This window comes from Rudaea sp. (assembly GCF_047601565.1).
Classification (GTDB): Bacteria; Pseudomonadota; Gammaproteobacteria; order Xanthomonadales; family Rhodanobacteraceae; genus Rudaea.
Genome location: NZ_JASGIY010000001.1, coordinates 3,727,391 through 3,785,061, shown reverse-complemented (window position 1 = coordinate 3,785,061; position 57,671 = coordinate 3,727,391). Strand labels below are relative to the sequence as shown.

50 protein-coding genes and 1 pseudogene (2 of these 51 running past the window's edge) are annotated in these 57,671 nt (G+C 65.8%); 25 read left to right on the top strand and 26 right to left on the bottom strand.

What is annotated here, in order from left to right:
* Window positions 1–279, bottom strand: partial view of a M15 family metallopeptidase gene (locus QM741_RS16785; protein ID WP_415208780.1) — the 5' portion only. The gene continues 474 nt to the left of window position 1, outside the view; the window shows 279 of its 753 coding nt (coding positions 1–279); its start codon is at window positions 277–279; its stop codon lies beyond the left edge, outside the window.
* Between the two features lie 104 nt (window positions 280–383).
* Here QM741_RS16785 and QM741_RS16780 point away from each other — a divergent pair, with 104 nt between their 5' ends.
* From QM741_RS16780 to QM741_RS16755, 6 genes are all read left to right on the top strand, one after another.
* A complete protein-coding gene (locus QM741_RS16780; protein WP_415208779.1) occupies window positions 384–1,757 on the top strand; it encodes an MBL fold metallo-hydrolase RNA specificity domain-containing protein in 1,374 nt (457 codons plus the stop codon).
* Between the two features lie 81 nt (window positions 1,758–1,838).
* Window positions 1,839–3,293 (top strand): metalloprotease TldD, encoded by a 1,455-nt coding sequence (tldD, locus tag QM741_RS16775; RefSeq protein WP_415208778.1) that lies wholly within the window; start codon window positions 1,839–1,841, stop codon window positions 3,291–3,293.
* A gap of 82 nt (window positions 3,294–3,375) precedes the next feature.
* Entirely contained in the window at window positions 3,376–5,166 is a 1,791-nt protein-coding gene (gene aceK / locus QM741_RS16770; RefSeq protein ID WP_415208777.1) for a bifunctional isocitrate dehydrogenase kinase/phosphatase, read from the top strand.
* Between the two features lie 30 nt (window positions 5,167–5,196).
* Window positions 5,197–6,048 carry a class I SAM-dependent methyltransferase gene (locus QM741_RS16765; RefSeq protein ID WP_415208776.1) on the top strand — a complete coding sequence of 284 codons (852 nt, stop codon included), beginning with the start codon at window positions 5,197–5,199 and terminating at the stop codon, window positions 6,046–6,048.
* Between the two features lie 142 nt (window positions 6,049–6,190).
* Complete coding sequence (locus QM741_RS16760; protein ID WP_415208775.1) at window positions 6,191–6,742, top strand: pseudouridine synthase; 552 nt, start codon at window positions 6,191–6,193, stop codon at window positions 6,740–6,742.
* Entirely contained in the window at window positions 6,739–7,488 is a 750-nt protein-coding gene (locus tag QM741_RS16755; protein ID WP_415208774.1) for a methyltransferase domain-containing protein, read from the top strand. The genes QM741_RS16760 and QM741_RS16755 overlap by 4 nt, the downstream gene beginning before the upstream one ends.
* Before the next feature lie 13 nt (window positions 7,489–7,501).
* Here the strand turns inward: QM741_RS16755 and QM741_RS16750 are convergent, their stop codons facing one another.
* From QM741_RS16750 to grxD, 7 genes are all read right to left on the bottom strand, one after another.
* Complete coding sequence (locus QM741_RS16750) at window positions 7,502–8,566, bottom strand: peptidoglycan -binding protein (RefSeq protein ID WP_415208773.1); 1,065 nt, start codon at window positions 8,564–8,566, stop codon at window positions 7,502–7,504.
* Window positions 8,567–8,569: 3 nt separating this feature from the next.
* The gene (locus QM741_RS16745; RefSeq protein WP_415208772.1) at window positions 8,570–9,625 is read right to left on the bottom strand and encodes a flagellar motor protein MotA; all 1,056 of its coding nucleotides are present in this window, start codon (window positions 9,623–9,625) and stop codon (window positions 8,570–8,572) included.
* 127 nt (window positions 9,626–9,752) lie between these two features.
* Window positions 9,753–11,147 (bottom strand): nucleotide 5'-monophosphate nucleosidase PpnN, encoded by a 1,395-nt coding sequence (gene ppnN / locus QM741_RS16740; RefSeq protein WP_415208771.1) that lies wholly within the window; start codon window positions 11,145–11,147, stop codon window positions 9,753–9,755.
* 351 nt (window positions 11,148–11,498) lie between these two features.
* On the bottom strand, window positions 11,499–14,759 hold the full coding sequence (locus tag QM741_RS16735) for a TonB-dependent receptor (RefSeq protein ID WP_415208770.1): 3,261 nt from the start codon (window positions 14,757–14,759) through the stop codon (window positions 11,499–11,501).
* Window positions 14,760–15,244: 485 nt separating this feature from the next.
* Window positions 15,245–15,847 (bottom strand): YhgN family NAAT transporter, encoded by a 603-nt coding sequence (locus QM741_RS16730; RefSeq protein WP_415208769.1) that lies wholly within the window; start codon window positions 15,845–15,847, stop codon window positions 15,245–15,247.
* Between the two features lie 128 nt (window positions 15,848–15,975).
* Window positions 15,976–16,758, bottom strand: a complete 783-nt coding sequence (locus tag QM741_RS16725; protein WP_415208768.1) for an SDR family NAD(P)-dependent oxidoreductase — start codon at window positions 16,756–16,758, stop codon at window positions 15,976–15,978.
* Window positions 16,755–17,078 (bottom strand): Grx4 family monothiol glutaredoxin, encoded by a 324-nt coding sequence (gene grxD / locus QM741_RS16720; protein ID WP_415208767.1) that lies wholly within the window; start codon window positions 17,076–17,078, stop codon window positions 16,755–16,757. Before grxD ends, QM741_RS16725 begins: the two co-directional genes overlap by 4 nt.
* A gap of 153 nt (window positions 17,079–17,231) precedes the next feature.
* Between grxD and QM741_RS16715 the strand changes: the two genes are divergently transcribed.
* Both QM741_RS16715 and QM741_RS16710 read left to right on the top strand, forming a co-directional pair.
* Entirely contained in the window at window positions 17,232–17,810 is a 579-nt protein-coding gene (locus QM741_RS16715) for a superoxide dismutase (RefSeq protein ID WP_415208766.1), read from the top strand.
* A 79-nt stretch (window positions 17,811–17,889) separates the two neighbouring features.
* Entirely contained in the window at window positions 17,890–19,188 is a 1,299-nt protein-coding gene (locus QM741_RS16710; protein WP_415208765.1) for a TIGR02281 family clan AA aspartic protease, read from the top strand.
* 27 nt (window positions 19,189–19,215) lie between these two features.
* On the opposite strand, the gene QM741_RS16705 is transcribed toward QM741_RS16710, so the two are convergent.
* Both QM741_RS16705 and purE read right to left on the bottom strand, forming a co-directional pair.
* Window positions 19,216–20,340, bottom strand: coding sequence for a 5-(carboxyamino)imidazole ribonucleotide synthase (locus QM741_RS16705; RefSeq protein ID WP_415208764.1), 1,125 nt, complete (start codon window positions 20,338–20,340; stop codon window positions 19,216–19,218).
* A complete protein-coding gene (purE, locus tag QM741_RS16700) occupies window positions 20,337–20,840 on the bottom strand; it encodes a 5-(carboxyamino)imidazole ribonucleotide mutase (RefSeq protein ID WP_415208763.1) in 504 nt (167 codons plus the stop codon). Before purE ends, QM741_RS16705 begins: the two co-directional genes overlap by 4 nt.
* Before the next feature lie 61 nt (window positions 20,841–20,901).
* On the opposite strand from purE, the gene QM741_RS16695 reads away from it, so the two are divergent.
* Both QM741_RS16695 and nadC read left to right on the top strand, forming a co-directional pair.
* Window positions 20,902–21,168: a Trm112 family protein gene (locus tag QM741_RS16695; protein WP_415208762.1), complete on the top strand. Its 267-nt coding sequence runs from the start codon at window positions 20,902–20,904 to the stop codon at window positions 21,166–21,168.
* 4 nt (window positions 21,169–21,172) lie between these two features.
* Complete coding sequence (gene nadC / locus QM741_RS16690; protein ID WP_415208761.1) at window positions 21,173–22,033, top strand: carboxylating nicotinate-nucleotide diphosphorylase; 861 nt, start codon at window positions 21,173–21,175, stop codon at window positions 22,031–22,033.
* 78 nt (window positions 22,034–22,111) lie between these two features.
* On the opposite strand, the gene QM741_RS16685 is transcribed toward nadC, so the two are convergent.
* A complete protein-coding gene (locus tag QM741_RS16685; RefSeq protein ID WP_415208760.1) occupies window positions 22,112–23,266 on the bottom strand; it encodes a hypothetical protein in 1,155 nt (384 codons plus the stop codon).
* A gap of 107 nt (window positions 23,267–23,373) precedes the next feature.
* Between QM741_RS16685 and QM741_RS16680 the strand changes: the two genes are divergently transcribed.
* On the top strand, window positions 23,374–25,629 hold the full coding sequence (locus QM741_RS16680; protein WP_415208759.1) for a 3'-5' exonuclease: 2,256 nt from the start codon (window positions 23,374–23,376) through the stop codon (window positions 25,627–25,629).
* A 111-nt stretch (window positions 25,630–25,740) separates the two neighbouring features.
* On the opposite strand, the gene QM741_RS16675 is transcribed toward QM741_RS16680, so the two are convergent.
* Entirely contained in the window at window positions 25,741–26,430 is a 690-nt protein-coding gene (locus tag QM741_RS16675) for a ribonuclease T2 family protein (protein WP_415208758.1), read from the bottom strand.
* 152 nt (window positions 26,431–26,582) lie between these two features.
* Between QM741_RS16675 and QM741_RS16670 the strand changes: the two genes are divergently transcribed.
* Window positions 26,583–27,050 (top strand): SET domain-containing protein, encoded by a 468-nt coding sequence (locus QM741_RS16670; RefSeq protein ID WP_415208757.1) that lies wholly within the window; start codon window positions 26,583–26,585, stop codon window positions 27,048–27,050.
* Here the strand turns inward: QM741_RS16670 and QM741_RS16665 are convergent.
* Complete coding sequence (locus QM741_RS16665; protein WP_415208756.1) at window positions 27,047–27,196, bottom strand: DUF3096 domain-containing protein; 150 nt, start codon at window positions 27,194–27,196, stop codon at window positions 27,047–27,049. The genes QM741_RS16670 and QM741_RS16665 overlap by 4 nt on opposite strands.
* 343 nt (window positions 27,197–27,539) lie before the next feature.
* On the opposite strand from QM741_RS16665, the gene QM741_RS16660 reads away from it, so the two are divergent.
* Entirely contained in the window at window positions 27,540–28,997 is a 1,458-nt protein-coding gene (locus QM741_RS16660; protein ID WP_415208755.1) for an MFS transporter, read from the top strand.
* A 61-nt stretch (window positions 28,998–29,058) separates the two neighbouring features.
* Here QM741_RS16660 and QM741_RS16655 read toward each other — a convergent pair whose 3' ends face one another.
* Window positions 29,059–30,192, bottom strand: coding sequence for an ROK family protein (locus QM741_RS16655; RefSeq protein ID WP_415208754.1), 1,134 nt, complete (start codon window positions 30,190–30,192; stop codon window positions 29,059–29,061).
* Between the two features lie 185 nt (window positions 30,193–30,377).
* On the opposite strand from QM741_RS16655, the gene QM741_RS16650 reads away from it, so the two are divergent.
* From QM741_RS16650 to QM741_RS16640, 3 genes are read left to right on the top strand one after another with little or no spacing between them, the layout of a single operon-like run.
* A complete protein-coding gene (locus QM741_RS16650; RefSeq protein ID WP_415208753.1) occupies window positions 30,378–33,023 on the top strand; it encodes a TonB-dependent receptor in 2,646 nt (881 codons plus the stop codon).
* Window positions 33,024–33,044: 21 nt separating this feature from the next.
* Complete coding sequence (locus QM741_RS16645; protein ID WP_415208752.1) at window positions 33,045–33,848, top strand: DUF1868 domain-containing protein; 804 nt, start codon at window positions 33,045–33,047, stop codon at window positions 33,846–33,848.
* Between the two features lie 37 nt (window positions 33,849–33,885).
* Window positions 33,886–35,157 (top strand): MFS transporter, encoded by a 1,272-nt coding sequence (locus QM741_RS16640; protein ID WP_415208751.1) that lies wholly within the window; start codon window positions 33,886–33,888, stop codon window positions 35,155–35,157.
* Window positions 35,158–35,164: 7 nt separating this feature from the next.
* On the opposite strand, the gene QM741_RS16635 is transcribed toward QM741_RS16640, so the two are convergent.
* Complete coding sequence (locus QM741_RS16635; protein WP_415208750.1) at window positions 35,165–36,295, bottom strand: prephenate dehydrogenase; 1,131 nt, start codon at window positions 36,293–36,295, stop codon at window positions 35,165–35,167.
* A 109-nt stretch (window positions 36,296–36,404) separates the two neighbouring features.
* Here QM741_RS16635 and QM741_RS16630 point away from each other — a divergent pair, with 109 nt between their 5' ends.
* Window positions 36,405–37,088, top strand: coding sequence for a hypothetical protein (locus QM741_RS16630; protein WP_415208749.1), 684 nt, complete (start codon window positions 36,405–36,407; stop codon window positions 37,086–37,088).
* A gap of 55 nt (window positions 37,089–37,143) precedes the next feature.
* Here QM741_RS16630 and fusA read toward each other — a convergent pair.
* Window positions 37,144–39,187 (bottom strand): annotated as a pseudogene (gene fusA, locus QM741_RS16625) (elongation factor G).
* Between the two features lie 231 nt (window positions 39,188–39,418).
* Window positions 39,419–40,477, bottom strand: coding sequence for an NADH:flavin oxidoreductase/NADH oxidase (locus QM741_RS16620; RefSeq protein WP_415208748.1), 1,059 nt, complete (start codon window positions 40,475–40,477; stop codon window positions 39,419–39,421).
* Window positions 40,478–40,791: 314 nt separating this feature from the next.
* On the opposite strand from QM741_RS16620, the gene QM741_RS16615 reads away from it, so the two are divergent.
* The gene (locus QM741_RS16615) at window positions 40,792–41,367 is read left to right on the top strand and encodes a hypothetical protein (protein WP_415208747.1); all 576 of its coding nucleotides are present in this window, start codon (window positions 40,792–40,794) and stop codon (window positions 41,365–41,367) included.
* An 84-nt stretch (window positions 41,368–41,451) separates the two neighbouring features.
* Here QM741_RS16615 and QM741_RS16610 read toward each other — a convergent pair whose 3' ends face one another.
* From QM741_RS16610 to purM, 9 genes are all read right to left on the bottom strand, one after another.
* A complete protein-coding gene (locus tag QM741_RS16610) occupies window positions 41,452–41,805 on the bottom strand; it encodes a hypothetical protein (protein WP_415208746.1) in 354 nt (117 codons plus the stop codon).
* Window positions 41,806–42,087: 282 nt separating this feature from the next.
* Window positions 42,088–44,364: a molybdopterin cofactor-binding domain-containing protein gene (locus tag QM741_RS16605; RefSeq protein ID WP_415208745.1), complete on the bottom strand. Its 2,277-nt coding sequence runs from the start codon at window positions 44,362–44,364 to the stop codon at window positions 42,088–42,090.
* A 5-nt stretch (window positions 44,365–44,369) separates the two neighbouring features.
* Window positions 44,370–44,873, bottom strand: coding sequence for a (2Fe-2S)-binding protein (locus QM741_RS16600; protein ID WP_415208744.1), 504 nt, complete (start codon window positions 44,871–44,873; stop codon window positions 44,370–44,372).
* A 131-nt stretch (window positions 44,874–45,004) separates the two neighbouring features.
* The gene (locus tag QM741_RS16595) at window positions 45,005–45,688 is read right to left on the bottom strand and encodes a DUF3108 domain-containing protein (RefSeq protein ID WP_415208743.1); all 684 of its coding nucleotides are present in this window, start codon (window positions 45,686–45,688) and stop codon (window positions 45,005–45,007) included.
* Window positions 45,689–45,756: 68 nt separating this feature from the next.
* On the bottom strand, window positions 45,757–46,416 hold the full coding sequence (purN, locus tag QM741_RS16590; protein ID WP_415208742.1) for a phosphoribosylglycinamide formyltransferase: 660 nt from the start codon (window positions 46,414–46,416) through the stop codon (window positions 45,757–45,759).
* 100 nt (window positions 46,417–46,516) lie between these two features.
* Window positions 46,517–47,062, bottom strand: coding sequence for a hypothetical protein (locus tag QM741_RS16585; protein ID WP_415208741.1), 546 nt, complete (start codon window positions 47,060–47,062; stop codon window positions 46,517–46,519).
* 385 nt (window positions 47,063–47,447) lie between these two features.
* Window positions 47,448–49,469, bottom strand: a complete 2,022-nt coding sequence (locus QM741_RS16580; RefSeq protein ID WP_415208740.1) for a hypothetical protein — start codon at window positions 49,467–49,469, stop codon at window positions 47,448–47,450.
* Window positions 49,470–50,082: 613 nt separating this feature from the next.
* Entirely contained in the window at window positions 50,083–50,988 is a 906-nt protein-coding gene (locus QM741_RS16575) for a G1 family glutamic endopeptidase (RefSeq protein WP_415208739.1), read from the bottom strand.
* Window positions 50,989–51,723: 735 nt separating this feature from the next.
* Window positions 51,724–52,788: a phosphoribosylformylglycinamidine cyclo-ligase gene (gene purM, locus QM741_RS16570; protein WP_415209153.1), complete on the bottom strand. Its 1,065-nt coding sequence runs from the start codon at window positions 52,786–52,788 to the stop codon at window positions 51,724–51,726.
* Between the two features lie 88 nt (window positions 52,789–52,876).
* Here purM and QM741_RS16565 point away from each other — a divergent pair, with 88 nt between their 5' ends.
* The 7 genes in view from QM741_RS16565 to cysQ are tightly spaced (at most 56 nt apart) and all read left to right on the top strand, a layout consistent with a single transcriptional unit that may run on beyond the window.
* A complete protein-coding gene (locus tag QM741_RS16565; protein WP_415208738.1) occupies window positions 52,877–53,647 on the top strand; it encodes a DUF2066 domain-containing protein in 771 nt (256 codons plus the stop codon).
* A gap of 7 nt (window positions 53,648–53,654) precedes the next feature.
* Window positions 53,655–54,242: a CDP-alcohol phosphatidyltransferase family protein gene (locus QM741_RS16560; RefSeq protein ID WP_415208737.1), complete on the top strand. Its 588-nt coding sequence runs from the start codon at window positions 53,655–53,657 to the stop codon at window positions 54,240–54,242.
* The gene (locus QM741_RS16555) at window positions 54,239–55,408 is read left to right on the top strand and encodes an AI-2E family transporter (protein ID WP_415208736.1); all 1,170 of its coding nucleotides are present in this window, start codon (window positions 54,239–54,241) and stop codon (window positions 55,406–55,408) included. The genes QM741_RS16560 and QM741_RS16555 overlap by 4 nt, the downstream gene beginning before the upstream one ends.
* Window positions 55,405–56,097, top strand: coding sequence for a DnaA regulatory inactivator Hda (gene hda / locus QM741_RS16550; RefSeq protein WP_415208735.1), 693 nt, complete (start codon window positions 55,405–55,407; stop codon window positions 56,095–56,097). The genes QM741_RS16555 and hda overlap by 4 nt, the downstream gene beginning before the upstream one ends.
* 56 nt (window positions 56,098–56,153) lie before the next feature.
* Complete coding sequence (locus tag QM741_RS16545) at window positions 56,154–56,888, top strand: 16S rRNA (uracil(1498)-N(3))-methyltransferase (RefSeq protein ID WP_415208734.1); 735 nt, start codon at window positions 56,154–56,156, stop codon at window positions 56,886–56,888.
* A 54-nt stretch (window positions 56,889–56,942) separates the two neighbouring features.
* Complete coding sequence (nudE, locus tag QM741_RS16540) at window positions 56,943–57,503, top strand: ADP compounds hydrolase NudE (RefSeq protein ID WP_415208733.1); 561 nt, start codon at window positions 56,943–56,945, stop codon at window positions 57,501–57,503.
* On the top strand, window positions 57,500–57,671 hold the start of the coding sequence (gene cysQ / locus QM741_RS16535; RefSeq protein WP_415208732.1) for a 3'(2'),5'-bisphosphate nucleotidase CysQ. It continues 635 nt past the right edge of the window; the window shows 172 of its 807 coding nt (coding positions 1–172); it begins with the start codon at window positions 57,500–57,502; the stop codon falls past the right edge of the window. Before nudE ends, cysQ begins: the two co-directional genes overlap by 4 nt.

Below are 57,671 nucleotides of genomic sequence, written 5' to 3'. Positions count from 1 at the left end.
CAGCGGCGTGCCGAGGAAATTGCGCGTCGTCGCGTAGCGGATGTCGAGCTTGATCGACGGATCGAGCGTGGCCAGTTCGACGAGGTCGGTTTTGCGGAACTCGCCCGACTCCGCCGGCGGCGTTGCCGCCAATGCGCTGGGCAGCAGTTCCGCGACGGGCCGCACGGGGTCGATGTGGAAGAATGCCGGAGCCTGCGGCGCGGCTGTATGTTGCGGACTCGCGGACTGGCATGCCGCCAGCGCGAGCGCGATCAGCATCGTGGATATCGGGCGAAGCATCGGATCGATCCTGCCGTTGGAGTTCGGGCAGTGTACACGCAACGAACTTTCCAGCGCCGGCAGACTCGCGTAGATTGGGCCGGCATGCGATGGAGGCGAACGGCATGAAAGTGAATTTCTTCGGTGCGGCCGGCATGGTTACCGGCTCGATGCATCTGGTCGAAGCGGGGGACAAGCGCATCCTGCTCGATTGCGGCATGATCCAGGGTGGTGCCGATGAGGAGGCGCGCAACGCCGAGCCGTTTCCGTTCGACGTTGCGGGCATCGATGCGTTGGTCGTCAGTCATGCGCATATCGACCACACGGGGCGCCTGCCGTTGCTCGCGGCGCGCGGTTATCGCGGGCCGATCTACACGCAGCAGGCGACCGCCGAACTGCTTGAGGTCATGCTGTTCGATTCGGCCTCGCTGCAGGAAAGCGACGCGAAGCGCAGCAACCGCAAGCGCGCCCGCGGCGAGCCCGAGGCCGTGCCCCTGTACACGCGCGAGGACGTGCAGAAGACGATGGCGCTGGTGCGCCCGCTGCCGTACCACGAGCGCACGCCGCTGTTTCCCGGCATCGAAGTGAACCTGCGCGACGCCGGCCATATCCTCGGCTCGGCCATCGTCGAACTGTTCGCCGACGGCCGCACGCTCGTCTTCTCGGGCGATCTGGGGCCCAAGGGCGCGCCGATCCTGCGCGATCCGGAAACCCCGCCCGCGGCCGACCTGGTGCTGATGGAATCGACCTACGGCAACCGCAACCACAAGGACCGCGCCGACACCGTGCGCGAACTCGGCGGCATCCTCGACGATGCGTGGAACGGCAAAGGCAACATCCTGATTCCGGCGTTCGCCGTCGGCCGCACGCAGGAGCTGCTGTACTGGTTCGCGCGCTTCTGGGACGAATGGAAGCTGTCGCGCTGGCGCATCTTCATCGACAGCCCGATGGCGGCCAAGGTGATCCGGATCTACGACCGCCACCACGAACTGTTCGACGACGATGCGCGCGCGGTCTGGAAAGGCACGCCCAATCCGTTCCGCCTGCCGAACCTGCATGCGACCGAGTCGGTCGACGAGTCGATGGCGATCAACCAGATCCGCAACGGCGCGATCGTCATCGCCGGCAACGGCATGGCCAGCGGCGGCCGCATCGTGCATCACCTGCGCCACAACATCGGCCGCCGCGAAGCGCACATCGTCTTCGTCGGCTACCAGGCGGAAGGCACGCTCGGCCGCCGTCTCGTCAACGGCGCGCAGTGGGTACGGCTGTTCGGCGAGGACCATCGCGTCGCCGCGCAATGCCATACGATCGGCGGCCTCTCCGCGCACACCGATCAGGCCGGCCTGCTCGAATGGTACAGTGGCATTCCGCGGCATCCGCCGGTCGCGCTCGTGCACGGCGAGGACATCGCGCGCGAGGCGCTCGCGGGAGAAATCCGCGAACGCTTCGGCGTCGTCGCGGACCTCGCGCGCCCGGGCATGACGCGCGAGGTATAGCCTCGACTCTAGGCGGGCCTGGATTTGCAAGCGGGCATTGCCGATCCTATCTCTCCATTTTCCCCATCGTTTCGAATCCGCATGACCCTTCTCCCGCTTGCCGAACAACGCCTGCTCGCCCCCGGCGGCCTCGCTTCCACCGATCTCGACCGCGTGTTCGGCCAGCTCGCGGGTCCGGCCATCGATGCGGCCGACCTGTACTTCCAGCATTCGCGCAGCGAGTCGTGGATGCTCGAGGACGGTATCGTCAAGGAAGGCAGCCACTCGATCGAGCAGGGCGTCGGCGTGCGCGCGATGAGCGGCGAGAAGACCGGCTTCGCCTATTCGGACGAGATCGTGCTGTCGGAGCTGCTGACCGCGGCGAAGAGCGCACGCGCGATCGCGCAGTCGGGCAACGACCGCACGGCGCACGCGCTCACCGCGCGCAACGCGCGGTCGCTGTACCCGCCGATCGATCCGGTCGAGAGCATCGCCAACGAGGAGAAGATCGCGCTGCTGCGCGAAGTGGACCGGTTCACGCGCTCGCTCGATGCGCGCGTGACGCAGGTGATCGTGAGCCTGTCGGCGACGCTCGACACCGTGCTCGTCGCGGCGATGGACGGCACGCTCGCCGCCGACGTGCGCCCGCTCGTGCGCATGAACGTGAACGTGATCGCCGAGCAGAACGGCCGGCGCGAGTCGGCCAGTTCCGGCGGCGGCGGTCGCTACGGTTACCGCGAACTGCTCGCCAACGGGCGCGCGCACGCGTTCGCGCGCGAGGCGGTGCGCCAGGCGCTGGTCAATCTCGAATCGGTGCCGGCGCCCGCGGGCAGCATGACCGTCGTGCTCGGCCCCGGTTGGCCCGGCGTGCTGCTGCACGAGGCGATCGGCCACGGTTTCGAGGGCGACTTCATCCGCAAGGGCACGAGCGCGTTCGCGGGCCGCCATGGCGACCGCATCGCGGCGAAGGGCGTCACCGTCGTCGACGACGGCACGCTCGCGAACCGGCGCGGTTCGCTCAGCGTCGACGACGAAGGCACGGCCGGCGAATGCACGGTGCTGGTCGAAGACGGCATCCTGAAGGGCTACATGCAGGACAAGTTCAACGCGCAGCTCATGGGCCAGCGCTCGACCGGCAACGGCCGCCGCGAATCGTTCGCGCACCTGCCGATGCCGCGCATGACCAATACCTACATGCTTGCGGGCAAGCACGATCCGGGCGAGATCCTCGCTTCGGTGGAGCGCGGGCTTTACGCCGTGAATTTCGGCGGCGGCCAGGTCGACATCACCAATGGCAAGTTCACGTTCTCGGCGAGCGAGGCCTACCTGATCGAAAACGGCAAGGTGACGCGGCCGGTGAAGGGTGCGACGCTGATCGGCTCCGGCCCCGAGGTGCTGACGCGCGTGTCGATGATCGGCAACGACCTGAAACTCGACGAGGGCGTCGGCGTCTGCGGCAAGGAAGGGCAGAGCGTGCCCGTCGGTGTCGGCCAGCCGACGCTGCGCATCGACGCGATGACGGTGGGCGGCACGGCGTCAGGGACGGCAGACAAATGACGCGGTCGCGCGCGCAGCGCGACGATCACTCATCGCGGACAAGGCGGTAAAACGACGCTGATTTCCGGTATGGTATGGCGCGATGGGCCCCGAAGACGTCACCCTCCTCGAAGCGAGCGCACCGGCCGACGAGCGCGCGGCGCTGGCCGCGGTGGCGGCCGTCGATATCCGCAACGGCTTCGCCGACTACAACGAGCGTTTCCGCGCGATCACGCGTCGCGCCAGGCAGCGCTTCGAGGCGCGCGACTTCGCCTCGGCGCAGATGGACAACGTCGAGCGCATGGATCTTTACGACATCTGCGTGCGCGCCACGACCACGCGGCTTGAACGCCTGTTGCGCGAGCGGGTGCGCGACCGCGCGCTGTGGGCCGAGATCCGCCATGCGTTCGCGGAACTGATCGCGCCGCTGCTCGACCAGGAACTCAACAAAACCTTTTACAACACGCTCACCAGGCGCTTCTTCGGCACTTCCGGCGTCGATGCCAACATCGAATTCGTCGCGCTCGACATCGAGCCGACCGACCGCATCACCCATCCGGTCGAGCGGCACAGCTACGCGGTGTGGGGACAGTTGCCGCGCGTCTGCCAGCGCATGCTCGAGGACTATGCGTTCGAGGTTCCCTATGCGCACCGCAGCCTGTGTGCGCTGCGCATCGCCGAAACGCTGACGCAACGCCTGGTCGAATGGGGCGGCACCGACGCGGTCAATGCGAATCCGATCCGCGCGATCGAGCTGCTCGACACCGTGTTCTACCGCGAGCGCCGCGCCTACCTCGTCGGCCGCCTGTTCGGCGTGGATCGCATCGCGCCGTTCGTGATCGCGCTGGTCAACGAGAACGGCGGCTTGCGCGTCGATGCGGTGCTGACCGAGCGGGCGCACGTCTCCCAGGTGTTCGGTTTTACGCGCAGCTATTTCCAGGCCGACCTGCCGACCGTGGGCGACGCGGTCGTGTTCCTGCGCACGCTGCTGCCGTTCAAGCCGATCGACGAGCTTTACACCGCCCTGGGCCGCGCCAAGCAGGGCAAGACCGAGCGTTACCGTCATTTTTTCCGCCATCTCGCCACGCATCGCGACGAGCAGTTCGTGCACGCGGACGGCGAACGCGGCATGGTCATGGCCGTGTTCACGCTGCCCTCGTATCCGCTCGTGTTCAAGCTGATCCGCGACAAGTTCGCGTTTCCGAAGGAGAGCGTGCGCGAAGAGGTGATGCAGAAGTACACGCTCGTGTTCCGTCACGACCGCTGCGGGCGCCTGGTCGATGCGCAGGAGTTCAGGTCCCTGCGCTTCCCGAAGCGCCAGTTCGCGCCGGCCCTGCTCGACGAACTGCTGACAGGTTGCGCCGCAACGGCGAGGATGGACGGCGAGGACCTCGTCATCGCGCACTGCTACGTCGAGCGCCGCATCCGTCCGCTGAATCTCTATGTGCGCGAGGCCGAGCCGGAAGCCGCGGTCCGCGCCGTTATCGACTACGGCCAGGCGATCCGCGACCTCGCCGCGAGCAACATCTTTCCGGGCGACTTGCTGTTCAAGAACTTCGGCGTCACCGGCAACGGCCGTGCGATTTTCTACGACTACGACGAGCTGTGCTTCGTCAGCGACTGCCGATTCCGCGAATTGCCCGAGGACGACGACCGCGGCGAGTCGTTCTACGTCGGCCCGTTCGACGTGTTTCCCGAACAGTTTCCGCGCTTCCTCGGCATCGATGCGGCGCAGCGCGCTGCGCTGCTCGAAGCGCACGGCGACATCTTCAGCGTACGCTGGTGGCGCGAGCTGCAAGAGCAGATCACGCACGGCCTCGTCGCCGACGTGCCGCCGTATCCGGAAGCGGTGCGCGTCGGCGTGGAATCATTTGTATCGAATGCCGGTCTGTAGTGAACCATCACAACGAGAGGGAGCAGTTTCATGCGCAATATCGCAACATTGACTCTGGCGCTCGCGGCGGCACTGGCCGCGAATCCTGTTGCATTCGCCGATCAGCCGAAGGCGCCGGTCACGCCGGGTTCGCTCGCGCAGGCGTCGTCGATCGACGCGGTCCTCGCCGGCGACTGGCGCCCGGACAAGAACAAGGCGCGCGACAAGTACCGCCACCCGAAGGAAACGCTCGCGTTCTTCGGCGTACAGCCTGACCAGACCGTGGTCGAACTCGTGCCGGGCGGCGGTTGGTATGCGGAAATCCTCGCTCCGTACCTCAAGGATCATGGCCATTACGTCGCGGCGATCTTCAAGCCGAAGAATCCGGCCGGCGAGAACGCGAGCGACAAGAGCGGGCTGCGCAAAAAGTTCGCGGACGATGCGACACGCTACGGCAAGGCCGAGGTGGTCGAGTTCGACGGCAATGCGCCCGTGTTCGGCGCGCCGGCGTCGGCCGACGTCGTGCTGACCTTCCGCAACGTGCACAACTGGACCGACGACGGCAACGCCGAGGCGATGTTCAAGGCCATGTACGCCGTGCTCAAGCCCGGCGGCACGCTGGGTGTCGTCGACCATCGCGCCAAGCCCGGTACGACGCTCGCGCAGGACAAGGACTCGGGCTACCTGCCGGTCGACGCCGTGGTCAAGCTCGCCACCGATGCCGGCTTCAAGCTCGCCGCGCAGAGCGAGATCAACGCCAATCCGAAGGACACCAAGGATTGGCCCAAGGGCGTGTGGACCTTGCCGCCGACGCTCGCGCTCAAGGACGTCGACCGCGACAAGTACCTCGCGGTCGGCGAGTCGGACCGGATGACGCTGAAGTTCGTCAAGCCGAAGCGGTAATGGATTTTCCGGGCAGATCTTTTGACCGTCATTCCGGCGAAAGCCGGAATCCAGCGTCTTTGATTTTCGTTGCGAAAGTCACCGAACCCCGGCTTGACCAGCCCTTCGGCTGTTGAAAGCCGCCGGGGTGACGAGCAAGAGCATGCTCCTGGCCTTCAATAAACCCTTCAACGTCCTCTGCCAGTTCACCGATCGAAGTTCGCCGCCACGGCGCACGCTGGCCGAGTTTGTCGCCCAGCCGAATGTCTATCCGGCCGGCCGCCTCGACTACGACAGCGAAGGACTGCTGCTGCTGACCGACGACGGCAAGCTGGCGCAGCGCCTGACCGATCCGAAGTTCAAGGTCGAGAAGACCTATCTCGTCCAGGTCGAGGGTGAGCCGTCCGACGTGCAATTGTCGCAATTGCGGAAAAGTGTACTTTTGAACGACGGCCCGACCTTGCCCGCGCGTGCGACGCGGCTCGCAGGCATGCCGGACTGGCTGTGGCCGCGCGATCCGCCCGTGCGCTTGCGCAAGAGCGTGCCCGATGCGTTCATCGAACTGACCATACGCGAAGGCCGCAACCGCCAGGTGCGGCGCATGACCGCGGCGGTCGACCTGCCGACGCTGCGCCTCGTCCGCATGCGCATCGGCAACGTCGCGCTCGCCGGTCTCGCGCCGGGCGCAACCAGAGTGGAGACGACGGCACCATGACTCGATTCAAGGATCATTTCTCCGCCCACGCCGACCTGTACCGCAGCGCGCGGCCGACCTATCCCGAAGCATTGTTCGACTGGCTCGCCGCGCAGGTGCCCGACCGCGAGCTCGCCTGGGACGCGGGCTGCGGCAACGGCCAGGCCAGCATCGCGCTCGCGCGGCGCTTCGGCCGCGTCGTCGCCACCGATCCGAGCGCGAGCCAGATCGCCGACGCCGAGCCGCGCGCGAATATCGACTATCGAGTCGAACCGGGCGAACGTTCGTCGCTCGCCGATGCGAGCGTCGGCCTCGTCACCATCGCCCAGGCGCTGCACTGGTTCGATTTCGATGCGTTTTACGCCGAAGTGCGGCGCGTGCTCAAGCCGGGCGGCGTGATCGCCGCATGGAGCTACGCGTCGTGCAGCGTCGCTGCCGCGGTCGATCGCGTGATCGAGCATCTCTACGGCGACGCGTTGACCGGTCCCTATTGGCCGCCGGAGCGCGCGCACATCGACGCGGGCTATCGCACGATTCCGTTTCCGTTCGAGGCGATCGCCGCCCCGGAGTTTCCGATGGTCATGCGCTGGAACGTCGACCAGTTGCTTGCCTACCTGCGCTCGTGGTCGGCGACGCAACGCTACCTCGCGGCGAACGGCGTCGATCCCGTCGGCCTCGTCGAAGCCGACCTGCGCGGCGCGTGGGGCGATTCGGCGCAGCTGCGCGAAGTGCGCTGGAAATTCCACGCGCTCGCGGGACGCCTCTGAGCGCGCGTCGCCGTCAACGATTGGTCAGCTGGATCTCGATGCGCCGGTTCTTCGCGTAGGCGTCCTCGCTGTCCCTCGGATCGAGCGGCTGGAACTGGCCGAAGCCGTTCGCCGACAGGTGGCGCGGCTGGATGCCCTGCACGGCGAGCTGCTTGACGATCGCGGTCGCGCGCGCGGTCGACAGTTCCCAGTTCGAGGGAAACTGGTCGGTGTGGATCGGGCGCTTGTCGGTGTGGCCGTCGATGCGCAGCACCCAGTCGAGGCTCGACGGGATTTCGGCGGCGACCTCGTTGAGCGTCTTCGCGAGCTTGGCCATCGACGACTGTGCCTCGGGCGAGAGTTCGGCCGAACCCGTGTCGAACAGGATGTCGGTCGGCACCACGAAGCGGTCGCCGACGACCTGCACGTCGGCGCGATTACCGAGCGCCTCGCGCAGCTTGCCGAAGAATTCCGAGCGGTATTTCTCGAGCTGGTTGACCTTGTTGGCCAGCGCGATGTTCAACTCCTTGCCGAGTTCGGCGATCTTCACGTCCTTGTCCTTGACGTTCTTGTTCGCGATCTCGAGCGCGGCGGTGATCTGTTTCAACTGTTCCTGCACCGCGGCGAGCTGGCGGTTGAGCAATTCAACCTGGGCGGCGGATTTGGCGTTGAGGTCGGTCGCGGCGACGAGGTCCTTTTTCGACGCATCGAGTTGCGCGGCCATCTGCGCGACCTGCTGTTCGAGCTGGGTCTTCAATTCGGTGAGCGCGGCGATGTCGGCGGCAAGTTTGGCCGCTTCGGCATTCTTCGCATCGAGCGCCGCGTTCGAGGTGCCGAGCGAGGCGGACAACTCGTCGACCTTCGCATCGAGTTTGGCCTTCGCGTCCTGGGCCAGCGACAGCGTTTGCGCGAGCTGGGCGATCTGCGCGTTGAGGTCGGCCAGCGCCTTGTTCTTGCCGGCGAGCGTCTGCGACAGCACGAACTGGCCGACCGCGAACAGCAGCAGGACGAAGATCATGACGAGGATCAGGCTCGTCAGCGCATCGACGAATCCCGGCCAGATGTCGAGGCCGCGGCGGCGGCGCGCGAGCGAATTCATCGCTCAGGTCCCGTTGCGCTTGCCGTCGACCGCGGCGGCGATCGTGCGCGAGAGCAGGCGGAATTCGCTGCGCAGGTCGTCGGTCAGGCGCGTGCTGTTGCCTGGCGCCGCGGCGAGCGTCTTGAGCACGTTCTTGAGTTCTTCCTGGGTTTCGCTCATGCCGCGCATTTCGCGCGACTCGCGGCCGAGGAGGTCGGTCAGGCGCGCGAGTTGGGCGTTGAGCTCGCCGAGCTGCTCGGAGGAATTGCGGCGTTCGCGTTCCGACTCGACCAGTGCGCGCTGCATGCGCTCGAGACCGTCGGCGGTCTGTTCGAGCAGCGCCTGCACGTAGGCCGGCACGTTCGCCTCGCCGTCGCCCTGCAGCGCGCCGGACGACAGCCGCGTCTGTCCCGACAGCCATTCCTCGAGTTCGTTGTAGAAGCGGTTCTGCGCATGTCCTGCCTGCAGATCGAGAAAACCGAGCACGAGCGAGGAGGCGAGGCCGAACAGCGAGGTCGAGAAGCTCGTCGACATGCCGGACAGCGGTTCCTTCAAGTGCTCCTTGAGATCGGTGAACATCGCCACCGGATCGGTACCGACGCCGAGCGAACCGATGATTTCCGCGACCGAGCGGATCGTCACGAGCAGACCCCAGAACGTGCCGAGCAGGCCAAGGAAGATCGCGAGGCCGACGAGATAGCGCGACAGGTCGCGCGATTCCTCCAGGCGCAGGTAGATCGAATCGAGCAGCGAGCGCAGGCTCGTCGCCGACAGCGAGAACTTCGAGCGCTCGCGCCCCGACAGCATGCGCGCCATCGGCGCGAGCAGCTTCGGCGGCGCAAGCGGACGGCTCGGGTCCGACCTCTTGAATGTTTCGATCCACTCGACTTCGCGCGAGAGTTGCAACACCTGGCGCAGGTTCCACGCGATGCCGAACAGGAGCACGACCAGGATCACGCCATTGAAGAACGGATTCGCCTGGAAATTCGCGAGCAGTTTCGGCGCAAGCGCGCCGGCCAGCATGGCGACGGCAACGAGGAAACCCGCCATCCAGACGAGTACTTGGTTGGGTTTGGTCACGAGCCTGATCCAGGATGCGTCGAGACTCTGACAGGTTGCGGGTGCAATGGTTCCGTGCTTTTGCTTCCCTTCTGCTATCGCCGGAAAGAGCCGGGAGCCCTACGCACGCGACGGCAAGAACCGTCGCTCAGGTCTTGATGCGGTAGCACGGCACGTAGGCTGCGCCCGGCAGTTTCATGCGCTGCTGCTCGACGAAGCTCGCGAGCATATGGTCGAGCGCGCGCATGATCTCGGGATCGCCGTCGATCTCGAATGGACCGCGCTCGGTGATCGCGCGCATGCCCTCTTCCTTGACGTTGCCGGCGACGATGCCGGAGAACGCGCGGCGCAGGTCGGCGGCAAGCAGGTGCTTGGGCTGGTCGCGTTGCAGGTTCAGCGCGGCCATGTTCTCGTGCGTCGGCCGGAACGGCTGCTGGAACGGCAGTTCGATATGCAAGCCCCAGTTGAAGAAGAACGCGTCCTGCGTCTCGATGCGGAACTCGCGCACTTTCTCGATACCTCGCGCGACTTGTTTCGCGGTCTCGAGCGGATTGTCGATGACGATGCGGTAGCGCTGCGCGACGCGGTCGCCGAGCGCAAGTCTCAGGAACGCGTCGATCTGCTCGAAATACGCTGCCGATTCCTTCGGCCCCGCGAACACGAGCGGGAAGGGCACGTTGGCGTTCTGCGGGTGCAGAAGTATGCCGAGAAGATAGAGGATTTCCTCGGCGGTGCCGACGCCGCCCGGAAATACGATGATGCCGTGGCCGATGCGCACGAACGCCTCGAGGCGTTTCTCGATGTCCGGCATGATGACGAGCTGGTTGACGATCGGATTCGGCGATTCCGCCGCGATGATGCCCGGTTCGGTGATGCCGATGTAGCGCTTGCTGCGCAGGCGCTGCTTGTCGTGCGCGATCGTCGCGCCCTTCATCGGGCCTTTCATCGCGCCCGGTCCGCAGCCCGTGCAGATGTCGAGGCTGCGCAGGCCGAGGTCGTAGCCGACCATCTTCGTGTACTTGTACTCGGCGCGGTTGATCGAATGGCCGCCCCAGCAGACGACGAGATTAGGGTCGATGTTCGGCTTCAGCACGCGCGCATTGCGCAGGATCTCGAACACCGCATGCGTGATGCCGTGCGAATCGTCGAGGCGGAACCGGCCCGCGTCCATCTGCGTCGCCACGTAGGCGATGTCGCGTACGACCGCGAACAGCAGTTCGTTGATGCCGCGGATGATCCTGCCCTCGACGAAAGCGCGCGCCGGCGCGTTCTTGAGTTCGAGCTTGACGCCGCGATCCTGCTGCAGCACCTGGATGTCGAAATCGGGGTAGCGCTCGAAGATGCTGCGCGGATCGTCGTTGGTCGATTCGCCCGACACGAGCACGGCGAGCGCACAGCGCTGCAGCAGCGTGTGCAAACCGCCCTGGCTCGCGTCGCGCAGTCGCGTGACTTCGTCGCGCGAGAGTACATCCATGCCCGCCGCCGGGGCAATGCGCGCGTTGACCGTATTGCGGGCAGGAGCGCTCTCTTTCACATCGTTCATTGCTTTGTCACCCGGAATTCTTGCCGCATGAACGGTTAATGATAGTCATCTTCGCGTTGATGGCGAACTGCAGGAACGCCCACGTTCCGCGCGTCGCCTATCTCGAACAAGACAACGTAGCCGGCGCTGCCCAAATCGACCATCGATTCGCACAGGAACGGATTCTGCGGCGTCGGCCTTGCGATACGCGAGCGGAGCGGCTTCGAGCACGGCCAAACCGCCTCCGAGGATGAGGCGATTCATGATCACGTTCGCACCTTCGATCGGCGTACGCCTTCCCGACAAGAAAACCGGCGCCCTTGCGGACGCCGGTTGGATTCCCCACACTTATCCCGCGTTGGAAACGAGCGCTCAGAACGTGTACTTCAGGGTGACCAGGGCCTGCCAGCGGGAAACCACGCGCGACGGGTTGGTGTAGCTGTCGTACAAGGTGTAGCCCTGCGGGGCCTTGCTCAGATTGTAGACGTATTGTCCGTTGGCGACGGTCGCGGAGGAGACGAGATAACGCGTGCCGTAGAAGCCCATGTTGTCGACATCGCCCCACTTCTTGTTGAGCAGGTTCAGGAAGTTGTAGATGTCCAGGCGCGCGATGAACTTGTCCTTGCCGAAGAAACCCGGCAATTCCTGTTGGACGCCCAGATCGAGCTCGTTCACCCACGGCGCGTTCGAAGCATTGCGCCCGGCGATCTGACCGCGGTGCTTGCTCAGGTACGGGTCATTGTCGATGAAGGCGTTGAAGGCGTCGATCTGCGCCTGTGTGGCCGTGCCGTAGCTCACGCGCGGGTCGTTTTTCAGCGGAATGTAGACCAGGTCATCGCTCGCCAGGCTGTCGCCGTTCACGTCGCTGCCGAAGATCCAGCTGTAGGGCAGACCGCTGTGGCCGTTGTAGAACACGGACACCGTGGTCCTGTTGTTGCCGAAGAAGGCATGGTCCCAGTTCAACGCTGCCTTGAACGAGAACGGGATGTTGAAACGCGAATTCGCCGTAACGATATCGTTGGGGTTGACGCGCGCGTTGTAGTTGAAGTTCGACCATGCCTGTGCACTGGTGCCCGGATTGACGTCGGTGGCATGGGTGAAGGTGGCGCTGATGGTGCCGCTGAAGCCATTTTCCCAAGGTTTGCTCAGCGACAAAGTCAGCGAACTGCTCATGCCCTGGCTGGTATTGGTCAGCTCGGTGGAACGGAGATATATCTCGGAGTAGGAGCCGTAGTTGGTGCCGGTGCCGGAGGTGCCCGCCGTCTTCCAGTACGATTCGCGCCCGTCCGGCAAGGTGCCGTTCGGCGTGCCGATGTTCGGCGCGAGGTAGGCGATGGCGTTGTGGGCCTTGATGAACATGTACTCGGCCGAGCCGACCAGGCCCCACCACGGCAGTTCGGAGTCGAAGGCCAAGTTGAACTTCACGGCCGTCGGCAGCTTGAAATTCGGGTCTATCGTGTCGATCTGGCAGTTGGCGGTGGCGGTGCACACGCCGGAAACGACGGACGCAGGACCCGGCTGGTTGTACGGATCGGCACTGAACGGAGCGACGGTCGGATCGGTGCTCGAATATCCTTTCGACCCGACCACGCCGTTGTTGATGTACGGATCGGACAGCCACACCGTGGGCGGCGTGCTCTGGAACAGGCCCACGCCACCATGCAATTGCATCTTGAGTTCGGTGTCGAAGGTGTAGTTGAAGGCGAAACGCGGCTCGATGACGTTGTTGTTCGAGCCGAGTTTGGTGTTGGGCGCGTAGCCGAAACGCTCCTGCCAGTAGCTCACGCCGGTGGCCGGGTCGATCGCCGCCGGCGGCGCATGGTCGGCCTTCGGCATGTCGATGCGCACGCCGTAGACGATCGACAGCCGGTCGGCGATCTGCCAGGTATCCTGCAGGAACGGGCTGATCTGGGTGTACTTCCAGGTGCCGGCGCTCTCGGCCAGGGTGACGCCGTCCGGCAGGATGTTCACGACGTAAGTGCCATAGTCCCCGGCGGCGATCTCGTCTGCGGGCGTGCCATTGCCGTTCTTGTCGTAGAAACCGTAGGAACCGTGCAGCAACGAGCCGAAAATGTCGGCCGTCTTGTTGCTCAGGTAGTCGAAACCTACCTTGACGACGTGGTCGCCCACGTGCCAGGTGCCGTCCAGTGTGCCGTTGATGCGTTTGCTGCTGATCGCGTTCTCGTGGCGGTAACGGTCCTCGCCCGCGATGACCCAGTCTACGCTGCTGGGGATGCTGCCAGGATAGTTGGGGCACTCAGATGCAGTGGCAGTAAAGCAGGCGTACACCTCGGGTTGGTTCTTGGCGGCGCCATTGGTGTTGTTGAACTTCTGGTAGCCGAGCTTGAGCTCGGTGCTGAAATTGTCGGTCCAGTCGCTGAACAACTGGAAGGAGTAGTTGTCGGTCTTGCTCGAGACGGTGTAGAAGTTGCTCGACATGATGACGCTGGTGCTCTTCACGTACGAGCTGTACGGCGTGGGCTTGCTCTCCTCGGTGCGCTGGTAGGTGAAGGTCGCGCGCTGGCTGTCGCTGATGTTCCAGTCAAGCTTGGCGAGCGAGCGTTTGTCTTCCTGGGTCAGGCCGGAGCCGCTGCTGCCGTAAGTACCCGGGTCGATGCCGATGGACTTGAACGCCGCTGCGACCGCATCAACCTCCGCCGTGGTGAGGCCGCCGCTGCTGACGGCGTCGGTGCCGACGCCCTGGATGCCGGTGACTTTCTGGTCTTCGTATCCGACAAAGAAGAACAGCTTGTCCTTGATGATGGGGCCGCCCAGGGTGAAGCCGTAGGTCTTGTTTGTGTCGAAACCGGTGTAGTCGGCGCCGGCGCGGCTTTCGCCGACCATGCTGCTGCCGTCGGTATACGCGCCATACACCGAACCGTGGAACTCATTGGTGCCCGATTTGGTGACGGCGTTGATGTTGGCGCCGACGGAGTCGAAGCCGGCGTCGAAATCGGTGGCCTTGATTTCGTAGGCGGCGATCGTTTCGGGCGAGATCGGCGAACCGGTGAAGCCCAGCCCGTTCGAGTTCAGGCCGAACGGGTCGGTTACCGACAGGCCGTCGACGCTGATGTTGTTGTAGCGGTTGTTTTGGCCAGCCAACGAGATCGAACCGTCGTTCTGGTCGGTGACGGTGATGCGCGGGTCGAGGCGGGCGATGTCGTCCAGTGAGCGGTTGCCGCTGACGGCGGTTTCCAGCGCGCGGCCGCTGAGGTTGGTGCCCAGGCCCTTGTTGTCCGCGTTGAAGGTCGAGGTCAAGGCGGTCGCGGAGACGACTACACCCTCGAGCTGCGTCGTCGCAGCGACCTCGGCGAGGTTGGCCGTACCGATCTGACCGAGTTCAAGATACACGTTGTCGGCATCGATCTCCTTGATGCCCTCGCCCTGCGCTTCGATGTGGTAGGGACCGCCGACGCGCAGGCCCTTCGCGTTATAGCGGCCGTTCGCATCGGTCGTAGTGTACGACGTGGTACCCGAGGGCACATGCACGATCTTCACCTTGGCTGCGGCGACAGCCGCGCCTTTCGCGTCGACGACGCGGCCAGCCAGGCCCGAACTGGTTTCCTGCGCGTAGACCGGCATGGAAACCGCGAGGATCGATGCGATCACGCCCGCCAACAGTTTGACTCTCAACGGATTATTCATCTTCATTTCTCCCGAACGGGTTGACTCTGCTCTCAACCAAAAATCGCCACACCGTGCGCTGGCGCACGGCATAAACGGTCTGATACCCCATGGATCCTGCCCGGTCGCACCGACCCTCGGCCGGCCCGATGCTGTCGCACTCCGTTCGCGACGCGCGCAGAACGGGTTAACACGAGCTTAACCGCACTTTATGACAGTTTTATCTCGTTTGCCAGCCCCAGGTTATATGTTTACAAAGCTGAATTGCTGCGGCGCGCTAGTGACTCGGATGACTGGTTGCTTTGCTTTCAGGTAGCAGGCATGCTTACTTTCGTGCAAGTGCAGCATGTGGAGACGGAATGGCTTGTCGCCTCGGCGACCGAAGAGCGGATCGAGCGTGAAATCAAGGAAGCGCATCTCCGACGGTAGTGGTGCGGCGTCGCAAACCGGCGAATCACCTGCCTCTTTTCTCCCATCGGGTGGGGGAAGCAAGATCAGGACAGCTTCATGTAGGCCGTGATGCCGTCGAGGAACATCTGTACCGACAGGGCGACGAGCAGCATGCCGACGAGGCGTTCAATCGCGCCGAGCACGCTCTGGCCGAGCAGGCGGAACAGCCAGGTCGAGGCGAGCAGGATCAGCGCGGTGGCGAGCCAAGCGCAGAACAGCGCAATGCTCCAGTCCGCGGTGCGGCCCGGCTGCGAATTGGCCATCAGCATCAGCGCGGCCATCGCCGAGGGGCCGGCCACGCCCGGAATCGCCATCGGCACGATGAACGGCTCGCCGCCGCCGTTGTCGCCGAACACGCCGCCCTCGCGCGGGAACACCATCTTGACACCGATCAGGAACAGCACGATGCCGCCGGCGATGCTGACCGACTCGATGCGCAGTTGCATCAACCGCAGAACGGTACTGCCACAGAACAGGATGACGAACAGCGTCGCCAGCGCGATGATGAGTTCGCGTATCAAGACGTAGCGGCGCCGCTGCGGCGCCACGTTCTTGAGCAGGCTCAGGAAGATCGGAATGTTGCCGAGCGGATCGAGAATCAGGAACAGCATGATCCCGGCCGATAGCGTGGTGATGCTGGTGCCCATGAAGTTCCTCTTGCCTGTCATTCCCGCGAAAGCGGGAATCCAGTGCCTTTGCTTTTGCAGGATCAAGATGAAGAATGAAAGTCGCTGGATTCCCGCCAAGAGCATGCGGGAATGACGAGCAAAAAACATCAGCGCAAATCGAGAGCCTTGTCCCGCACCGCGGCTCCCTCGTCGCCGAGCAGATAGACGACCGCCTGCGCGGCGCCGTCCGCCGTCGGCAGTTCCATCGTATTCTCGCCGAAATAGGCCGTGCGCCGCAGCGCGCTGCGCATCGGCGCCGGCAGCAGTGTGTGCACGCGCGCTCGTGTCGAGTCCCATTCCTGATGCAGGATCGAGGCCAGACCGAGCAAGGCGTGCTTGGCCACGCCGTAGGCGCCCCAGAACGCCTTGCCGACACGCGCGGGGTCGTCGAGCACGAAGACGACGCTCGCATTCGCATCGTCCGCCGGCGCGCGCAACAGCGCTTCGGCGCACGCTTGCACGATCAGGAATGGCGCATTGAGATTGACGTGCAGGGTCTTCAGCCACGCTTCGGGCGTGGCGTCGAGCATGGGTTGCAATCCCTCGAAGTGGGCGGCGGCGAAGACGATGCCGTCGAGCCGGCCGAATTCGCGCTCGATCGTCGCGGCGAGGTCGCCGTAGTCCTTCGGCGACGCGCCGGCGAGGTCGAGCGGATAGATCGATGCCGCGCCCGGATGCGCAGCTTCGATCTCGTCGTAGAGTTTTTCCAGCGGCCGCACTTTGCGCCCGAGCAGGATCACTTTTGCGCCGGCCTGCGCGGCGGCTTTCGCGCTCGCGCTGCCGAGAGCGCCGGCCGCGCCGACGATCAGGGCGACGCGGTCGCGCAGGCAATCGGGTTTCGCCTTCCAGTCCGCAGGCAGGCGCGCGGTGTCGCGCAACTCGATCGTCATGCAGGCGCTTTCTGCGCATCCTTGACCATGCGCGCCAGCTCGCCGCTTTCCTGCAGTTCGAGCGTGATGTCGCAACCGCCGATCAGTTCGCCGTTGATGAAGAGCTGCGGAAACGTCGGCCAGTTCGAGTAGCGCGGCAGGTTCGCGCGGATGTCCGGGTCTTCGAGTACGTTGACCGAAGCGAACTGCGCGCCGCACGACTTCAGCGCCTGCACCGCGCGCTGCGAGAACCCGCACATCGGAAATTGCGGCGTGCCCTTCATGAAAAGCACGATCGGATTGTCCTGCACGGTCTTGCGGATGCGTTCTTCGATATTCATTGCGGTCACGTCGATATGAGGCGGCCGTACGGGCCGCGATGCGCAATTGTAGCAGCGCGCAGCGGGCATGCGGCCTTTTGCGTGCCGCTCGCCCATCGCCCCCGGGCCCTCTATACTCATCGCCCCCTTAAGCCCACTGCCAGAGGAAACGTCATGGCCATCGAACTTCCCGCTCTTCCCTACGCGCGCGACGCGCTCGCACCGCACATCTCGGCCGAAACGCTGGACTATCACTACGGCAAACACCACCAGGCCTACGTGACCAACCTCAACAATCTGATCAAGGGTACCCAGTTCGAGAATTCCGATCTCGAAACGATCGTCAAGAATTCGCAAGGGCCCGTGTTCAACAACGCGGCGCAAATCTGGAATCATACTTTCTACTGGAACTCGCTCTCGCCCAAGGGCGGTGGCGATCCGTCCGGCAAGCTCGCCGATGCGATCGTGAAGACGTTCGGCAGCGCCAATCAGTTCAGGGAAGAGTTCACCAAGACCGCGGTCGGCACGTTCGGCTCCGGCTGGGCATGGCTCGTGCAGCGCGCCGACGGCAGCCTCGGCCTCGTCTCGACCAGCAACGCGGCGACGCCGATCACCGGCAGCGACCGTCCGCTGCTGACCTGCGACGTATGGGAGCACGCCTACTACATCGACTACCGCAACGCGCGGCCGAAGTACGTCGAGGCGTTCTGGAACCTCGTCAACTGGGAATTCGCGGCAGCCAATTTCTCCTGACTTGCGCGGACGCAACGCAAGGGCGCGATGAAACGCGTCCTTGCGACGGCGCGGCTTGAAAATGCGTGGCCCGAAGTTCATGCACGCTTTTCCCGGCCGGCTCGTCCTGCTGCTCGCCGCCGCATGCACGGCGAACGCGAACGAACCGCCGCCAGCCGCCGGAACGGAGGCCGCTGCGAGATCCGTCGAAAGCGAGAACCTGGACAAAATCTTCAAGGCGATGGGCGAGGCGGACTCGTCCGTGCTGTTCGATCTGTACGCATCGAAGGATTCGATCGTCCACGTGCTCGCCGCAATGGCGATCGAACGCACGCGCTTCAATCTCGACGCCGCGAGCAAGGACGCGACAGTCTGCGAAGACAACCTGCTCCGGAGCCGACCCGACATCGCCTTGCTTTGTGGCCGGTTCCGGGCCGGCAATCTTCGCCTCGCCGGCAAGTGGCAGACGGCGCACGAGGCCGAAGCCGACCTCGTGCGCCGTTATCGCGGCCGCGCGCCCGAGCTCGACAAACGCCTCGACGATATGCAGAAGCTTCTCGCCCGTCAGGCGGGCGTTGCCCAATTCTCGATCGACGGGCCCTCGGCGAACGTGACGTTCGCGTTCAGACGCGACGCGAACGACCGCGATTCGCTACGACCGATCCTCGCCGCCCGCGCCAACGGCCGCGATGTCGATGTACTGCTCGACACCGGCGCGACCGACATGGTCCTCGACGAAGGCAAGGCGCGCGACCTCGGCGTCGAACCGCTCGACGAGCGCGGCCATGTCCGCGGCTGGCTGAGTCACGGCGTCGAGATCCGACGCGGCGTGCTCGACGCGCTGCAAATCGGTCCGATCACGCTGCGCAACGTGCCGGTGAACATCGTGCCGCGCCACAACGCGCTCATCGGCATCAACCTGCTCGCGCCGCTCGGCGTCCTGCGCATGACCGGAAAATCGCTGACGATCGATGCGAACGACACCGACGCGCCGGCCTGCGAGCGCGACATGCAGGCCGGCACCGACCTGGCGGGGCATCGGTTGCGCCTCATTCCCGAGTTCCTCGTCAACGACCAGCCGCACCGCGTCATGCTCGACACGGGCACCTCGATGTTTCTGATCGGCACCAAGGCCGCGCTCGATGAAGTGACGCGACTGCGCAGCGGCCAACTCGCCATGAACGACATCGGCGGCTACCATCCGTTCGCCAGCGCGGAAGCGGCGAAGGTGAAGATGCAGATCGATCGCCAGCGCTTCAACGTCTACTTCATCGTCTACACCGAATCGACGTTTCCGTTCGACATCGCGCTCGGCGCCGGCGCGCTCAAGGACATGGACTACGTGCTCGACTTCCGCAGGCACCGACTGTGCTTTCCGATGCACCCGAATCTGCATTGAGCGGCTATCGGGGCGACGATGCGTGCCCTAAAGCGCGGCAAGCACCGGCGCGGCCTGCGCCTCCCGCCCGAGCGCGTGCGCGACGCGCGCGAGGCGCTCGCGCATTTCGCCGTTCGTGTTGGCGCACAACGTCGCATGGCCGACCTTGCGCCCCGTGCGCGGCGACTTGCCGTAGTCGTGCCAGTGTGCGCGCGGCTCGGCGAGAACCGGCAATGCATCGGGCAATTCGCCGATGAAGTTGAGCATGACCGTCGTGCCGAGCGCCGCGGTGTCGCCGAGCGGCAGCCCGAGCACGGCGCGCACATGGTTCTCGAACTGGCTGCACGGCGCGCCTTCGATCGTCCAGTGCCCGGAGTTGTGCACGCGCGGCGCCATCTCGTTGCCGAGCAGCTTGCCGTCCTTGACGAACAGTTCCAGCGCGAACGTGCCGACGTAGTCGAGATGCTCGGCGATCGCACGCGCATGGCGCGCGGCCGGTTCCATCAGCGCCTCCGCGCTCGGTGCGGGCGCCAGCGTGGCCGAGAGGACGCCGTCCTCGTGCCAGTTCTGCACGAGCGGATAAGTGGAGAATGCTCCGTCGCGCCCGCGCCCGGCGACGAGCGACACTTCGCGTTCGAACGCGACCCATGCTTCGAGGATCAGTTCGGCGCCGCCGAGCGCGGCCCAAGCCGCGTCGACGTCGGCTGGCGACTTGATGCGGAACTGGCCCTTGCCGTCGTAGCCGAGCCGGCGCATCTTGAGCACCGCAGGAGTGCCGATCGCGACGAGCGCGCGTTCGAGATCGGCGCGGCTGTCGACCGCGGCGAATGCGGGCGTGTCGAGGCCGAGTTCGCGGAACAGGGTCTTCTCGACGAGCCGGTCCTGGGTCGTCGCCAGCGCGCGCGGGTTGGGGAACACGGCGACTCGTTCCGCGAGCCAGCGCGCCGTGTCGGCCGGCACGTTCTCGAAATCGAACGTGGCCACGTCGATGCGCCGGGCGAAGTCCTCCAGCGCGGCGAAATCGCGCCAGTCGGCGGTGACCTGTGGTGCGACCTGGCCCGCGCAGGCATCGGCGACGTTGTCGACGACGAGAAAGCGCACACCGAGCGGCGCGCCGGCGAGCGCGATCATGCGGGCGAGCTGGCCGCCGCCCAGGATGCCAACGGTTTTCATGCGCGCGGATCGGGCTGGGCGAGCACGCTTTCCGTCTGCGCCGTGCGGAATGCGTTCAATGCCCTCGCGACGGATTCGTCTTCGAGCGCGAGCAGGCTCGCGGCGAACAGCGCCGCGTTGGTCGCGCCGGCCTTGCCGATCGCGAACGTCGCCACCGGCACGCCGGCCGGCATCTGCACGATCGACAGCAGCGAATCGATGCCGTTGAGCGCATGCGAGGACACCGGCACGCCGAGCACGGGCAGCGCGGTCTTCGCCGCGAGCATGCCCGGCAGGTGCGCCGCGCCGCCCGCGCCGGCGATGATCGCCTTGAGCCCGCGCGCGGCGGCATCGACGGCGTAGCCGAACAGCAGGTCGGGTGTGCGGTGCGCGGAGACCACGCGCACCTCGTGCGCGATACCGAGCTGGTCGAGCGTCCCGGCCGCATGGCTCATGGTCTCCCAGTCCGAGCGCGAGCCCATGACGATGCCGATGCGCGCTGGCGCGGTGTCTGTGTTCATGGCTTAGCCTGCGCAAAAACGATATTCTACGGACACTTCGCGCATCACGCATCTTCGCCGCATGGACAAACGCCTGCTCGACATCCTCTGCGACCCGGTGACCAAGACGCCGGTCAAGCCGCTCAGCCGCGGCCAGCTCGATGCGCTCAACCGCGAGATCGCGCGCGATGCGGTCAAGACCGTTGCCGGCGCGAACGTCGCCGCCGCGCTCAAGGCCGGCCTGATCACGACCGACGGCAAGGTCATCTATCGCATCGACGACGACATTCCGGTGATGCTGGCCGACGAAGGCATCGGCACGACGCAGTTGCACGATTTTCCGAACTGAGCCGATGGGAGAGTTGCCGCCGCCCGACGTCGTCGTCGTCGCGCAGGACGTCGCCCGCGCGCTGGCCGAGGATTTCGGCGGCGGCGACGCGACCGCGGACCTGCTGCCCGCCTCGGCGACCGCCAGCGCCGTCGTCATAACGCGTGAAAACGCCGTGCTCTGCGGCACGGCCTGGTTCGACGCCTGCTTTCGCGCGCGCGATCCGCACGTCGTCATCGAATGGCGGGCGCATGACGGAGATCGCGTCGCCGCCGATGCGACATTGTGTACTTTGCGCGGCAATGCGCGCGCGCTGGTCGGTGCGGAGCGCTCTGCGCTCAATTTCCTGCAAACTCTGTCGGGCACGGCCACGGTTGCCGCGCAGTTCGCCGACGCCGTGCGCGGCACGCGCACGCGCATCCTCGACACGCGCAAGACGCTGCCGGGCCTGCGCCACGCGCAGAAATACGCGGTGCGCTGCGGCGGCGCGAGCAACCACCGCATCGGCCTGTTCGATGCGATCCTGATCAAGGAAAACCATATCACTGCGGCCGGTTCGCTCGCGGCTGCCGTCGCGGCGGCGCGCGCGACGCATCCGGATCTGCTGCTCGAAGTCGAAGTCGAGAATTTCGACGAGCTCGACCAGGCGCTCGCCGCTAAGGTCGACCGCATCATGCTCGACGAGTTCTCGCCGGACGACATGCGCCGCGCCGTCGCCCACGTCGCCGGGCGCGTGCCGCTCGAAGTCTCGGGCAGCGTGACGCTCGACCGCGTGCGATCGATCGCCGAAACCGGCGTCGATTTCATCTCGGTCGGATCGCTGACCAAGCACGTGCGCGCGATCGACCTGTCGATGCGCGTGCGGATGGATGGACACACAGGCTGACCGCGATCCATCTTTGCCGTCATTCCTGCCTTCGCGGGAATGACGAGCCAAGCAGCTGGCAACAGCGCCACTTCGCATTCAATCCGCCTTCGCCAGCATGATCGCCTCGCGTATCGCGGCGTCACGCGCAAGGGGATCGAATACGAGCCGGCCGTCTTTCTCGCGAATGCCGAGATCGGCGTAAAGGGCGGCCCAGTCCGGAAATGCAGTCATCGCCGCGAACTCGCGATAGCGAGTCGAGATCAGCGACGTCTTTGCGAGCGCGTCGAGCCGCGCGACGAATTCTTCCGGCCGCCATGGGCGGTACGCCGGCAGGCAGCAGCCGCGGAAGCGCGACAGCACGGTATCGAGCCCGACCTTGCCGCCGCTCTCGCGGCGCAGATCGCGGTCGACCGTCAGCCAGAACGCCGCGCCGGCCCAGTACACGCGCTGATACGCGTGCGTGCGCTGCATCGTCGCCGCCGTCCGTTCGAGCGTGTCGTCGCCCGGCTGCGCCGCGCCGGAATCCTTCGGCCAGCCGATCCCATGCCTGCGCCGGAGTGAGCAAACCGCTGCGCGCGCGCAAGACATTGCGGCGGATTGATGCCGCCGAGGATCGCCACGCGCAACACGCCGCCCGGCAATTCGATCCTCCTCTCGTCGAAATGGCCGATCGCCACCGCGGCCGACCAGTCCGGCGGCGTGTCCGGAATGGTGAAGTCTTTGGAAGGCGCTCCCATCGACGATGACTTTTTGTCTTTTACCGGCATCGATGGCGGTTGAGAGGTTTCCTGCCACGGCGCGGAAACCGACTACCCGGCGGGCAACTCCACATGGATTCGCGCGTCGCCATCCTGCACATCGGCGCGCAGCAGCCACAACTGCGGTGCGACGAACAGAATCCTCGCCGAAGCGCCGGCCGACGTCGGACCTGTCCTCGGCCGCGATCGCGGCGAGATCGGCGCGATAGCTCAGGCATTCGCCAGCACGCCAGTCCGTCGCGTTCCAGCCGCCGTCGTCGCTGATCAGCGTCCCGTGGCCGTCGCGCGCGACGTCGGCGACGAAGCGCTTCGCCCACGCCGAATCCGCGGTGAAAACGACGTGCGCATGCGCATCGTGCAAGCAGACGCGCACGCGCATGCTCTGCGCGCCCGCATCGAAGACCGCGCGATACTGCGGCACCTCGCGCGCCGCGGCCGACGCCAGCGACGACAGCACGGACAGCAATACGGAAACCATCAGTTTTCGCAACACGGATTGCCCTCTCAGAACGCGGCGTTGAGCGGCCCGCAGGGCCGGCTCGAACGCCGCGAGTCGGTCTGGACGTTTCGTCCGGACCAACACCAATTACAATTCGCCCAATGGATGTTTCGTATCTGCTCGACGATCTCAACGCGGCTCAGCGCGAAGCGGTCAGCGCCCCGCTCGGCCATTATCTCGTACTCGCGGGCGCAGGTTCGGGCAAGACGCGCGTGCTCACGCACCGCATCGGCTGGCTGCTCGAAGTCGAGCGCGTGTCGCCGTGGTCGGTGCTCGCGGTCACGTTCACGAACAAGGCCGCCGGCGAGATGCGCTCGCGCGCGCAGGCGCTGCTCGAACGCTCCTCGCTGCTCAATACGCGCGGGCTCACGGTCGGCACGTTCCACGGCATCGCCCATCGCCTGCTGCGCCAGCACTGGCGCGAGGCGAGGCTGCCGGAGACGTTCCAGATCCTCGACGGCGACGACCAGCAGCGCCTGGTCAAGCGCACTATCGCCGCACTCGGTCTCGACGAATCGCGTTTTCCGCCGCGTCAGGCGACGTGGTTCATCAACGCGGCGAAGGACGAGGGCAAGCGTCCGGCCGGCTTCGAGCGCGAAGCCAATCCGCTCACGCGCACACTCGTCGACATCTACAAAGCCTACGAGGAACAATGCCAGCGCTCCGGCCTCGTCGACTTCGCCGAGCTGCTGCTGCGTTCGCACGAGCTGTTCCTCACCGACGAACGCTTGCTCGCGCATTACCGTGAACGCTGGCGCCATCTGCTGATCGACGAATTCCAGGACACCAACACGTTGCAGTACGCCTGGCTGCGCGTGCTCGCGGGCGACACCGGCAAGGTCTTCGCCGTCGGCGACGACGACCAGGCCATCTACGGCTGGCGCGGCGCGCGCGTGGAGAACATGCAGCACTTCCTGCGCGATTTCCCGAGCGCGAAGACGATCCGCCTCGAGCAGAACTACCGCTCGACCGGCACGATCCTCAAGGCCGCGAACGCGATCATCGCCAACAATCCGCAGCGCCTCGGCAAGCAGTTATGGACCGCGGGCGACGCGGGTCAGCCGATTTCGGTCTATGCCGCGTACAACGAGCAGGACGAGGCGCGCTACGTCGTCGAGGCGATCCGCGAGCATATCCGCCAGGGCGGCGACGCGCACGACTGCGCGATCCTCTACCGCTCGAACGCGCAGTCGCGCAACTTCGAAGAACAGTTGATCCAGCACGACATCCGCTATCGCGTCTACGGCGGCCTGCGCTTCTTCGACCGCGCCGAGATCAAGGATGCCCTTGCTTATCTGCGTCTCGTTGCCAACCGCCACGACGACGCGGCCTTCGAACGCACGGTCAACACGCCGCCGCGCGGGATCGGCGAACGCACGCTCGACACGCTGCGCCAGCGCGCGCGCCGCGACGGTTCGTCGCTGTGGGACGCCGTGCTCGCGGAATTCATCACGGGCGAACTGGCCGGGCGCGCGAAGAATGCGCTGCGCGGGTTCGTCGATCTGATCGAAAGCCTTGCCCGGGATTGTGCGGGCGAGGCTGCTTCGGCTCGTCATCTCGGCGAAAGCCGGGATGACGAGCAAAGCGAATCACGAATTGCGAATCACGAATCACTCGCCCTTGCCGAACAGATCGACCTCGCCATCCAGAAATCCGGCCTGCGCGACTATTACGAAGCCGACTCGCGCGGCAGCGCCGAGTCGCGCGTCGAGAACCTCGACGAACTCGTCAACGTTGCCAGCCGCTTCGAACGCACGCCCGAGGACATCGAGGCGAATCTCGACGAACTTGCCGCGTTCCTTGCCCACGCCGCGCTCGAAGCGGGCGAATCGCAGGGCGAAGCGTGGGAAGACTGCGTCCAACTGATGACGCTGCATTCGGCCAAGGGCCTTGAATTCCCGATCGTGTTCCTCGTCGGCCTCGAGGACGGCCTGTTCCCGAGCCAGCGCTCGCTCGACGAACCGGGCCGGCTCGAAGAAGAGCGCCGCCTCGCCTACGTCGGCATCACGCGCGCGCGCGAAACGCTGATGTTGAGCTACGCCGAATCTCGCCGCCTGCACGGCATGGAAAGCTACAACCGTCCGTCGCGCTTCCTGCACGAGCTGCCGCGCGAACTGCTGCACGAGGTGCGCCCGCGCGTGCAGGTCTCGCGCCCGCTGTCGGCCAACCACTACGCCGCCGACGCGCTCGAAGTCACCCAATTGAAACTCGGCCAGCGCGTGCGCCATGCGAGCTTCGGCGAGGGTGTCGTCATGGACTCCGAAGGCTCGGGCGCGCACGCGCGCGTGCAGGTCAACTTCGAAGACGCCGGGGCGAAATGGCTCGTGCTGGCCTATGCGAATCTGACGGCGTTGTAAAACCTTCTTTCCTTGGCGGAGCGTGGCGGAAACGAATGTTCGCGCACGTTCCGGCGTGCGCAATCGCCGGAATGACGGGCAACGGCGCGAATCTGCGCGCAGCAGCGGCGTTCAGCGCACCGCCGGTATCGTCAATTTGCCTGCACGGCAGGAGTTGCGCACGCGCCCGCCGCAGGACTTGACCGACAGATTGTCCTTGTCGACGCAGATGCGCACTTCCTCGAGCGTGCCGCCGTCCTTGCACTGCACGCTGATCATGTTGTCCTCGAGGCCGGGATTGACGTCCATGAAGGCCCTGGTCACGTCGTCGGCGCTGAGCTGCGGCGACGTGGCCGGCGTCTTCAGCGCCTGCGGAATCGTCACGCGCGAGAACGCGTCCTCGGCGAGCGCGAAATATTCCTTCGGGTCATGGCCGGAACAGGCGCCGTGGGTCTGCCACTCGTGCTCGATCAGATGCCGGCTCGGCATGATCGGCAGCATCTGCGTGACCGTCGCCTCGTCGGGCTCGCGGTTCGTGGAGCAGTTCTGCGGCCAGCCGCCGCTCTTGTATTGCGGCCACAGGCCGTGCATGACGAAACCGTAGCCCTTGCCGCACTGCTGCGGTTCGTCCGGGTGCACGGCGCAGTAGCTCGGCGACCACGACAGCGAGACGACGTAGTAGTCGAAGCGCCCGGGCCGGCCCCCGCCGGAATTGCCGTGCTTGCCCTTGCTGCGCGCGTCCGCGTCCGTTGCCGCGGCGAATGCGAGCAACAGGCCCAGCGCGGCGGTGCAGAACGAGGTGAGCTTCGACGTGCCTGACATGGGATTCCTTGCGCGGAGGCGCGGATGGATGGACGTCGCGGATGATAAGGGCAGCGCCGCGCAGCGGCAATTCGGCGGCGCGGACCGGCCCGCGCGCACGGCGATCGCGCTATCATCCAAGCTTCCCTTTTTCGAGAGCATCGAGTCGTCGCATGGCCAAACGTTTCGTCCGCCGTTCCTCCCCGATTCACGGCAACGGCGTGTTCGCCGCGCAGGATCTCGCCAAGGGCGTGCGCGTCATCGAGTACAAGGGGCGCCTGCTGACGCACGCGCAGGCCAATCGCACCTACGCGAACGACACCGATTCGGGCCACACCTTCCTGTTCACGCTCAACGAGAAGTACCTGATCGACGGCGGCGACGGCGGCAACGACGCGCGCTGGATCAACCACAGCTGCGCGCCGAACTGCGAGGCGTGGATGGTCGAGGACGAGGGCGGCGACAAGCGCCGCGACAAGGTCTTCATCGAGACCCGGCGCGCGATCAAGGCCGGCGAGGAGCTGACCTACGACTACGGCATCAAGCTCGAGGAGCGCCACACGCCGCGCCTCAAGGCCATCTGGGCGTGCCGATGCGGCGCGAAAAACTGCACCGGCACGCTGCTCAAGCCGAAGCGCTAGGCAAGGTGATGGCCGAACAGGCCGATCAACCCGATCAGGATCAGGTACAGCGCGACCACGTAGTTGAGCAGGCGCGGCATGACGAGGATCAGGATGCCGGCGATCAGCGCGATCAGCGGCGACAGCATATGGATGGAAACGGACATGGCGGTTCTCCGCGGCGACGCGAAGCTGCGTCGACGACAGCCTATCCCGGAACCGGTGAAAAACGCTTGAACGGCGCCGCGCCCCGAAGTAAACGTTTGCAGCGGCGGCGACGGATGTTAGAGTCCGCAGGTTCCACGAGGGAGGGATTCGTGGGCGGCAAGATGGTCGTATTCGCGCAACGGCGCACTTCGGCAGGCGATCGCCACACAAGAATCGCCGCCCGTTCCGTCGCGCGATAACGCAGCGGCGTCGCCCGCTGCGCACGCCGGAGACATCCTGCCGCCTGCAATCCGCGCAGCGCCCGGCATGCCGGGAAACAACCAACACTACGGCGGATAGGCAATGACGACACAGCAAACCCGGTGGTCGCAGTTCGGCGCCCTGATCATCGTTTTCTTCTTCTGGGGATTCGTCGCGGCGAGCAACGACATTCTCATCCCGGTGTTCAAGAAGGCGTTCGATCTCACCCAGGCGCAGAGCCAGCTCGTTTCGGTGGCGTTCTACGTCGCCTATACGGTCGGCTCGATCATCTACTTCTTCGTCTCCAAATCGATCGGCGGCGACGTGCTCAATCGCATCGGCTACAAGAACGGCATCTGCCTGGGCCTGGTGATTTCCGCGCTCGGCACGCTGCTGTTCTACCCGGCGGCGAATACGGGTTCGTTCACGCTGATGATCTCGGGCCTGTTCGTCGTCGGCCTCGGCTTCTCGCTGCAGCAGATCGCGGCCAATCCGCTCGCGATCGTCATGGGCGATCCAAGCACGGGCGCGCAGCGCCTGACCATGGCGGGCGGGATCAACAATCTCGGCACCACGATCGGTCCGCTGATCGTCAGCATCGCGATTTTCGGCAGCGTCGCCGCGGGCGGCACCGAGGCCAGCATCGAGAACGTGAAGACACCGTATCTCGTGCTCGGCGTGGTGTTCGTTCTCGTCGCGCTGTTCCTTTATTTCTCGCCGGTGCCGAACAAGATCGACCTCGAACACGTCGCCGCCGACGAGGCCGGCGACAGCTCCAAGCTGATCCACAGCGACTCGATGTTCGCGGCGTTCAAGTACCCGCAGCTCGTGCTCGGCATGGTGGCGATCTTCCTCTACGTCGGCGTCGAGGTGACCAACGTCGCCAACCTGCCGGCCTACCTGGAAAAGGGGCTTGGCATGGAAACCGCGCATATCGCGCCGTTTGTGTCGCTGTACTGGGCCAGCCTGATGATCGGACGCTGGTCGGGCGCGGCCGGCGCGTTCGACGTCGGCGCCTCGACCAAGAAGCTCCTCACCTTCGTGTTGCCGTATCTCGCGTTCGGCGTGTTCCTGCTCGTCAACACGATCGCGCAGCACGACGTGCGCCAGTTCCTCGTCTACGCGTTCGTCATCGTCGCGATGATCGTGGCGGCATTGCTGAGCCGCGGGAATCCCTCGCGCATGCTGTTCAACTTCGCCGTCGGTGGCATTCTCTCGCTGGCGATCGGCATGGCGACCTACGGCATGGTGTCGGTATTCGCGTTCACCGCGGCCGGCCTGTTCTGCAGCGTGATGTGGCCGTGCATCTTCGCGCTCGCGATCGCGGGTCTCGGCAAGAACACCAACGAAGGCTCGAGCTTCCTGATCATGATGATCTGCGGCGGCGGCTTCGTGAGCTGGTTCCAGGGCTTCATTTCGGAATCGATCGGCATCCACGCGAGCTACATCGTCGGCGTCGTCTGCTTCGCCTACCTCGCGTTCTACGCGTGGTACTGCTCGGGCGTCCTCAAGAAGCAGGGTATCGATCTCGACGAACTGGCAGCGAGCGGCGGCCACTGAGCGTGACGCCGGGCCGTCCGTCGCGGCCCGGCATCGCGTTGCGGCGGATCGGCCAAGCCGGTCAGCAGGAAGTCGCCGATGTGACGTAGTGCAGCGGCAAGCTTGCCGCACCGAGATCGAGGCCGGACTTGGCAAGCTGCGAGACGACGATTTCCGGCGTGCCCAGACTCGTCGGGATCGTGTGCGGCAACCGCTCGCGCAGCATCTGCGCCATCGGCGCGAGCACTGCTGTCGGCAGAAGTCCGTTCAACACGATCGCTTCGATGTCGAGCAGGATCGCGAGGTGCCGCGAGAGGTCGACCAGGCTAGGTCCGACGCGGGCGATCCATTCCGTTATCAGAGGTTCCGGAATCGTCGCGCGCGCAAGGTCGCGTATATGCTGCGGCGGTTTTTTCATGCGCGCCGCGAGAAACGCCAGCAGGTCCCGTCCCGAAGGCCGCGCTTCTTCATACGGGAACAGGCCGCCGAATTCAGCGGATCGGCCGAGGGTGCCGTGATACGGTTTTCGATCGAAGATCAGGCCGCCGCCGAAGCCGTAGGCGATGTGGATCGCGGCGAAATTGCGCATCCGCTGCGCTGCGCCGAAATACAGGTCCGCGAGCGTCGCGGCCTTTGAGCTGTTTTCGAGCCAGGTCGGCAGATGCAGCGCGTGTTGGAAATGCGCGGGGATGTCCAGTTCTTTCCACGCTTCGTATTCGTCGGGCAGGTAGGTCTGTCCGCCCGGTTGCAGGCCGGCGCCGTAAGTGCCGATCGCGACTCCGGGCATGCACACGCCCGCGCCGATGACGCGCCGGCGCGCGACGCCGCTTTCGGCGAGCAACTGATCGAGCAGTTTCGCCGACAGCGACGCAACGACCGCCGGGTCCGCTTCCGCGAGATTGCGCGCGACGCTGGCGCGCAGGTTGCCCTCGAGATCGATCAGGCAGGCCGAGAGATATTCCGATTGCACGGCGATGCCCATCGCGAATGCGCCGTCCGGATTGATCTTGATCAGCTGCGCCGGCTTGCCGCGCTGGCCGTCGCGCACCTTGTGCAGGTCGAGCAGCAGGCGGTTGTTGGTGAGCGACTGGGTCAGCCGGGACAGGCTCGGCGTTGTCAACCCGGTCGCGCGCGCGAGACCCACGCGCGACATCGGGCCTTCACTGCGCAGCAGATCGAGTATGCGCCTCTCGTTGTAGCCAAGTTCGCCGTCCATCGTCGTGGGCAATCATTTACCAAGCCAAAGACAAGTAAATCATCCCATCGATTTTCGAAGGGAATGTTATCCACACGTCGGAAATTTGAAAAGGTCTTGCCAAAATCCGGAAAGCTTGCTGTAATAATCTACATAAAGTAGCTAAATGATGGACACCTAGACTACTCGACACCCGGGAGGACGAAATGAACTGGATTTGCGATGCGTTGTCCGGCTGCGGCATGAAGAAGCCGGTGATCGCGGCGTGCGTTGCCGCGGCGTTGTCGGTGCTCGCGCCGACTGCGCAAACGATGGCTGCGACTTCGGCGGCAACCGCGCCCGAAGTTTCCCGACCCGACTCCGCGGTAACCGATGCCGATACATCCGGCGCATCGGCGGACGCGGCAGCGCCTCCCGAGAGCGCCGGGGCCGCGCCGGCGGGCAAGTCCGAAACGCAGAATCTCCAGGAGGTCGTGGTTACCGGAAACGCGGCCGTCGGCGGCGTCAAGAAACTCGATGCGGCTTATTCGGTGACCACGCTGACCGCGGACCAGATCAAGCAGGCCAATCCGGTCAGCGCAAACGACATCCTCAAGGCCTCGCCGGGGATTCACGTCGAATCGTCCGGCGGTCAGAGTGGCGCGAACATCGAAGTCGCCGGCTTTCCCGGCAGCAGCGGATCGCCGTTCGTCACCATCGCTCTCAACGGCAGTCCGCTTTATCCGGTGCCCGGACTGGCCTATCTGGAACACGGCTCGCTGTTGCGCATGGACGACACCATCGCCCGCGCCGAATTCGTCCAGGGCGGACCGAGCGTGCTCTACGGCAACGCGCAGCCCGGCCTGTTCGCCAACTTTATTCTCAAACAGGGCGGCGCGACGCCCAACGGCAGTGTCGGTCTCACTTATGGCTCGGAAGGCTTGCTGCGCCTGGACGGTTTCGTCAGCGGCCCGCTCGGCGGCAGCGGCTGGTATGGCAGCATCGGCGGTTTCTGGCGCAAGTCCGATGGCGTTCGCGATCCTCAATACACGGCCGACAAAGGCGGCCAACTGACCGCGACGCTGACGCACGATTGGGACAACGGTTCGCTGATGCTCTATGCGCGCGTCCTCAACGACAAGAATCAATTCGTCACCGGCACGCCGATCCTGAATCCCGGCCGCGGTCAGTTTTCCGCCTATCCGGGATTCGATCCGCTGACCGGAACGATGGGCAGCAAGGCCGACCAGTATGAGTTCCTGCAAACCGTGCCGTGTTCCACCGCAGGCTGCACGCCGGGCGGCATACCGATCAACATGGCCAACGGCCGCGGCCCGGACATGCACTTCGCCGGCGCCAACTTCGATTGGGAATTCGGCAACGGCTGGTCGCTGTCCGACAAGCTGGGAGTGAGCGGCGGCACCGAGGGCATGGTCGCGTTCTACAGCACCGGCAGCAATCCGTCGACGCTGGCGGCTTACATCGCCGCCGCCGCGACGGCGGCCGGCTTGCCTGCGGGCCTCGTCGCAACAGCCACCTACGCCAACGGCGGCGGCGCGGCGGACATGAACCAGAACGTCGTCAAGCAGGAGCTTCGCTACGTCAAGCAACAGGTCCACTCCGCCAGCAACGAGCTTCACGTCAGCAAGGAGCTGTTCGACGGCAACACGTTGACGCTGGGCAACTACACGGCCGTCTACAGTTCGACCGAACATGCGTTCCAGGGCAGCAACATCCTGCTTCAGGCCGTGAGCAATCCCGATCCGATCGCGATCAGCCTGAGCGACGGCAGCAACACCTGGCAGCTCGCCAGCGCGCAAGGTTTCACCGCGGGGCCGACCGCGGTGAACATCATTCGCGGCAACGGATTCAATACCGCGTTCTTCCTGAGCGACAGCTGGAAGCTCGACAACTGGCTCTTCGACGCCGGCGTACGCGCCGAACACCAGCACGTCACCGCCCATCTCGGCAATGTCGGCAAGGCGGATTTGGACGCCAACCCCTACACGCTGTACAACAACGGTTCGCGCTACGCATTGCCGGGCCAGAGCAACATCTACTACGGCAAGAACGCGCCCGCGTGGACCGTGGGTGCGAATTACGCGTTCACCGAGAACATGAGCGCCTATGTGCGCTTCAATGATGGCGTGCATTTCCCCTCGGTCACCGACCTGACCAGTTTGCCGGGCACGCCGGTCGGCAAGGTTCACAACATGGAAGCCGGCTTCAAGTATCAGCAAGACTGGATCTACGCGACGCTCACCGGCTATCGCCGGCTGTACTACGGCGTGCCGACGACCCTGCTCGTTGCCGTGGGCAATACCTCGCAACTCGTCTCGTACGTTTACGGCTCCGCCACCAACGGCCTCAACATCCAGGCGACGTTGAAGCCGTTCGAGAATTTCTCGCTCACCTTTTCGGGTGACTACCAGGATGGCCAGTACACTCACAGCGACGGTTGCTACACCTACCAGGGCGAAACCTCGACCACCGTGTGCAATCCCGGCAATGCCTTCAACGGCAACCAACTCGCGCGGCAACCGGTGTTCCAGGCGCGTGTCACGCCGGCCTATACGCTACCCACGAGCTGGGGTTCGCTGAGCGCGTGGCTTACCTATGAGTACATCGGATCGCATTACGGCGATCAGCTACAGTTGCAGCCGCTCGGTCACTACCACGATTGGGCGTTCGGCATCGTCGCCGACGTCGGCACGCATTGGCAACTGCGCCTGCAGGGCACCAACCTGACCAATGAGATCGGTCTGACCGAAGGCAATGCGCGCCTTCTCGACACGGCCAGTGCGGGCGGCGTGATCCTGGCGCGGTCGATCGAAGGCAGGGAAGTGAACGCGCAGGTCAAGTACAAATTCTAGGATCGGTTGCAGGAGTGAAGTGTGAATCCCGATCGTCGCAGTTGGTTGATTCGAAGCGCGCTCGGCGTTTCGGCCACATTGGCGGCATCGCGCGCGCGCGCCGACGAGCGTGCGCAGTGCCGTTCGTTGCCGCCGGCGAAGCCCTCGGAAGTCGGGCCGGGCGAGAAATTCGCCGTCGACGGCAAGGTGCAGCGCTTTCCGGGCAACACGATTCTCTGCCACGTGCCGCGGCCGGGCGCGGCGTTCGACGCGCTGTGCCGGGCCTGCGAGACGCTGCGCGCCGAAGTCGGCTCGCGCCACCTGAGCTGGTTGCCGGAAGCGTCGTATCACGCGACGATTTTCGACTGCGTGACCGATGCGTACCGCCTTCCGGGCGACTGGCCGCAGATGTTGCCGCTCGACGCAAGCATGGAGCAGTGCAATCGCTACCTCGCCGGGCGGCTGCACGATTTCGACCTCGGCTTCGCGCCGCCGTTGCGCTTCGTCGTCGACGACGATGTGGAATCCTGCGACGTGGCGACGCTCGTCCCGCTGCGTCCGATCGACGCGGCCGAGAACCGCCGCCTGCGCGATCTGCGCGATCGTCTTTCCAGGGCGACCGGCATACGCCATGCCAACCACGACGGTTACCGCTTCCACAGCAGCTTCGCCTACTACGTGCGCCAGTTCACGCCGGCAGAGGAGGCGAATTACCAACTGGCCCGTGCGCGCATGCTGCGTCGCTTGCGCAAGGAAATCGCCGTGCTCGAACTCGATGCGCCGACATTTTGCGTGTTCGACGACATGTTCGCGTTCCACGAGCAGTTTCGTTTGAGAAAAACCTGATATATAGCTCCGCCCTGCAAACGGCACTGGAGCGGCGATGACTCCCGCCAATTCGCGAGTGCATCCGATCGACGCCGCATCGGCGCGGCGCGGCGTGCGCGACTACGCGCTCGCGCACCTGGGCAAGAGTTTCTTCTGGGTTGCCGGGGATGCGCTGACGATCTACATCTTGATCCGCTACGCCGGCTACGGGCCGGTGGCCGCCGGATCGCTGTTTCTCGCCGCATTGCTGTGGAACGCGATCTGCGACGTCGCGGTCGGCTGCTGGGCCGACCGCCGCGGCGCGGCGGGGCGCACGCTGGCGCCGGTTCTCGCCGTGGCTGCGCCGACGATGGGCGCCGCGTTCGTCGCCAGCCTTTTTCTGCCGCCGCGGCAGTGGCCGTGGGAATTGTTCGCGGCGCTGGTGTTCCGCACGGCGTTCGCCGTCTTCGACGTACCGCACAACGCGATGATGGCCAGGCTGTCGACGACGCCCGCCATCGGCCTCGACATCGCGAACCTGCGCACGATCGCCTCGGGCGTTGCCGCGCTCGTCGTCGGCGTCGTCGCGATGCCGCTGATCGATCGCGGCGGCGAGGCGATCGCATTGCCTCTGGTATTGATCCTGAGCGCGGTTTCGATCGTGCTGCTGTTGCCGTTCCTGCGGATCTTTCCGCGTCTCGAACGCTTGCCCTTGTCGACCGAATCGCGGCCCGACTTCGCGCCGGCGCCGGCGCCCGCGTTGAGCTTCGCGCGTTTGTGCGCGGTGGCCACGTGCAGCACGGTGGCGCTCGCCGCGCTCGGCAAGGCGATTCTGCATCTCAATCTCGTGCACAACCGCTGGGCGACGGGCACGGTGCTGGTGATGATGCTGGGCCGCATCGCCGCGACCCTCGCCGCCGGCCCCGCGATTGCGCAGTTCGGCAGCGCGGGCGCGTTGCGCGTGGCCTGCCTGATCGCGACGGGCCTGATCCTCGCGCTGCCGTTCGCCGTCGCCGCGGGCGAATGGCTGCCGCTGCTGGTCATCCTTCTGCTGGGCTTCGCGCTCGGCGTCGAGGTGATCGTGTCGTGGCTGATTCTCGCGGCGATCGTGCGCTCGTCGAGGATCGAGATGCGCCGCGGTTCGTTGCGCTTCGGCCTGTTCACCATGATCGCCAAGGTCGCCGCGGGCAGCGGCGGCTGGCTGCTCGGCTGGCTGCTCGCGCGCGCTGACGTGCCGGGTTCCACGCAGATCGTGATGGATGCGGGGATGTTGTGGGGCCTGTGTCTCGCCGCCGCGTTCGGTACGCTGCTCGCGGCGTGGCTGGCCCGACCAAGCCCGTCGTTTTGAGGCGTGTTCAGTGGGGGGCGAGCACGCGCCCGATGCCGCGCCCGCCGATCGCGGCGACTGCGGCCTTTACTTTTTCGGGATCGCTCGCCGGGTCGTAGCCGATGCGGAAATGCAGTTCGCCGTCGGGCGTGCGCGAGGAGTGGATCGAATCGAGGTTGATGGCGAGTTCCTCGAACACCTGCAGCAAGGCGCGCAGCGAGCCGGGCCGGTCGAGCGGCAGGAACACGCTGATGTGCGCAGGCGAGGCGAGGTCGGCGAGCAGATAGCCGAGCCGTTCGAAGCCGTAGTTGCCCTCGGCGAGCGATTCGCCGCCGTGGAATCCGCGCGGTTCGGCGAGCAGGCGCTCGCGCATCGCCGCGCGCGCCGGGTCGCCGCCCTCGCGCACGCGGTCGCGCAGGAAATCGATGTGCGCGGCGAGCCGCTCCAGCATCGCGCCGATGTGCGGATTCTCGAACTGGATGTCCTCGTAGATCGCCGGATTGCCCGCGAGCATGCGCCGCGTCACCACGCCGTCGAGTTCGTAGCCGACGGTGCGGAATGGATGGATCGCATCGAGGCCGCCGAGCGCCGGCGCGAGGTCGTGCAGCGTTGCGGCCTGGGCCATGTGCGTCGCATGGGTCATGCCCTGCACGGTAGCCATGATGCGGTCGTGCTGCTCGGGTTGCGCGCGCACGCAGTCGGCTTCGGTGGCGGCGAGGAATTGCGCGAACCACGCGCGCCAGGCGTCGAGGCGCGCCTCGCAGACGACGAGCACGCGCGACTTCAGCGTCGGCGTCTTCGGCGGCGCGGTCATCGGATGCAGGCCGACGACTTCGGCCTGCGAGCGCAGCATCGCCGCGACGGGCGCGGCCTTGATCGAGGTCAGGTCGAGCCAGAGCTTGCCGCGTTCGCGGCCTGCGGCGAGCGCGGCGTATTCGCCGATCAGCGCCGCCGTGGCGCGGATCGGCGCGGAGAAGATCAGCACGTCGGCGCGTTCGATCAGGTCGAGCGTGGACAATGTGGCGTCGCCGTTCGGATCGCGCCCGATCACCGTCAGGCCCATGCGCTGCTCGAAGAATCGCTTGAACCAGCGTCCGAACGCGCCGGCGCTGCCGACGATGCCGATCACGGGTTTTTGTGGAACGAGCGTTGCGGGCATGGCGTTGCGTTTCAGTGGACGAGTCGCGATTACAAGGTTTTACCTCGCCGGCACTTGCCATGCCAGGCGCCGGATTCGAAGATGCGATGGTCCGATCAGGAGATTTTGCATGATGCGACGAACTCGCGGAATAGGGATCGACATTGGCGTGCTGTTCGGCGCCGCGATCGGAACGGCGCTGGCGCAGACTCCGCCGGCGTCCGAGCCGAAATCGCCGCAGGCGACGTTGCCCGACGTCAAGGTGGTCGGGCCGAAATGGGAAACGCGCCGCGGCGGCTACGTCATTTCGAGCGACTTCAACGTCGATCCGAAGATGTCGGCGGTGATCTTTCCTGCGGAACCGTTCCAGAAAGGCGACATCTTCGATTTCCGCACCGTGCGCATGAGCGACGACGAGTATTTCGTGCTGCAGGAATGCGCTTCGGCTGATTGCACGCAGGCCCATGTCCTGCAGGTCTGGACCCGCAACGGCGCACTCGGTCTGACCAGCCGCGATCCGAACCGCTTCTGGATCCCGCACGAGGGCAAGATGTTCATGTTCATGCAGCGCTTTCCGATGTCCGGCGGTGGCATGGAGGGCGGGAGCACGTTCAGCGGCTACGAGCCGTCCAGTCCACCGCTGGTGCTCAATCCGACCGGGACGCCGGATCAGTTCCGCGTCTGCGACGTCAAGGCCGCGCAGGAAAAAGGCCCGGTCAAGGTCGTCGAATCCAGCCACGACGGCTCGCAGATGAAGCTGAGCTTCGAAGGCGGCGCCAGCGTCTTCATCCAGCGCATGCGCGCAGCGGAGTGAACGCGCCTGCCGCTTCCGGCAAGCGGGCAGCGGGGATGCAAGCGGGCGACGGCGGTCAGTCTTCCTCGGTCTTCGGCTTGTACGCCTCGACGAGTTTTTTCTGCACCTGCGCCGGCACCGCGTCGTAGTGGCTGAACTCGATCGCGTAGCGGCCCTTGCCGCCGGTCATCGATTTCAATTCGGTCTGGTAATCGGCGACTTCGGCGAGCGGTGCGACCGCACGGATGACGATCTCGCCGCTGCCGAGCGCGTCGGTGCCGCTGATCTGCGCGCGCTTGCCGGCGAGGCCGCCGGTGACGTCGCCGACGTGCGCGTCGGGCACGAACACTTCGAGGTTGACGATCGGTTCGAGCACCTGCGGGCGCGCCTTCGCGACCGCATCGAGGAAGGCCTTCTTGCCCGCGGCGACGAAGGCGACTTCCTTCGAGTCGACGGTGTGGTACTTGCCGTCGTAGACGACGACGCGCACGTCCTGCATCGGATAGCCGGCGACCGCGCCGTGTTCGAGCACGAGGCGCACGCCTTTCTCGACCGCGGGCAGGAACTGGCCCGGGATCGTGCCACCCTTGACCTCGTCGACGAATTCGAAGCCCGCCCCCCGCGCGAGCGGCTCGATGCGCAGATAGACTTCGCCGAACTGGCCCGCGCCGCCGGTCTGCTTCTTGTGACGGTGATGGCCCTCCGCTTTGGTGCCGACGGTCTCGCGGTAGGCGATGCGCGGCGGCCGCGTCTTCACCTCGACGCCGTAGCGCTCCTTCAGGCGTTCGAGCATCAGGCGCAGATGCAGGTCGCTGAGGCCGCGGATCACCGACTCGTTCAACTCCTTGTTGTGCTCGTAGCGGAAGCAAGGGTCTTCCTCGGCGAGCTTGTGCAGCGAGGCGGCGAGCTTCTGCTCGTGGCCCTTGTGCGCCGGTTCGACGGCGAGGCCGAACATCGGCTGCGGAAACGCGAGCGGGGCGAGGTGGATTCTGGTCCTCGTCGTGCGAATCGTGCAGCACCGCGTCGAAATGGATTTCCTCGACCTTCGCCACGCCCGCGATGTCGCCTGGAATCGCCTGATCGATCTCGACGTAGTCCTTGCCCTTGAGCTTGAACAGATGGCCGACCTTGAACGGCTTCCTGCCGTCGTCGATGAACAACTGCGAATCCTTCCTGATCGTGCCCTGGTAGACGCGGAACACCGCGAGCTTGCCGACGAACGGATCGTTGACGATCTTGAACACGTCGGCGATCACATGCGCGCCCGGATCGGGCTTGGCTTCGATCGGCGCTGCGTTCGTGCCGGCGCCCTTGGCGAATGGCGGCGGATTGCCTTCGAGGGGATTCGGCAGCAGCTTGTCGATGATCGCGAGCAGCTCGCGCACGCCCGCGCCGGTGCGCGCGGAGACGAAGCAGATCGGCACGAGATGGCCTTCGCGCAGGCATTGCTCGAATGCGTCGTGCAGTTCGGCGCCGCTCAGCGCCGACTCGCCCGCGTCGAGATAATGGCCCATCACGGTCTCGTTGATCTCGACGACCTGGTCGATGATGCGCTGGTGCGCGGCGGCGACGCTGTCGAAGTCGGCGACGCCGTCGGGTTTGAAAAAGCAGTCGACCACGCTCTTGCCGCCCTGCGCGGGCAGGTTGATCGGCAGGCATTCGGGGCCGAAGGTTTCGCGCAGTTGCTCGACGAGCGCGCGCGGATTCGCGCCATCGATCTTGTTGACCACGATCATGCGCGCGAGGCCGCGCTGTTTCGCGTGGTGCATCATGTGCTGCGTGCCGTACTCGATGCCTGCATGCGCGTTGACGACGACGGCGCAGGTCTCGACCGCGGCGAGCGCGGTCAGCGTCGGACCGCGGAAGTCCTGCAAGCCCGGCGTGTCGATCAGGTTGATGTGGCAGGCGCCGCCGTCGATCGAGGCGATGCTCGCGTTGAGCGAATGCTGGCGCTGCTTTTCGAGAGGATCGTGGTCGGAAACCGTGGTGCCGCGCTCGATCGTGCCGGGAGTCTGGATCGCGCCGCCCGCATGCAGCAGGGCCTCGAACAGCGTGGTCTTGCCCGCGGCGGAGTGGCCGACGAGCGCGATGTTTCGGATGCCTTGGGTGTCGTGGGCCATATCGTCTCCTTTTGCGCAGGGAAAGAGGAATGCTTTCCTTCTCCCGCGGGGAGAAGGTGCCAAGGGCGGATGAGGGAAGGGCATCTCAAGTTTTCGGCCGGATAACGATCAGCCGTCGCGCTCTTCCCTCATCCGGCGCTGCCGCGCCACCTTCTCCCGCGGGGAGAAGGGAAGCTAGCGTTCTCCTTTCTCGCAGTGCGGTCAAGCCGCGCCGCCGCAGGATGACACGGTCTACCAAGCGCGCCGATATTGCTCGGGCACCGGGATTTTCACGCCCAGCTCCGCCGCGGCGCGCAGCGGGAAATACGGATCGCGCAGCGACTCGCGCGCGATGAGGACGAGATCGGCCTCGCCGCGCTCGACGATTTCCTGTGCCTGCGCCGCCGTCGTGATCAGGCCGACGGCGCCGGTCGCGATGCCCGCCTCGCGGCGGATGCGCGCGGCAAACGGCACTTGATAAGCCGGCGCCAGCGGAATCTTCGCGTGCGCGACGTTGCCGCCCGAGGAGGTGTCGATCAGATCGACGCCGTCGGCTTTCAGCCAGCGCGCGAGTTCGACGCATTCGTCGATGTCCCAGCCGCCTTCGCTCCAGTCGGTGGCCGACACGCGCACGAACAGCGGCTGCGGCTGCGGCCACACGCCGCGCACCGCGGCCACGACTTCGCGCAGCAGGCGGGCGCGGTTTTCGAGCGAGCCGCCGTAGGCGTCCGTGCGCCGGTTCGACAGCGGCGACAGGAATTCGTGCAGCAGATAGCCGTGCGCCGCGTGGATTTCGACGACGTCGAAACCGGCGTCGCGCGCGCGCCCGGCCGCGGCGGTGAAATCGGCGACGATCTTGCACAGTCCGGCCTCGTCGAGAGCCGTCGGCACGGGATGGCCGGCATCGAACGGGATTGCGCTCGGCGCCACCGGCGCCCACGCACCGGCCACGCCGACGAGCGGCTTGCCGCCGCGCCACGGCACGTCGGTCGATGCCTTGCGCCCGGCATGGGCGAGTTGGATGCCCGCGGTCGCTCCGTGGTTCTTGACGAAGGCCGCGATGCGCGCCCACGCCGTCTGCTGCGCTTCGTTCCAGATTCCGGTGTCGGCCGCGGAAATGCGCCCTTCCGGCGAGACGGCGGTCGCTTCGGTCAGCACGAGTCCCGCTCCGCCCACGGCGCGGCTGCCGAGATGGACGAGGTGCCAGTCGTTCGGCACGCCTTCGACCGCGGAGTATTCGCACATCGGCGAAATCGCGATACGGTTGCGCAGCGTGACCTTGCCGATCTCGAGGGGCGTGAACAAAGCCATGGAATTTCGTCCTGTCGGAAATCCGGAATGATGCGAGGTGGGGTGAGGCGACCGAAACTCAAGAGGACGGCGGCTTGCGCGAGAGGGCAAGTCCGCGTCGTCGGCGCGGACGCGATCGGCGTCGTAGTTAATCGGCGGTTCGGCCCGGCGATGCGATAGTCCGGCGCGATCGGCTCTGACCCTCCACCCCGCAGGCGGCTCGAACGGCGCGAATGGACAGCACATCGAACACCGCGGAGCCTCGTTTGAGGGAACAGGTACGCGCCCGCGCGCTCGTGCGGGTACGGGCGCGGGAACCGCGGCCGCCGCGCGCATTGCGCGTCGTTGCGATCGTCGTGACCGTCGCGTTGCATTTGCTCGTCGCGATTTCGTTGTACGTGCTGATGCGGCCACGGCCGGCCGCCGACGGCGATCGCATCGAAGTGCGTCTGCTCGATGCGCCGCCGTCCGAACCGGTTCTGCCTGAGCCTCCGCAGGAGAGCGCACGGGTACCGCCGCGCATGCGCGTGCCGGTCACGCTAGCCCGGCGGCCGAGTCCGGCCGCATCGGCGCCAGTCGTCGCCGCCACGCCGGATCGGTCCACTGAGCTGGACACGGCGACGCTGTTCAATGCCGACGGCTCGCTGCGCGTGCCCGTTGCGCCGCCGCCGAAATCCGCGCCGCACGAAGAGGCGGTCCGGCGCGGACGCGAGATGATGGCGCGCGGTCTCGATTGCGAGGCGCACGGGCCGGACGATCTCGCCCATCGCGAGAGTGTGGGCGAGGAAGCCGCGCGCAAGTATCTGGCCTGGATCGGCCTCTACAATCCGGCCGCCGCGCAGCGGCGTGCGGAACTCGAGGAGCAAAGGCAGACGCGCTGCCGCATGTGGAAAAAAGAAGCGGGGCCCTAGGAACGGCGGGCGCCGCCGCCTTCCTTCGAAAAAAATGGGCGGGCACGAGGCCCGCCCGAATGTGTCGAACGCACGTTATTGTGGTTATGGCTGATCGGCGTCCGACCCGGTCGGCGAGGCCAGTCCCCTGGCCTTGGCGAATTCGGCCAGCGAAAGCTTGCCGTCGTGATTGGCGTCGAGCTTGTCGAATTGCGCGCTCAGCGTCTTGTTGGCGGAAGCCTCGGTTCTGTCGATGTAGTTGTCGTGATCGAGGTCGAGCGCCTGGAAGCGCGCCTGCACGCTGGCAGGCGAATCCGCCTGGCCCGAGCGCTGCATCGGCGTGGACGGCGGGGTGAGGTCCGCCGGGTCTTGTGGCGGCGCTGCGAATGCCGCCGCGTTGGCCAGAGCGAAGGTGATGGTTGCGGAAACGGCGAGGATGCCGGGAATGCGGAATTTCATGGGAAGCTCCTTCTCGTTGTCGAGAACGAAGACCGCAGGTCTTCACGGAACGCCGAAGGCAAAACACCTCCGACGGCGCGGTCCGGGATTGGATCGCTGGTTGCGGCGGGCGCCGCGGCGGGTCCGAAGGTCGAGCCCGCAATGTCGACTGCTATGGTATCGACATTTCGACCATACCTCTGTTGGCACAACCTCGGCTTAATGCGTCGGGTTGTTACGGAAAGTGAAGATACCGCTTGCTATCTCCCGATGGGAGAAGGGAAGAAAAAGCAGCGCTTGCGCCTACAGAATCTTCCGCAACTGGTCGCCGATCGGCAGTTCGCGGATGCGTACCTGGGTCGCGGCGTAGATCGCGTTGGTCAGTGCGGGCAGGGCGCTCGGCAGCGCCATTTCGCCGGCGCCCGACGGCTCGTGCCCCGAGTCGACGACGACGACCTCGACGTCGTCCGGCGCCTGGCCCATGCGTAAAAGTGGATAATCGCCAAAATTGGATTGTTGTACTTTTCCCTCTTTCAGCGTGATGCCGAGTTTGAGCGCGGTGGAGAGGCCGTCGATCGTGCCGCCGATCGCCTGCGCCTCGAGGCCGAGCGGGTTGACCACGCGGCCGACGTCGATCGCGCAGACCGCGCGGTGGACGACGACGTTGCCGTCGATCGCCGAGACCTCGAGCGCGTGCGCGGCGTAGCCGCCGAAGGTGAAATGGCCGGCGATGCCGAGGCCGCGGTCCTTGTCGGGCTTGCGTCCCCAGCCGATCTTGTCGGCCGCGGCCTTGAGCACGGCGGCCATGCGGCCGGTATCGAACACGGGACCGCCGTGGCCCTGGTACGGCAGTTCGCGCGGCTCGCCGAGCAGCTTGAGGCGCAGCGCGAGCGGATCCTGCTTGAGCGCGACGGCGATCTCGTCGACGAAGCTCTGTACGGCGAACGCGGTCGCATTGTGCGCGGGCGCGCGCCACCAGCCGCGCGGCTGGCCCGATTCGAGCGGCAGCAGGGACAGGTCGAAATTCGCGATCAGGCCGGCGGGAAAGTCGTCGGGCGCGAGCGTGGAGGCCCATGGGGGGCTGTCCTTCATGCGCGCATCGCGGTGGTTGCGCGGCGTCGCCGCGCAGTGCGCCGACCATGCGGTGATCTCGTTCTTGCGGTCGAGGCTCGCGGCCATCTGGAACGTGCAGAACGGGCGATAGAAATCGTGGCGCAGGTCGTCGTCGCGCGTCCAGATCAGCTTGACCGGCTTGTCGGTCTGCCTGGCGATCAGCGCGGCCTCGGCGATGTAGTCGTTCTTCAGGCGCCGGCCGAAGCCGCCGCCCGCGCGCGCGAGGCGGATCTCGATCTTGTCGCGCGGCACGCCGGTGACCGCGCCGACGACTTCGGACGCGCCGTCGGGATCCTGCAGCGAGGCGATCAAGAGAACCTTGTCCTTCTCGACGCGGATCAGCGCAGCCGGCGGCTCCATCGTCGCATGCGCGAGGAACGGCACGGTGTAGCGCGCCTCGATCGTCTTGCGTGCGGCCTTGCGCGCCTTGTCGACGTCGCCGTCGCGGCGCACGGGCAGGGCGTTCTGCGCATTCGCGGGCTTGAGCAGTTCGTCGGCCTGCCTGTGCAACGCCTCGGTCGATTCGTCGGCGAACGGGCCGGGCTTCCATTCGATCTTGAGCTTCTCGCGACCCCTGAGCGCGGCCCAGGTGCTGGTCGCGAGCACGGCCACGCCGTCGGCGAGCGCGCCGTCGAACGGCGCGCCGGGCTGCGGGCCGGCGATGCGCACGACGTCCTTCACGCCGGCCACCTTGCGCGTTTCGGCGTCGTCGAGGCTGGCGCCGCCGCCGTCGATCCATGGCGAGCGCGCGACGACCGCGATCAGGGTTTCGGCGAGAAAAGCGTCGATGCCGAACTGCGTCTCCCCGGTGACGATTTCGCGCGCGTCGACGGTCGGCGTCGGCTTGCCGACGATCTTGAAATCCTCGGGCTTCTTCAGTTCGCGCGGTTCGGTCGGCAGATCGAGCTTCGATGCGGCATCGACGAGATCGCCGTAGGAAAGTGTCGTGCCGTCGGGCGCCACCACGTTGCCCGACTCGGTGCGCAACTGTCCGGCCGGGAGGTTGAGTTTCGCCGACGCGGCGACGAGCAGCAGCCAGCGCGCGGTCGCGCCGGCCTGGCGCAGGTCCTTCCACGCGGTCGGGATGCTCGTGCTGCCGCCGGCGCTCTGGTCGCCGTACTTGTCGGATGCGCCCTTGTCGGTTTCGACGTAGCCGTACGGCAACTGCTCGACGCGCACGCGGTTCCAGTCGACGTCGAGTTCCTCGGCGATCAGCATCGGCAGCGAAGTCTTGACGCCCTGGCCGATCTCGCAGCCGCGCGCGCCGATGGTCACCGCGCCGCTCTTCTCGATGCGCACGAATGCGCCGAGCGAGGTCGGCTCGATGCGCGCGCCGAGGTAGGGCAGTGTGTCTTGCGCGTTCGCCGAGCGCCAGCCGACGACCAGCGCGCCCGACGCGGCGGCGCCGGCGACGAGGAAGCGGCGGCGCGAGGGATTGGCCGGGGCCACATCGCCGGGGGGACGCATGCGCTTCACGATTTACCGCCTTCGCGCGCCGCGCGTTCCTTGGCGATTTCGGCCGCGCGCTTGATCGCCTTGCGGATGCGCGGATAGGTGCCGCAGCGGCAGAGGTTGGAGATGCGGCCGATGTCGTCGTCGTTCGGGTTCGGATTGCGCTTGAGCAGCTCGGTCGCGGCCATGATCTGGCCGGCCTGGCAGTAGCCGCACTGCGCCACGTCGATCTCGATCCAGGCCTGTTGCACGGGATGCAGTTCGCTGCCGGCGAGGCCTTCGATCGTCATCACTTCCTTTTTCGCCAGCGTCTTCATCGGCGTCACGCACGCGCGCTGCGCCTTGCCGTCGACCAGCACGGTGCAGGCGCCGCAGGCGCCGACGCCGCAGCCGAACTTGGTGCCGGTCAGGCGCAGGGTGTCGCGCAGGTACCAGAGCAGCGGCATCGCCTCGTCGCCGTCGAAACGGTAGGCGCGGCCGTTGATGCGCAGCGCCACCGCCTTGTCGTCGTCAGCCTTGGCCATGGCCGGCGCCGGAGGCGTCCTGGCCGGGTGAGTCGGAGTGGTCTGCATGGATCGCCTCGCGTCGGATGCGGCATTTTCGCATTGTTGAGGCGCCGGGCACACCCGGTCGGCGCCCGCGGCGGAGGCGCTTGCTATTTCTGCTTCAACTCCAGCACCACCGTCGAGCCGTCGCCGGAGATCTGCTGCACCTTGACCGGCAGCAGGCCGACGCTCGGTGCGTACCAGTTGACCGCCTTGCCATCGCCGCGTTCGACCCGGGTGGCGGCGAAGCTGCCGGCCGGAACCTGGACGGTTTCGCGGTTCGCGACGACGTAGCGCTGTTGCTCGACGCGGTCGCGCACGGCGACGGGCACGCTGATCTCGTGCGCGCCGTCGACGACGGCCGCGGCGAGCAGGAGCTGCAGCGCGCCGCGGTCGGTCGTGCCGGGCGGCGTCGGGTAGGTGAAGCGGTCCTTGTTCTCCTGCGAATGCGCCTGCCGTGCGCCGGCGTCGAATTCGATGTGGCGCGTGCGGCTCTTGATCATCGAGCTTTGCCGGTAGTCGTAGACCACGCTTTGCGGCTTGCCGCCGTTCCAGCGGAATACGGACTCCTCGCGCACGTCGATGCCGAGCAAGCGCGCCTTGCCGGACGTGCCCTTGGTCTCGCTGACCAGGGTCCAGGTACCGTCGCCGTTCTGTTTCAGGCTGAAATTCGAATCGCCGATCGCGGAGCCGTCGCGCGTGACCGTGTAGACGGCGTTGGCCGGTTTCAGTTCCTCGGCGCAGAGGGTGCCGGTGACGAGGGCCAAAAAGAGTCCGAGGGCGATCGTGCGCATGGCGGTTTCGATGTCGTGGGAAACGCGCGGCAGTCTGACGCGCGGCGACTGAACGAAACCGGTATCGTTCAACCCAGTTCGCCGTCCGCATGCAGACGCAGTGGCGCCGGAAGCGGCCGTCCGTTGCGGACGACGTGATCGCCGTCCAGAACGATGTCGCCGTCGACGATCAGGCGCGTCGTCGCGACGAGCAGGCGGTGTTCCAGCGGCAGCAGCCGCGCCGCCAGCGACGCGGGCGTGTCGTCGGCGAGGACGGGCAGCGCGACCTGTGCGATCACCGGGCCGCCGTCGAGTTCGGCGGTGACGAAGTGCACGCTGGCGCCGTGCTCGGCATCGCCGGCGTCGAGTGCGCGTTCGTGCGTGCGCAGGCCGGGATATTTCGGCAGCAGAGAAGGATGGATGTTGATCATGCGGCCGCGCCATTGCCCGACGACGGCCGGGTCGAGGATGCGCATGAAGCCGGCGAGCACGATCAGGTCGGGTGCGAATTGCGCAGCCTCGGCGAACAGCGCGCGGTCGAACGCGGCGCGATCAACAAAATCGCGTGGACGCATCGCGCGCACGGCGATGCCCGCATCGCGCGCACGCGCGAGCGCGGCGCAGTCCGGCCTGTCGGAGCAGACGGCGACGACGTCGGCGGGCAAGGTGCCGGAATGCGATGCGTCGATCAGCGCCTGCAGATTGGAGCCGCGCCCGGAGCACAGCACGACGAGGGAGAAACGCGCCACGACGAGATCCCGCCACGAGAAGGTGCGGCAGCCTAGCTCAGCGCGATGCAAAACTCACGCGGGGGCGCGTTGCCTGCCGCCTCGCCGCACAGGTGCCTGCCTATCTGCGATGGTGGAGCGGCATCGAATCCGGATTGGCGGCCATGCCCGGATCGGGCATGGTCTTTTGCGGCCCGTCGACCGGATGCGTCAGCAGCGCGCGCAGGCTCAGTTGCGTGCCGGACGTGTACGTGGCGGAAAAACGATCCGGCGCGACCGAACTCCGCGCGATCGGCAACAACGTCTGCACGGCCTTGCCGCGGAACGAGCGGTATTCGTCGCGGCTCTTGCCCTGCAGCCAGAAGTAATACTGCCCGCTCGACGGGATGCGCAGATGCTGGATGCCGGTGCTCAGCGGATAGGCGAACGTGTAGCTCGGGTTCTCGCAATCCGGGTGACACGGCACGACGACGAGGCTCTGGAAACCGCTCAGGTTGTGTGCGTCGATTTCGAAGCGATCGCCTTTGTGCAGCGGACGCGAAGCATAGAAGATCGCCGGATTGCTGGCGGAGACGATGAAGTCCACCGACGGAGCGGCGGTTTCCGCGCCGGCGGGCGACGCCGCTGTCGAGACAAGAACGAGCAGACAGGCCACTACGATTTTCATCGGATTTCCTCCTCGATATCGATCGGAAGATTTCGTCATGGTGGAAACGGAACACATTCCTCGCGCGGCGGCGGACGTTCGCAATGGGCGATCCGGCGCATGCGCTGCGATGCGTGCGGCTGCCAGCCTACGCCTGCCACGCATGGCGAAACAAGCTTTGATGCGTGACGGTCGAATTTCCCGTCATTCCGGCAGGGATTGCCGGAATCCAGTCACAAGGACGTGAACCTCACGGATACCGGTACGTTGCCATCCGTGGCACTGGATTCCCCTCAGCCCGCTGTCGCGGGCTTCGACCCTGCCGGTATGACGTCAAAAGTGAGTCGCCCGGATATCCCTCCGCGCTCCTAGCGGCGAATCGGGCTTTCGCATCTCGGCGGACGCATCAATGCCCGCAGCCGGTCTGCGGCGTGAGGTTCTGCTCGTCGATCGTGCCCGACAGCCCGGTGTACTCGCCTTGCGTGAAGTTGTACTGGAGCGTCATCGCCGTGCACGAGGTGAACGTGATGTCCGCGGTGCCGACCTGCGTTGCGAGCGTGCGCGTGGGGGCATCGAACGCCCCGCCGATGACGGCGTAGATCGGCACCTGCTTCAGGCTCGGATCGCCGGGCGTATAAGCCGCCTGCAGCGTGAACCAGCGCAGGCTGTCCGCGCCGCTCTGGTTTTCCGCCTGCGGCGCGTAGGTATACCACGCGGCGAAGAACGTGCCGAACGTGGGCGAAAAATTCACCACCAGCCCTTGTCCGCTGGTATTCGGGTCGTACCAGGCGCCGGAATAGTAGAAATCGGCGTCGATGAACCCGGGCGTGGCGCCGGTTGCGGGAACGGTCGTCGTGCAACCTTCGCCGCCGGTTAGCCGCGCCTGCGCGATCGTTCCGCTGCGGCCGTCGTCGAAGCGGTAGCCCAGGCTGGCGTGGCTGCAATCGTGGAAGGTCAGCGTCGCCGAACCGACGGCCACGGCCTCGGCTTTCGGCAGCGCGTCGAATTTGCCGCCGCCGCTCTGGTAGAGGGTCAATGCGTAGCTCGAACCATGCGGCGAGGAGACCTGGCCCTGCAAGGTCAACCACAGCGGATTGCCGTCCGCATCGAAGGTGAACCAGCCGCCGAACAGGCCCGCAAGGCCGTCGCTGTTCTGGTCCGGAATCGATTGCAGCACCAGCCCCTGGCCCGAAGTGGATGCGTTGTACCAGGAGCCCGACACGGCAAGCTGGTTGGCATCGAACGGCGCGGCCGCAACCACGCTCTGCACGAGCGAGGGCGAGGGCGAGCCCAGTTCGGTCAGGTTGTCGTTGCGCACGGTCAGCGCATGGTTGCCGGTGGTGGCGAACGCGGTCACGCAGCGCGCCAGTATCTGCGGCACGTAATTGGTTTCCAGCTTGGTTGTCTGCACAGGGGCGAGCGTGCTCACCGGCACGCTGCGGCACAGCACCGTGTCGCCGTCGTAGAACGTCAGCGTATCGTCGGAACTGCCCAGCCAGTCGCCGAAAGCCGCAACGAGATCGACCGCCTGGCCCACCTGCGCCGTCGGGGCGCTGCTCGTTTCGCTCAGCGTGTACGGCGGCGCCAGATTGGTTTGCCAGTAAGCCGCGTTGGTCGCGGCATTGTGCGCATCGCCCGAGTAGGCGGCGGCGACGTTGCCGGCCAGAAGGTCGGCGCTCATCGGCGCCGTGCAGGTGGCGACGCCATCGACCAGCGGCACGTTTTCGCACAGCGCGGTCGTGGACGACGTCGACGCGGCATTGCTCTTCACGCTCAGCGTCAGCGTGCCGGTCGGCACATTGCCGAACACGCGCGCCTTCAAGGTGACCGTGTTGCCGTCGGCCGTGGCCGGATCGACGTAGGTGATGCCGCTGATCGCCGGCAGGGGAGCCGCCGAAGTGCAATCGCTCGACCACGGCGTCGAACCGGTAACGGCGTTCAGCGCAAGATCGAGCGCGGTCGGCGGATTGGAAGCGGGAGTCAACGGATTCGGGCACAGGCTTTCCGTCAGGCCCGTCGTGGTGGGCGGCATCGGCACCGTACCGCTGAGTAGGTTGTAGCCGACGGCGAAGGTTTGCAGAACTGGCACATTGGTCAGTGCCGGTACGGACCCCGTCAGATGATTGAAGGAAATGTCGAAGTACTGCAGATTCGGCAGGTTGCTCAACGCCGTGGGCACGGTGCCGGTGAGCCAGTTGCTGCCGACCAGAAAATTCTCGAACTGCTCGAATCCGCTGATGTTCGGCACGCTGCCGGTGATTTCGTTCCCGCTCACCAGGAAATTCTGCAATTGGATCATTCCACTCACATCAGGCAGCGCTCCATCGAGGTAATTCTGCATGATGTTGAAATAAACCAACTGGCCAAGCTCGGTCAGTGGCGGAATGCTGCCGGTCAGGCGATTCGAGTCCAGTCGCAGGTAACGCAAATTCGTCAGCCCGCCCAATGATGGGATCTGGCCTCTGAGTCGATACGGGTACGATAAATTCCCTGATAGATTAAGATGGGATAGATGGGATAATCCTGTCAATGGCGGAATGGTGCCGGATAGAGTCTGGCCATTGAGATCCACATACTGCAATTGACTCAATCCCTGCAGCTTGGGAATCAGACCATTGAGAGAATTGACATACTTTGGAGGGCCCTCCCAACCAGTCCATGGTGTATTCGCGAGTTTCAATGTTTGTAATTGAGTCAGATTTGTCAGCGCAGGCAGCGTTCCATTGAGATAATTCCCAGTCAGGTCAATGGAAATGACATGCTCTCCCTGCGTGTCGCAGGTGATGCCATACCATTGACACTCGGTACCGGGTGCGCCGTTCCAACCGGTGTTTGTCAGCCACCGGTCACCCTCGGTAGCCGCATACAAGTTAAGTAGAACCCTACGCTCGGTGGCCGGGATTGTGGCGTACGCCGCCGTGCCGGCAAAAGTCAGCACGGCGGCCAATGCGGCCAGCGCCGCGAACCATTTCGTGGATGACGTGCGCATGGCCATACCTCTCAGAGTCGCTGATGTCGAGTTTCAGTCAGTACAACCATCCTCAATGGGGTTGATAGTAGGTGACGTCGAAGTCTTCGCCATTGGTGCTGATCGCGCCCGGCGAGGCGAGGATTTGCAAACCGCTGAGCACGTTCTGCTCCAAGTCGATCGCCGACAGCGACGAACCCGATGTGAGTGGATAGCAGGTCACCGTGCCGCCGGTATACAGCGCCGTCGTCCAGCAGGAATTGCGGAAGCCGACGACATGGAAGTTGGCGAGCGGCAAGACTCCCGAGGAAGACGATGGAGCCTCGGCGATCCATTCCGTCGAATTGCCGGGAGCCGGAGTGCCCGGAACATCGAAATGGACGCATGTGCTGCTGGTGAAATTGCAGACGCCCATGCGGGCGACGTTCGTGTGGCCGGTACCGCTATCGAGTGGTATCCAGAGCGTCACCGCGCCGACCTCGTCGCCGTGGTGAGCAGCCGGACTGGTAATCTTCACTTCGCTACCGGTATCGGTTGGGCCGCCGACGATCTCATACCAGAAATAGTAGCTGGTGACGCCGCTTGCACTAATATCCTGCGTCGATCCAGATTGGATCAGCGGTGCCGAACCGGAGCCGTAACCTCCGCCGATGCCGGGCCAGACCGACGAATAATAGCCGATGCTCGAATAACCGGGACTGGGAACGGTGACCGTCGGAACGACCCACCCGGATTGCACGTAGCGGGACGAGTTGCTGATCTGATAGCCGGACCAGTTGCCGCTGAGGTAGCTGTCGGTGACCGAAGAATACGCGGTGCCGCTGGAAATCCGGCCGTGGACGATGCCGGTCGATTGGCATTCCATATGGTCCAGCCACGTTACATTCAGTCTCGCCGCCTTGGCATAGAACGATTCCGCGTCTTGCGACATGCTGATCGTCGAAGGGGCGAACTGCGTTCCCGGTTTCGGCGTTCTCACGATGGCGCCGCCACAGTTGGTGGTCGGGTAGCTATCGGCCTGATCGAACGTCGTGAATTGCTCCGTTTGGGCGCATGCCAAGCCGGTACAAAGAAACGTCAGGCTCGCAAGGCAACGGGCGGCGAGTGACGAGTGACGAGTGAACGATTCGCGGTTTTCATAAAATTCCCTCTTCAAAAAAGACCATGAAATCGGTGGGCACTTCCCTGTGCGGGCGCCGAGACGAGGCCGGCTTCAATGGCGGCGTCGGGTGTTGAGTCGGCCGCATAAAACTTGCGCGGATTTCCCATCTGCACTGCATTCGAGGTTTGGACAATTGGACGCGCCTCCCGAACGACTCGGGAGGCTAGCGCATGTCATGTTAATTTCAGCATAAAATTTCGAGGTATTTATTATCTCGATGGATCGAGGCCTATGAGGGTGATTCAATCGATACCACGCACCGTTTCACGCTTCGATGCCCGGACGAGAAGGGGGGCGTGTGGAGGCAATGCTCCGAACTCGAGCAAGCCGGCTTTTTGCTCGTCATTCCGGCAGGATCGAAGCCCGCGACAGCGGGCTGAGGGGAATCCAGTGCCACGGATGGCAACGTGGCGGCATCCGTGAAGTTCACATCCCTGTGACTGGATTCCCCTCGATCGGCTGTCGCCGACCTGCGACCCTGCCGGAATGACGTTATTTGTTTGCGAAAGTCTCGATCAACCGGCGATGTCCGCGATCGACTGGGCGCCTCCTTCAGGCGATATGCACACGTTCCGGCGAGCCTGCGGCGACGATCTCGCCGATGCGCCATGCGGCGAGTCCGAGTCCGCGCAGGCGATCGAGCGTTGCCGAGACGTCCGACTCGGCGACGATCAGGGTGTAGCCGATGCCGCAGTTGAACGTGCGCCACATTTCCGCCTGCGCCACGTTGCCTTCGCGTTGCAGCCAGTCGAACACGGGCGGCAATTTCCACGTCGAACTGTCGAGCGCGATGCCGAGTGCGTCGGGGACGACGCGGATGATGTTTTCGGTCAGGCCGCCGCCGGTGATGTGGGCCATGCCGTGGAGAGCCGGGAATCGAGAATCGGGAATCGGGAATCGCGCAGAGTTTTCGCCGCCGCAGCCGAGCAATTCCAGGATCGGTTTGACGTAGATCGTGGTGGGGGCCATCAAGGCGTCGGCGAGTTTGACGCCACCGCCGAGGTCGAGGTCGAAAGGATTGCCCGCGCGCGCGGCGATCCTGCGGATCAGCGAATAGCCGTTGGAGTGCGGGCCGCTCGAGGCGATGCCAAGGATCGCGTCGCCCTTTTGTATCCTCGAACCGTCGATCAGCGCCGACTTCTCGACCGCGCCGACGTTGAAGCCGGCGAGGTCGTATTCGCCCGGAGGGTACATGTCGGGCATCTCGGCCGTCTCGCCGCCGATCAGCGCGCAGCCGGCGAGTTCGCAGCCGCGCGCGATGCCGCCGACGACGGCGACCGTGGTGTCCACGTGAAGCTTGCCGGTGGCGAAGTAGTCGAGGAAGAACAGCGGTTCCGCGCCCTGCACGAGCACGTCGTTGACGCACATGCCGACGAGGTCGATGCCGATCGTGTCGTGGCGGCCGAGTTGCTGGGCGAGCTTGAGCTTGGTGCCGACGCCGTCGGTGCCGGAGACGAGCACGGGGTCGCGGTAGCGCCCGGCCAGCTCGAACAGGGCGCCGAAGCCGCCGAGCCCGGCCATCACTTCGCGGCGGAACGTGCGCGCGACCAGCGGCTTGATGCGCTCGACGACTTCCTCGCCGGCATCGATGTCCACGCCGGCGGCGCGGTAGGTCAGGGATTCTTTTTCGGCGGACATGGACGCGCAGCCACGGAAACAGGCGCGCATGATAGACGTTGCCATTGCGATTGGGCAGTATGTAGGCATGTCGAATACATCATGGAAAGCCCGCCTGCTCGGGATCGCACTCGGCCTCGCCCCGGTTTTTGCCGTTGCGGCGGGCGTTTACACGGGCACCGCGCCGGTCGCCACGCAGTCGGACCGGGACCGCGCCACGGCGCTGCGCGCGGCGCTGGGACAGGCCGTCACCCAGGCGGCGAAGGGCGATGCCGGCGTGCTCAAGCGCCCCGACGTCGCGCGCGCGCTGACGCGCGCCGAGCGTTATGCGCGCAGCTACAGCTATCAGCCCAACCCCGCGCCGAATTCGGACCCGAAAAAGGCGACGCCGAAGTTCCTGCTCGTCGTCGCGTTCGATGCGGCACAGATCGACGCGTTGGTGCGCGAGCCCAGCGCCGCACCGGCGTCCGCAGCGGCAGCGGCCGGCGCCGCGGCTGCGTCGGGTGCGACCAGTGCGTCGCCGGCAACGGCGGCGTCGATGCCGACCAATGCAGATTCGTCCGCACCCGCGCCGAATGCCGCAGCCGTGGCGGCTTCCCCCGGCAGTTACCATCTCTGGTTCAGCGGCCTGCGCTCGGCGGAGGATTACGCGCGCCTCGTCGGCGCGCTCGACAGCAGTCCGGAAGTGCGCGCGCTGCGCGTGGATCAGGCGCACGGCAACGTGCTCGAGGCGTACATCGACGCGCGCGGCTCGCTGCAAAACCTGACCGACGCGCTGGCCGCGGCGCGAATTGCGCACGCGACCGGCACGCAACCGCCGGTCGAAGGCGTCGATGCGGTGCTCGATTTCGAACCCTGAGGCGCGCATGACATCGGCATCGGACAGCCGCTCCGCATGGCGCCATCTGCCGAACGCGATCACGCTCGCGCGCATCGCGCTCGTCGCGCCGCTGGTCTGGCTGATCGCGCACCGCCGTTTCGAGGCCGCGCTCGTCGTCGTCGCCGTGGCCGGTGCGAGCGATGCGCTCGACGGCCTGCTCGCGAAACGTTTCGGTTGGCGCAGTTGGCTTGGCGGCGTGCTCGATCCACTCGCCGACAAGCTGCTGCTCGTCGCCAGCTTCGTCTCACTTTATCTGGCTGGCGCGATTCCCGGCTGGCTCGTTTGGCTCGTCGTCGGCCGCGACCTCGTCATCGCGATCGGCGCGACGGCCTATCATTTCCTGGTCGGCCGCGTGGTGCCGCAGCCGTCGTTGCTGTCGAAGGTCACGACGTTCCTGCAGATCGTCTGCGCGCTTGCACTGCTGCTCAAGCTCAGCGGCGTGCTGCCGCTGCCCGATGCGGTCGACGCGACGCTGGTCTGGCTCGTCGCGCTGGCGACCGTCGCGAGCGGCGTGCACTACATCGTCGTCTGGTCGTTCAAGGCCGCGAATGCGCGGCGGAGGAACAACGCATGAATCCGACCGCCAATCTGCGCTGGCAATTGCTGGCCCTGTGCGTGCTGCTCGTCACGGCGCTGTATTTCCTCGCGCCGGTGCTGACGCCGTTCACGATCGCGGCGATGTTCGCCTACCTGTTCGATCCGCTCGCCGACCGGCTCGAGCGCTGGAAGCTATCGCGCAGCGCCGCAGTCAGCATCGTCTTTCTTGCGCTGTGCTTCGTGGTCACGCTGATCCTGTTGCTGGCGATACCGTATCTCTCGCGCCAGGTCGCGGCCTTCGTCGGCCACCTGCCGCAGTGGCTGGCGTGGATGCAGGACGTCGCCGTGCCGTGGCTGCGGGAACGCTTCGAACTCGATTTCGAGCTGCCCGACATGCAGCAGATCGTCGCCATGCTGCAGGACCACTGGAAGGAGGCCGGCGGCGTCGCCACGACGGTCGTCGCGGGCGTGTCGAAGTCGAGCTTCGCCGTGATCGGCTGGATCGCGCGCCTGGTCGTCGTGCCGGTGGCGTTCTTCTACCTGCTGCGCGACTGGGACGTGATGATCGCGAAGATCAACGACCTCTTGCCGCGCTCGATCGAGCCGACGGTGACGCGCCTCGCGCGCGAATCCGACGACACGCTGTCGGCCTTCGTGCGCGGCCAGCTTTCGGTGATGATCGCGCTCGGCATCCTCTACGCGATCGGACTGTGGGCGGTCGGCATCGACGTGGGGCCGCTGATCGGCCTGATCGCGGGCTTGATCAGCTTCGTGCCGTATCTCGGAAGCATCACCGGCATCCTCATGGGCGTGATCGCCGCGCTGGTGCAATACGGCGACGTCACCCACGTGGCGCTCGTGCTCGTGGTTTTCGTCGTCGGCCAGTTGATGGAAGGCTATGTGCTGGTGCCGCGGCTGGTCGGCGAGAAGATCGGGCTGCACCCGGTCGCGGTGATCTTCGCCGTGCTCGCCGGCGGCGAACTGTTCGGTTTCCTCGGCGTGCTGCTCGCGCTGCCGGTCGCATCGGTGCTGATGGTGCTGCTGCGCTACGCGAACGAGCGCTATCGCGCCAGCCTGCTCTATGCGCACGAAGGCTCCGCGGTCGAGGCGGATGCACACGCTGCGGCCGCCGCGGCCGCGTCCGGCACCGCAGAGGCGACGCCGGCGGCGGATTCCGCATCGCCCGCGGACGCGCACGCATGAAGCCCGACCAGCTTCCGTTGGCGATGCGCTGGCCGGCGCAGCAACGCCTGGAAACCTTCCTCGCGGGAGACAACGGCACGGCGCTCGATCTCGTGCGCCGCGCGGCGACCGACGCCGAAGCGCCGTGGGCGTTCCTCGCCGGTGCGCCGGCGAGCGGCAAGACGCATTTGCTGATCGCCGCCTGCGCCGCCGCGAGCGCGGTCGGCCGGCGCGCGCAATATCTCTCGCTGCGCCATGCCGCCGCAGCGCCCGATGCGATCCGCGCGCTCGGCGGCAGCGACCTGCTGGCGCTCGACGACCTCGATGCGATCGCCGGCGACCGCGGCGCCGAACACGCGCTGTTCGACCTCTACAATCGCTGCAAAGTGGAAAAATGTACTCTGATCTTCGCCGCGTCGCGTGCGCCCGCGCAGATCGGCATCGGCCTGCCCGATCTCCTCTCGCGTCTGTCGGCGTGCGCGCAGGCACCGCTCAGGCCGCTGACCGACGAGGGTCGCCGCGAAGTCCTGCGCCAACGCGCGGCGGCGCGCGGAATCGAACTCGACGACGCGGCGCTGGCGTGGCTGTTCGCGCGCAGCGAGCGCGATCTCGCCAGCCTCGCCGCATTGCTCGACCGTCTCGACCGCGAATCGCTCGCGGCGAAACGGCGCGTGACGGTGCCGTTCCTGCGCAAGCTGCTGGCCTCCTAGATCCGCTCGTCCCCGACGGACGCGGCGAATCGCGCCGCTGCGTTATAATCGCGCGAATGCGCATCCCGCGAATCCACACCGACCAGCCGTTGCGCGCCGGCATCGAGGTGCTGCTGCCCGAACAGGCCGGCGAGCACCTCGCGCGCGTGCTGCGCCTGGAGCGCGGCCATCCGCTGATCCTGTTCAACGGCGACGGCCGCGAATACGACGCCACGCTGGCGCAGCTCGCCAAACGCGCGGTGACGGCCGAGGTCGCGCGCGCGCGCGAGGTCGATCGCGAATCGACGCTCGACATCACGCTGGCGCAGGGTATTGCGCGCGGCGAGAAGATGGACTGGATCCTGCAGAAGGCCACCGAACTCGGCGTCGCGCGCATCGTGCCGCTCGTGACCGAGCGCACCGAGGTCAAGCTCGACGAGGAACGCGCGCAGCGCCGTGTCGCGCACTGGCGCCAGGTCGTCGCCGGCGCCTGCGAGCAGAGCGGGCGCGCGCGCCTGCCCGAGATCGCGGTGCCGCAGCGACTCGACCGCTGGCTCGGCGATCTCGATGGCGGTGCCGCGCTGCGCCTCGCGCTGCTGCCCGAGGGCGACGCGGGCCTGCGCCAGTTCGCGCGCATTGAAAACGGCGTTCTGCTTTGCGTCGGTCCCGAGGGCGGTTTCTCCGACAACGACGTCGCCCAGCTTCGCCAGGCGCGATTCCACGGCCTGCGCCTGGGCCCGCGCGTCCTGCGTACCGAGACGGCCGGCATCGCGGCGATCGCGGCGCTGCAGGCCTGGTTCGGCGATTGGTGAGGTCCGCCCGACGGCATCGAACGCTTTTGTTCCCGCGCACGGTAGAATAGGCCGATGCGCGATCCCCCGATCATCCATGCCCGACGCAGCGTCGACGGCAGCCGCTTTCTCAAGGTCGAACAGCTCGACCTCGAATTCTCCAACGGAGTGCACCGCACTTACGAGAAGCTCAGAAGTTCCGGCCTCGGCGCGGTCATCGTCGTGCCGATGCGCGACGACGACACCGTGCTGCTCGTGCGCGAATACGGCGCGGGCATCGAGCGCTACGAACTCGGCCTGACCAAGGGCCGCCTCGACCGCGACGAAACCGTCGAGCAGGGCGCGGACCGGGAACTCAAGGAGGAGATCGGCTACGGCGCGCGCGATCTGCACATCCTCGGCACGTTGTCGCTGTCGCCGTCGTACATGAGCGCGATGACCCACGTCGTGCTCGCGCGCGATCTCTATCCCGAGCGCCTCGTCGGCGACGAGCCGGAGGAACTCGAAGTCGTGCCGTGGAAACTGTCCGAACTGCACACGCTGCTCAACCATCCCGAGGTCAGCGAAGGCCGTTCGATCGCCGCGCTGTTCATGGCGCGCGAATACCTCGCCGGCCGTTACCGGCCGCGCGCATGAGCCTCGATCACGCCGCGCTGGCGCGCGAGTGCGCGGCGATCGCGCGTGCGGCGGGTGCCGCGATCATGCGCATCTACGACGCCGACTACACGATCGAGCGCAAGGACGACGCATCGCCGCTGACCGCCGCGGATCTCGCCGCGCACCACGCCATCGTCGACGGGCTCT

Coding starts and splice junctions, on each gene's coding strand:
- QM741_RS16750 (WP_415208773.1), bottom strand. CDS start 8,566: ATGAATTCGCTCGCGCGCCGCCGCCGCGGCCTCGACATCTGGCCGGGA.
- QM741_RS16595 (WP_415208743.1), bottom strand. CDS start 45,688: ATGCGCACGATCGCCCTCGGACTCTTTTTGGCCCTCGTCACCGGCACC.
- QM741_RS16665 (WP_415208756.1), bottom strand. CDS start 27,196: ATGTCCGTTTCCATCCATATGCTGTCGCCGCTGATCGCGCTGATCGCC.
- QM741_RS16715 (WP_415208766.1), top strand. CDS start 17,232: ATGGCCATCGAACTTCCCGCTCTTCCCTACGCGCGCGACGCGCTCGCA.
- QM741_RS16680 (WP_415208759.1), top strand. CDS start 23,374: ATGGATGTTTCGTATCTGCTCGACGATCTCAACGCGGCTCAGCGCGAA.
- QM741_RS16545 (WP_415208734.1), top strand. CDS start 56,154: ATGCGCATCCCGCGAATCCACACCGACCAGCCGTTGCGCGCCGGCATC.
- QM741_RS16630 (WP_415208749.1), top strand. CDS start 36,405: ATGATGCGACGAACTCGCGGAATAGGGATCGACATTGGCGTGCTGTTC.
- QM741_RS16710 (WP_415208765.1), top strand. CDS start 17,890: ATGCACGCTTTTCCCGGCCGGCTCGTCCTGCTGCTCGCCGCCGCATGC.
- nadC (WP_415208761.1), top strand. CDS start 21,173: ATGGGAGAGTTGCCGCCGCCCGACGTCGTCGTCGTCGCGCAGGACGTC.
- QM741_RS16640 (WP_415208751.1), top strand. CDS start 33,886: ATGACTCCCGCCAATTCGCGAGTGCATCCGATCGACGCCGCATCGGCG.
- ppnN (WP_415208771.1), bottom strand. CDS start 11,147: ATGAACGATGTGAAAGAGAGCGCTCCTGCCCGCAATACGGTCAACGCG.
- tldD (WP_415208778.1), top strand. CDS start 1,839: ATGACCCTTCTCCCGCTTGCCGAACAACGCCTGCTCGCCCCCGGCGGC.
- QM741_RS16585 (WP_415208741.1), bottom strand. CDS start 47,062: ATGAAAATCGTAGTGGCCTGTCTGCTCGTTCTTGTCTCGACAGCGGCG.
- QM741_RS16780 (WP_415208779.1), top strand. CDS start 384: ATGAAAGTGAATTTCTTCGGTGCGGCCGGCATGGTTACCGGCTCGATG.
- QM741_RS16670 (WP_415208757.1), top strand. CDS start 26,583: ATGGCCAAACGTTTCGTCCGCCGTTCCTCCCCGATTCACGGCAACGGC.
- QM741_RS16755 (WP_415208774.1), top strand. CDS start 6,739: ATGACTCGATTCAAGGATCATTTCTCCGCCCACGCCGACCTGTACCGC.
- purE (WP_415208763.1), bottom strand. CDS start 20,840: ATGAACACAGACACCGCGCCAGCGCGCATCGGCATCGTCATGGGCTCG.
- QM741_RS16705 (WP_415208764.1), bottom strand. CDS start 20,340: ATGAAAACCGTTGGCATCCTGGGCGGCGGCCAGCTCGCCCGCATGATC.
- grxD (WP_415208767.1), bottom strand. CDS start 17,078: ATGAATATCGAAGAACGCATCCGCAAGACCGTGCAGGACAATCCGATC.
- hda (WP_415208735.1), top strand. CDS start 55,405: ATGAAGCCCGACCAGCTTCCGTTGGCGATGCGCTGGCCGGCGCAGCAA.
- QM741_RS16600 (WP_415208744.1), bottom strand. CDS start 44,873: ATGGCCAAGGCTGACGACGACAAGGCGGTGGCGCTGCGCATCAACGGC.
- QM741_RS16555 (WP_415208736.1), top strand. CDS start 54,239: ATGAATCCGACCGCCAATCTGCGCTGGCAATTGCTGGCCCTGTGCGTG.
- QM741_RS16620 (WP_415208748.1), bottom strand. CDS start 40,477: ATGGCTTTGTTCACGCCCCTCGAGATCGGCAAGGTCACGCTGCGCAAC.
- QM741_RS16635 (WP_415208750.1), bottom strand. CDS start 36,295: ATGCCCGCAACGCTCGTTCCACAAAAACCCGTGATCGGCATCGTCGGC.
- aceK (WP_415208777.1), top strand. CDS start 3,376: ATGGGCCCCGAAGACGTCACCCTCCTCGAAGCGAGCGCACCGGCCGAC.
- QM741_RS16695 (WP_415208762.1), top strand. CDS start 20,902: ATGGACAAACGCCTGCTCGACATCCTCTGCGACCCGGTGACCAAGACG.
- QM741_RS16760 (WP_415208775.1), top strand. CDS start 6,191: ATGCTCCTGGCCTTCAATAAACCCTTCAACGTCCTCTGCCAGTTCACC.
- QM741_RS16560 (WP_415208737.1), top strand. CDS start 53,655: ATGACATCGGCATCGGACAGCCGCTCCGCATGGCGCCATCTGCCGAAC.
- QM741_RS16565 (WP_415208738.1), top strand. CDS start 52,877: ATGTCGAATACATCATGGAAAGCCCGCCTGCTCGGGATCGCACTCGGC.
- QM741_RS16655 (WP_415208754.1), bottom strand. CDS start 30,192: ATGGACGGCGAACTTGGCTACAACGAGAGGCGCATACTCGATCTGCTG.
- QM741_RS16605 (WP_415208745.1), bottom strand. CDS start 44,364: ATGCGTCCCCCCGGCGATGTGGCCCCGGCCAATCCCTCGCGCCGCCGC.
- QM741_RS16650 (WP_415208753.1), top strand. CDS start 30,378: ATGAACTGGATTTGCGATGCGTTGTCCGGCTGCGGCATGAAGAAGCCG.
- QM741_RS16725 (WP_415208768.1), bottom strand. CDS start 16,758: ATGACGATCGAGTTGCGCGACACCGCGCGCCTGCCTGCGGACTGGAAG.
- QM741_RS16610 (WP_415208746.1), bottom strand. CDS start 41,805: ATGAAATTCCGCATTCCCGGCATCCTCGCCGTTTCCGCAACCATCACC.
- QM741_RS16765 (WP_415208776.1), top strand. CDS start 5,197: ATGCGCAATATCGCAACATTGACTCTGGCGCTCGCGGCGGCACTGGCC.
- QM741_RS16675 (WP_415208758.1), bottom strand. CDS start 26,430: ATGTCAGGCACGTCGAAGCTCACCTCGTTCTGCACCGCCGCGCTGGGC.
- QM741_RS16660 (WP_415208755.1), top strand. CDS start 27,540: ATGACGACACAGCAAACCCGGTGGTCGCAGTTCGGCGCCCTGATCATC.
- QM741_RS16730 (WP_415208769.1), bottom strand. CDS start 15,847: ATGGGCACCAGCATCACCACGCTATCGGCCGGGATCATGCTGTTCCTG.
- nudE (WP_415208733.1), top strand. CDS start 56,943: ATGCGCGATCCCCCGATCATCCATGCCCGACGCAGCGTCGACGGCAGC.